This is a genomic window from Streptomyces sp. NPDC001970, assembly GCF_053594115.1.
This window is the reverse complement of record NZ_JBSFDW010000009.1, coordinates 56,442-114,112: the sequence shown is the minus strand read 5'-3', so window position 1 is coordinate 114,112 and position 57,671 is coordinate 56,442. Positions and strand designations below refer to the sequence as shown.

The window sequence follows — 57,671 nt, the reverse complement described above, 5'->3', positions numbered from 1 at the left end:
CCGCGCGGGACCAGGTAGTTGCGAGCGTAGCCGTCCTTGACGTCGACGACGTCACCAGCAGCACCGAGGCCGGAGACCTCGTGAGTGAGGATGATCTTCATGTGTTGGTCACCCTCCCTTAGCGCGCGGTGGACGTGTAGGGCAGCAGCGCCATCTCACGGCTGTTCTTGACGGCCGTGGCGACGTCACGCTGGTGCTGCGTGCAGTTGCCGGTCACGCGACGGGCACGGATCTTGCCGCGGTCGGAAATGAACTTCCGCAGCATGTTCGTGTCCTTGTAGTCCACGTACACGGTCTTGTCCTTGCAGAATGCGCAGACCTTCTTCTTCGGCTTGCGCACAGGCGGCTTCGCCATGGTGTATCTCCTGTGTGATCAAGAAGTGGGGGTACGAGCTGCCCCTGGGCCGGATCCCGGTGGGACCGATCCCTAGAAGGGAGGCTCGTCCGAGTAGCCGCCGCCGGAGCCGCCGGAGCCTCCGCCCCAGCCGCCACCGCTGCCGCTGCCGCCCTGCTGCTGGCCGCCGGCCGGTGCGCTGGTGGCCCAGGGGTCGTCGGCGGGAGCACCGCCGCCACCCTGCTGGCCACCGCCGCTGGGACCGCCGCCCCAGTTACCGCCCTGCTGGCCGCCGCCGTAGCCGCCCTGGCCACCGCGACCGGTGGTCTTGGTGACCTTGGCCGTGGCGTTCTTGAGGCTGGGGCCGACTTCCTCGACGTCCAGCTCGTAGACCGTGCGCTTGACGCCCTCGCGGTCCTCGTAGGACCGCTGCTTCAGCCGGCCCTGCACGACGACGCGCATGCCTCGCTGGAGCGACTCGGCGACGTTCTCCGCCGCCTGACGCCAGACCGAGCAGGTGAGGAAGAGGCTCTCGCCGTCCTTCCACTCATTGGTCTGACGGTCGAAGGTGCGGGGAGTGGACGCGATGCGGAACTTCGCGACCGCCGCACCGGACGGGGTGAAGCGCAGCTCGGGGTCGTCGACGAGATTGCCGACGACCGTGATGACGGTCTCGCCTGCCATGGGTGAACCTCTCGGCGGGATTGCTTCTGGCTGCTTGCTGCTACTCGAACCCGATGACCTCTGAGCTAGGTGCTCAGTGGGTCTCGGGACGGAGGACCTTGGTCCGGAGGACCGACTCGTTCAGGTTCATCTGGCGGTCGAGCTCCTTGACGACCGCAGGCTCGGCCTGCAGGTCGATGACCGAGTAGATGCCCTCGGGCTTCTTCTTGATCTCGTAAGCGAGACGACGACGGCCCCAGGTGTCGACCTTCTCCACCTTTCCGTTGCCCTCACGGACGACGGAGAGGAAGTTCTCGATCAGCGGGGAGACAGCGCGCTCCTCGAGATCGGGGTCGAGGATGACCATCACCTCGTAGTGACGCATGTGGAACCCACCTCCTTTGGACTCAGCGGCCACGGTCGTTCCGTGGCAGGAGGGTCGTGATGCGTGAGCATCGATGTCTACGAGTAAATCAGGCCCCACTGACAATCGGCCTCGATGAGCGAGAGATCGAGTGCTGGCCTGGGCAGACACCGGTGCAGACCGTACACAGTACCCGCAGACCCGCTTCCGGTTGAAATCCGGCTGCCGGTCGCCGCACTCTGGAACCCATCGGTGTGGGCGGCGTCACAGTGCGCCGCCTTTCGGGAATGCCAGGAGGTGCTTCATGGCACAAACGCAAACGAATCCCACCGGCTCTCTCTTCGCCACGGACGGCAAGCCCCATCCTCTGCAGGACGCCCTGATGGCGGCGACCCTGGTCCTGGGCGTTGTGGCCTTTGTGTCCGCGCAGTTCAGCAGCCTGCATCTGCTCAGCTCGTGGTCCGGCCTGATCGGCATCCTGACCGGCGGGTACGGCCAGTTCATCTCGGTCACGACCCGCGAGCGCTTCCTGACGATCATCGGGCTCGGCGCCGCTGCCTTCGGCTTCTTCCTCGGGATGGCGCACGGCGGGCTCTTCGGGGGCCTGATCGGCTACTAGCCTCCGCTTCCCGGCGGGCCATGCGGGGCGGGCGGTCTGGGGGCATCCCCCAGAAGGTGGTCTCCAGGCCCAGTAGGCTTCGGCGCGAGAGCCGGAGCCCCTGTACCCAGGGGAACACACCTGCCGAGGAGCGCCCCGCATGAGCCTGACCCTGAGGACCATCAGCCGAGAGCAGCATCTGGCATACATCCAGAGCCTGCCTTCGGCGAGTCACTGCCAGGTCCCGGCATGGGCGGACGTCAAGACGGAATGGCGCTCCGAGAACCTCGGCTGGTTCGACAAGAGCGGTGAGCTCGTCGGAGTCGGTCTCGTCCTCTACCGTCAGCTGCCCAAGATCAAGCGTTACCTGGCGTATCTGCCCGAGGGTCCGGTGATCAACTGGTATGCCCCGAACCTGGACGACTGGCTGCAGCCGATGCTGGCCCACCTCAAGAACCAGGGCGCCTTCTCGGTGAAGATGGGCCCGCCGGTCGTCATCCGCCGCTGGGACGCCCCGGCGATCAAGGCGGGCATCCAGGACCCGGACGTGAAGCGACTGCGCGACGTCGAGGCCACCCACATCGAGCCGCGCGCCTTCGAGGTGGCGGACCGGCTCCGCAAGATGGGCTGGCAGCAGGGCGAGGACGGCGGCGCCGGCTTCGGTGACGTCCAGCCCCGGTACGTCTACCAGGTGCCGCTGGCGAACCGGTCCCTCGACGACGTCCTCAAGGGCTTCAACCAGCTCTGGCGGCGGAACATCAAGAAGGCCGAGAAGGCAGGCGTCGAGGTCGTCCAGGGCGGCTACGACGACCTCGCCGAGTGGCAGCGGCTGTACGAGATCACGGCCGTGCGGGACCGCTTCCGGCCGCGCCCGCTCTCGTACTTCCAGCGCATGTGGACGGTGCTGAACAACGAGGAACCGAACCGCATGCGCCTCTACTTCGCGCGGCACAACGGCGTGAACCTGTCGGCGGCGACGATGCTCGTCGTCGGCGGGCATGTCTGGTACTCCTACGGCGCCTCCGACAACATCGGGCGCGAGGTCCGGCCCTCGAACGCGATGCAGTGGAGGATGCTGCGCGACGCCTACGCCATGGGCGCCACCGTCTACGACCTGCGGGGCATCAGCGACTCGCTCGACGAGACCGACCACCTCTTCGGGCTCATCCAGTTCAAGGTCGGCACCGGCGGAGAGGCCGTCGAGTACGTCGGTGAATGGGACTTCCCGCTGAACAAGCTGCTGCACAAGGCGCTCGACATCTACATGTCGCGCCGCTGATTCTTCCGTAACCTCCCTCATATCTCTGATACACCGCTGCCACCAGAAAGGTTCCGGTCCCGGCCATGGCGCTCACCCTCTACGTCGACACCGCGCGCTGGCGGGCGCACCAGAAGTCCGTGATCGACCAGTTCCCGGGCCTCGTACCGGTCTGCAAGGGCAACGGCTACGGGTTCGGCCATGAGCGGCTCGCCGAGGAGACGACCCGCTTCGGCTCGGACATGCTCGCCGTCGGCACGACGTACGAAGCGGCCCGGATAAAGGACTGGTTCAGCGGCGACCTCCTCGTCCTCACCCCGTTCCGGCGGGGCGAGGAGCCGGTTCCGCTGCCGGACCGGGTCGTCCGCTCCGTCTCGTCGGTCGACGGGGTGCACGCCCTGGTGGGCGCGCGCGTCGTCATCGAGTGCATGAGCTCCATGAAGCGCCACGGCGTGTCCGAGCAGGAACTGGGCCAGCTGCACGCCGCGATCGAGGACGTACGCCTCGAAGGCTTCGCGCTGCACCTGCCGCTGGACCGCACGGACGGCTCCGACGCGGTCGAGGAGGTCATCGGCTGGATGGACCGGCTGCGCGCCGCCAGGCTGCCGCTGCACACCATGTTCGTGAGCCATCTGCGCGCCGAGGAACTGGCCCGGCTGCAGCAGCAGTTCCCGCAGACCCGCTTCCGCGCGCGCATCGGCACCCGGCTGTGGCTCGGCGACCACGAGGCGACCGAGTACCGCGGCTCCGTCCTCGACGTCACCCGCGTCACCAAGGGCGACCGCTTCGGCTACCGCCAGCAGAAGGCCGCGTCGGACGGCTGGCTCGTGGTCGTCGCCGGCGGCACCTCCCACGGTGTCGGGCTGGAGGCGCCGAAGGCCCTGCACGGCGTCATGCCGCGCGCCAAGGGCGTCGCCCGCGCGGGCCTGGCCACGGTCAACCGCAACCTCTCGCCGTTCGTCTGGGCGGGCAAGCAGCGCTGGTTCGCCGAGCCGCCGCACATGCAGGTCTCGATCCTGTTCATCCCCGCGGAGACCGAGGAACCGAAGGTGGGCGACGAGCTCGTCGCCCACCTGCGCCACACCACCACGCAGTTCGACCGCCTGGTCGACCGCTAGGCGACCCGACACGAGGCCCCGGGGCCACGGCGTGGCCGTGAGTCCCGGTCGGCCTGCCGGGTTCCGGTGAACTCGCCGCGGTGCCGATGAGCCCCGCCGTGGCCCCGTCAGCCCGCCGTGGGCCCTGTGGGCCCTGTGGCCCCCGTCATGCCCCACTCCACCCGCGGCCCCTCCACCGCGTGCGCCGCGTGCCGCGGCGGATGCGCGGCCCGGCCGAGCACGAACACGTCCGGAGCCCGGTCCAGCACCCCGCCCGAGGGGTCGTCCGAGCCGTCCTGGCGTACGACGTCGCGCTCCGGCATCAGGACGTCCCGGACGACCAGCGCGCACAGGTAGAGCGTCCCCAGCAGATGGAGGGCGATCGCCAACTGGTAGCCCTCCGGCGGCAGTCCCTGGTGCTTGTCGCCGCTCGTCGTGTACGCGAGGTACATCCAGATGCCCAGGAAGTACATGACCTCGCAGGCCTGCCAGATCAGGAAGTCCCGCCAGCGCGGCCGGGCGAGGGCGGCAAGCGGGATGAGCCACAGCACGTACTGCGGTGAGTAGACCTTGTTGGTGAGGATGAACGCCGCCACGACCAGGAAGGCGAGTTGCGCGAAGCGCGGCCGGCGCGGGGCGGTCAGCGCCAGCGCCGCGATGCCCGCGCACGCCAGGATCATCAGCAGCGTGGCGTACGTGTTGACGGCGTCGACGTCCATCTGCTCGCCCGTACGCTGCGTGATGATCAGCCAGAAGGAGCCGAAGTCGACCTGCCGCTCCTGGCTGAAGGTGTAGAACTTCTTCCACCCCTCGGGAGCGAGCAGCATCACCGGCAGGTTCACCACCAGCCAGGCGCCTGCCGTGCCCAACAGGGCCGCCCCGTACTCGCGGTACTTGCCGGCCCTCCAGCACAGGACGAGCAGCGGTCCGAGCAGCAGCACCGGGTAGAGCTTGGCCGCGGTCGCCAGCCCGATGAGGATGCCGAAGGCCAGCGAACGCCCACGGGACCACATCAGCATCGCCGCGGCTGTCAGGGCCACCGCGAGCAGATCCCAGTTGATGGTCGCGGTGAGGGCGAACGCGGGCGCCAGGGCGACCAGCAGCGCATCCCAGGGGCGCCTGCGGTGGGTGCGGGTGACGCAGACCGCGATGACGGCGGCGCAGACCAGCAGCATGCCCGCGTTGACCATCCAGTACATCTGCTCACGCTGCTGGACGGAGCCGTCGAAGGGCAGTGTCAGCCAGGCGGCGACCTGCATGAACAGCCCTGTGAGGACCGGGTACTCGAGGTACTCCATGTCACCGCCGAGCCGGTCGAAGTACGGCACAAGGCCGTCGGCGAAACCCCGCCCGAGGTAGAGGTGCGGGATGTCGGAGTAACAGGCGTGCGTGTACTGCGAGCTGGCGCCGCGGAACCATGCCCACTCGTAGCAGGGGATCTTCTGCACCATGCCCAGTGCGAACATCCCGATCGCGACCAGCGCGACGACCCGTACGGGCGTGAACCAGCTGCTGCCGACCCACGCGAAGCGGCCCAGGGGACCGCCGATCAGCTCACTGCCGGCCGCGGCGACCTCGTCCTGCTGTGTGGGACGCACAACCGGCTGGTCCTGGCGCACGCTCGTCTTCTCTGGGCTCGGCATACGCACATCCTGCCGCACGAAGCTGTGCCGAGGGGTGGCGGTGAGGCCGGACGCTGCCGGCGCGAACGAGACCGGCCTCCCCGACGGGATTCGTCCGTCGGGGAGGCCGGTTTGAGCAAGCGGACTCAGGCCGTCAGCTCTCCGATCCTCCGAGCCAGCCGCTGCCGTTGCCGTTGCCGTTGCCCCCGTTGCCGCCGTTGGTCGTGCTCGGTGAGGGGCTGGTGGTCACGCCACCGTCCGTGGCACCGCCGTCCGTGGTGCCACCCGTATCGGTCCCGACGTTGGTCCCACCGTTGTCCTGGCCCTTGGTGGGCGTGCAGTTCCAGTCGAACCGCCCGCAGGTGTTGCCGGGGTCGGGCGTCTCGGAAGGAGTCTCCGAGGGCGTCCCGGACGGCGTCTCGGACGGGCTCTCCGAGGGCGTCTCGGACGGCGTCGGGGTGGGGCTGGGCTGGCCGCCGCCGTAGACGGCCTCGGCGTCGAGAGGCTCCGGCTCCGGGAAGGGGATCACTTCCTCCTTCTCCAGCGCCCCCGACATGTACATCTTGAAGATGTCGGAAGGGAACGACGCACCGTGGATCTTCTCCTGGCCACCGGTCCCGAACATCTTGAGGAACTCGCGCTTCTTGTTCTCCGCGTTGTCGTCCAGGCGGTACATGTCGATCGCGGTCGCCAGCTGCGGCGTGTACCCCACGAACCAGGCGGACCTGTTGCCGTCGGTGGTACCGGTCTTGCCGGCGACGTCACGGCCCGGGACCTGGGCGTTGGTACCCGTGCCCTTCTCGACGACATCCATCAGGACATCGGTCACATTGCTCGCGATGGCGGACGAGAAGGCCAGCTTGGCCTTGTCCTCGTGCTCGTAGACGGTCTTGCCGCGCCTCTCGACCTTGGTGACCGAGTACGGATCGCGCTGCTTCCCTTCGGCCGCGAAGGTCGCGTACGCCCCTGCCATACGGATGGCGCTGGGGGAGGAAATACCGAGCGAGAACGACGGAACGTTGGCCTTGACCAGGCTGTTCTCCCGCAGACCGGCCTTGATCGCCGCCTGCCTGACATTGTCGATGCCGACGTCCATGCCCAGCTGGGCGAAGGGCGAGTTGGCCGATTCGATCATGGCTTCGCGCAGGGTGATGTCCTTGTACGACCTCTGGCCGTCATTGGTCTGCAGCCACTCCTCGCCCTTCTCGTTCCGCCAGACACTCTTGTCGTAGTTCTTGATCTTGAGCTTGTTGACGCCGTTGTACTTGCTCGTGTCGGGGTCGACCCGCCGGCGGGTCTCCGCCCCCTGGTCCGAACCGAGCTCGGGATTGCGCACACCGTCCTGCATCGCGGCGGCGAGCACGAAGGGCTTGAAGGTCGATCCGACCTGGGCACCGGTCTCGTCGGCGTTGTTGGTGAAGTGCTTGGTCGCGTTCTCACCGCCGTAGATGGCGACGATCGCGCCGGTCCTCGGGTCCACCGAGGCGCCGCCGAACTGGACATGGGTGTCCTTGTCCGGGCGCTTCTTCGGGTCGATGTTCTCTTTGTAGACCTTCTTGACGGACTCCTCGAGCAGCTCGACCCTCTTCCTGTCGAAGGTCGTGTGGATCTCGTAGCCGCCCTTGGTCAGGTCGTCGGCGGTGATGCCGTCCTCGTTGCTGTTCACGAAGTTGGCCTTTGCCAGGTCGACCAGATAACCGATCTGACCCCCGAGCTGCGCGTTCTTCTTCTGCTTCTGGAGCTTGGGGAATTCGGTGTATGTGGCCCGCTCCGCAGCATCGAGGTGGCCGTCCTTGACCATCTCGTCGAGGATCCACTTCCAGCGCTTGGTCGCGCGTTCGGTGTTCTTCTCCTTGGTGGCCTCTACCGGGTCGATCTCCGGCGCGCCGTCCGGGTCGTAGTACGTCGCGCCCTTGAGCAGCGAGGCAAGGACGGCGCATTGGCTCGCGTTGAGGTTCTTGGCGTCCTCGTTGTAGTACGTGCGAGCCGCGGCCTGGATTCCGTACGCACCGCGCCCGTAGTACGAGGTGTTCAGGTAGCCCGCCATGATCTCGGGCTTCTCCAGCTGTGTGCCGACCCGGATGGAGATGAACAGCTCCTTGAACTTACGGCTCAGGGTCTGCTCCTGGCTCAGCCGCGTGTTCTTGACGTACTGCTGCGTGATGGTCGAGCCGCCCTGGGTCTCACCGCCCGTCGCCATGTTGAAGACGGCACGGGCAATGCCCATCGGGTCGACGCCCGAGTCCGTCAGGAAGGTCTTGTTCTCCGCCGAGATCACCGCCTGCTGCATGTCCTCGGGGATCTGCTCGATCCCGACGATCTGCCGGTTGACCTCACCACCGGTGGCGGCCATCTGCGTGCCGTCCTGCCAGTAGTAGACGTTGTTCTCCGCCTCCGACGCGAGATTGGGGTTGGGTACCCCCACCATCGCGTACGCGATGGTTCCCGCCACCATCAGGCTGCCGAGGAAGGCCACGCAGAGCCCGGTCACGAGCTTCCACGACGGCATCCAGCGCCGCCAGCCGTACTTGTCGTGGCGCGGATAGTCGATCAGCCGCTTCTTGCCGGGGCTACCGCCCCGCCCCGGGCCACCCGGTCCGCCGTGGCCGCCGCCTCCGCCACGCCGGCCACCGCCGTGGCCTCCGTAGCCGGCTCCACCGCCCTCGGCGGCCCTTCTGCGACCCCCACCGCCGCGTTGCGCGGCGCGCCGGGCCTCGGCGCGGCCGCCGTACGGCTGCTCCTGCCCGTACGCGTCGGAGGGGGATCCTGTGCTGGCGCCCCTGGGCGCTGCGCGGCGGCCTGAGGGCTGCTGGGCGCCGCGCCTGGCCGCGGCACGTCCGCCACCCTGGGGCTGCGGCGGTTTGCGACGGTGCTCGCTCATGGAACGACTACTCCTCGGGCAGGCATGAATGCCTGGAAGCGGCAGTTGAGATCCGGTCCCCCGTAATGAATACGGACGAGCCCGGCGACGGGCTCATCCGTGATGCATCCAGGACGATGACGCTCCCTGGCGTCACACGGTTCCCGGTGGTCTGCATGCCGCACAGACTACGCAGGAGCAAAACCCAACCATGGACGTAATTCACCTCAAATCAGTCATCTCAATTGCTGCGAATTGACGATGTGACGCCGGTCACGACGCCCCCTCTTGTCGCGGCGGGAGCGCCGCTCTATCGTCTGGATGTATCGAGTCGATACATCAGAGCGGCATAAGAGCCGAGGAAGACGGAGGAGGCGATCGATGAGCAGGCGCTCCGGCATCCTCGAGTTCGCTGTTCTCGGCCTGCTCCGTGAGGCTCCTATGCACGGATACGAGCTGCGCAAGCGGCTCAACACGTCACTGGGGATCTTCCGGGCGTTCAGTTACGGGACGCTCTACCCCTGCCTCAAGACGCTGGTCGCCAACGGCTGGTTGATCGAGGAGCCGGGCAGCGCTCCCGAGGACGCCCTCGCCGCCTCTCTCGCAGGCAGGCGGGCCAAGATCGTCTACCGGCTGACGGCAGAAGGTAAGGAGCACTTCGAGGAGCTCCTCTCCCACACCGGCCCGGACACCTGGGAGGACGAGCACTTCGCCGCCCGGTTCGCCTTCTTCGGGCAGACGGAGCGCGAGGTGAGGATGCGGGTGCTGGAGGGCCGGCGCAGCCGGCTGGAGGAGCGCCTGGAGAAGATGCGCGCCTCTCTCGCCCGCACGCGCGAGCGCCTCGACGACTACACGCTTGAGCTGCAGCGGCACGGTATGGAATCCGTGGAGCGCGAAGTGCGCTGGCTGAACGAGCTCATCGAGAGCGAGCGAGCGGGGCGGGACCAGCGACGGTCATCCTCCGCCGGGGACGACGCTCAGCAGGACCACACATCTGGAGAGACGGGCGGCCTGCCCCGGCACCGGGGCGAAGTGGCCCCCCAGGGGAGCGCCTCCGGGCACCCCGACGCGCCGGATCCGTCCGATGACACCACCAAGTGAGGCCTTGCATCCACGCAAGGTCTCGTACGAGAACAAACAGGGAGCAACCGGAATGGGTTCGGTTCGCGTAGCCATCGTCGGCGTGGGCAACTGCGCCGCCTCGCTGGTGCAGGGCGTCGAGTACTACAAGGACGCCGACCCGGCGGCCAAGGTGCCGGGTCTGATGCATGTCCAGTTCGGCGAGTACCACGTTCGGGACGTCGAGTTCGTCGCCGCCTTCGATGTCGACGCGAAGAAGGTCGGCCTCGACCTCGCGGACGCCATCGGCGCCAGCGAGAACAACACCATCAAGATCTGCGATGTGCCGTCCTCGGGCGTGAAGGTCCAGCGGGGCCACACCCTCGACGGTCTGGGCAAGTACTACCGCGAGACCATCGAGGAGTCCTCCGAGGCCCCGGTCGACGTCGTCCAGGTCCTCAAGGACAAGCAGGTCGACGTGCTCGTCTGCTACCTGCCGGTGGGCTCCGAGGACGCCGCGAAGTTCTACGCGCAGTGCGCCATCGACGCCAAGGTCGCCTTCGTCAACGCCCTCCCGGTCTTCATCGCCGGCACCAAGGAGTGGGCGGACAAGTTCACCGAGGCCGGTGTCCCGATCGTCGGCGACGACATCAAGTCGCAGGTCGGCGCGACCATCACGCACCGCGTCATGGCGAAGCTGTTCGAGGACCGGGGTGTCATCCTGGACCGCACGATGCAGCTGAACGTCGGCGGCAACATGGACTTCAAGAACATGCTCGAGCGTGAGCGCCTGGAGTCCAAGAAGATCTCCAAGACCCAGGCCGTTACCTCCCAGATCCCGGACCGGGATCTCGGCGAGAAGAACGTGCACATCGGCCCGTCGGACTACGTGGCCTGGCTCGACGACCGCAAGTGGGCGTACGTCCGCCTGGAGGGCCGTGCGTTCGGTGACGTCCCGCTGAACCTGGAGTACAAGCTCGAGGTGTGGGACTCCCCGAACTCCGCGGGTGTCATCATCGACGCCCTGCGTGCGGCGAAGATCGCCAAGGACCGCGGCATCGGCGGCCCGATCCTGTCGGCGTCCTCGTACTTCATGAAGTCCCCGCCGGTTCAGTACTTCGACGACGAGGCGCGTGAGAGCGTCGAGAAGTTCATCAAGGGCGAGGTCGAGCGCTGACGAGACGGCGCACCGAGCGCTTGTCCTGACGGACATGAGAGGGTCCCCGTGGCTTGTGCCCGGGGACCCTCTTCCTGTGTGACGCTTGCGCACATGCCTGTCGTACGTGATCTGCGCGTACTCCTGCGCCTGACGAACTTCCGCCGACTGCTCACCGTTCGGCTGCTCTCCCAGTCGGCCGACGGCGTCTACCAGGTGGCGCTCGCCACATACGTCGTCTTCTCACCGGAGAGGCAGACCTCACCCGGCGCGATCGCCTCCGCGATGGCCGTGCTGCTGCTGCCGTATTCGATTGTCGGCCCCTTCGCCGGCGTCCTGCTTGACCGCTGGCGGCGCCGCCAGGTCTTCCTCTACGGCAATCTCCTCCGAGCCGTACTCGCCGCCGCCACCGCGGTGCTGATTGTCACCGCCGTCCCCGACTGGCTCTTCTACGCCTCGGCGCTCTGTGTCACGGCCGTGAACCGCTTCATCCTGGCCGGGCTGTCGGCTGCACTGCCGCGCGTGGTCGACGAGAAGCGGCTCGTCATGGCCAACTCCCTCTCACCGACCGCGGGAACGCTTGCCGCAACCGCAGGCGGAGGGCTCGCTGTCGCCGTACGCGTGACCATCTCCGGATCCGACGCCGTGGTGGTGCTGCTGGGGGCCGCGCTCTATCTCTGCGCCGGACTCGCCTCCCTGCGTATGGGACGGGAGCTGCTCGGCCCTGATCCGGAACTCGTGCAGTCACGGCTGGGCGCCGCGGTCGCCTCGACGGTCCGCGGTCTCGTGGGCGGACTGCGCCACCTGGCAGAGCGGCGGGTCGCCGCCCGCGCCCTTGCCGCGATGACACTGCTCCGCTTCTGCTACGGATCGCTGACCGTGATGGTTCTCATGCTCTGCCGGTACGCATGGTCGGAGACGGAATCGGAGGGGCTCGCTCTGCTCGGTCTCGCCGTAGGAATCTCGGGCGCCGCCTACTTCGCCGCGGCCGCCATCACCCCATGGGCGGTGGGCCGGCTCGGGGAGTACGGCTGGGTGGCGACCTGCGCAGGAGTGGCTGCGGTTCTCGAGCCGGCACTCGGGTTGCCCTTTGCGCCCGCCCCGATGCTCATCGCTGCGTTCGCCCTCGGGGTCATCACTCAGGGAGCAAAGATCGCCACAGACACGGTCGTGCAGACTTCCGTCGATGACGCCTTCCGCGGTCGGGTGTTCTCCCTCTATGACGTGGTGTTCAACGTCGCCTTCGTCGCCGCTGCGGGTGTGGCCGCCCTGATGCTGCCCCCGGACGGGCGATCCGTGCCGCTCGTCCTCTCGGTGGCCGCCCTCTATGGCCTCGTGGCGACGGCCATGGCGCGTTGGCGCTAGGGGCGATGTTTCACGTGAAACATCGCCCCTAGCGCAACCAGCACTGCGGTGTTTCACGTGAAACATCGCTCACGTGAAACGCGGCACGGCCGAACTCAGCCCTGCTCGCCCCACCATTCCTTGAGCGCGGCAACGGCCGCCTCGTGCTCCATGGGCCCGTTCTCCAGCCGCAGCTCCAGTAGGGCCTTGTATGCCTTGCCGATCACGGGGCCGGGGCCGACGCCGAGAATTTCCATGATCTCGTTGCCGTCCAGATCGGGGCGGATCGAGTCCAGCTCCTCCTGCTCCTTGAGCTGGGCGATGCGCTCCTCGAGTCCGTCGTAGGCGCGCGACAGCGCACTCGCCTTCCGCTTGTTCCGCGTGGTGCAGTCGGAACGGGTCAGCTTGTGCAGCCGCTCCAGCAGCGGGCCTGCGTCCCTCACGTAGCGCCGCACCGCCGAATCCGTCCACTCGCCGGTGCCGTAGCCGTGGAAGCGCAGATGCAGCTCAATCAGCCGAGAGATGTCCTTGACCATGTCGTTCGAGTACTTGAGCGCCGTCAGCCGCTTCTTGGACATCTTGGCGCCCACCACCTCGTGGTGATGGAAGGAAACCCGGCCGTCCGATTCGAACCGTCGGGTCCTCGGCTTACCGATGTCGTGAAGCAGCGCGGACAGCCGCAGCACAAGATCGGGACCGTCCTGCTCCAGCTCGATCGCCTGATCCAGCACAGTCAGTGAGTGCTCGTACACATCCTTGTGACGGTGGTGCTCGTCGCTCTCCAGTCGGAGCGCCGGCAGTTCAGCGATGAAGTGTTCGGCAAGACCGGTATCGACCAGGAGCGCCAGGCCTTTCCGCGGGTGCGCGGAGAGGATCAGCTTGTTGAACTCATCACGGATCCGCTCGGCGGAGACGATCTCGATCCGGTCCGCCATCTCCTCCATCGCGGTGACCACTTCGGGAGCCACTTCGAAGTCCAGCTGGGCCGCGAAACGTGCAGCCCGCAGCATGCGCAGCGGATCGTCCGAGAAGGATGCCTCGGGGGTGCCGGGAGTGCGGAGCACGCGCGCCGCGAGATCCTCCAGGCCGCCATGCGGGTCGATGAACTCCTTCTCCGGCAACGCGACGGCCATCGCGTTCACGGTGAAATCGCGGCGGACGAGGTCTTCCTCGATGGAGTCGCCGTAGGACACCTCGGGCTTTCGCGACGTCCGGTCGTACGCCTCGGAGCGGTAGGTCGTGACCTCGATCTGAAAGCGCTGGGGAGCACCTCCGACGTGGGCATCCTTCTGGCACCCGACCGTGCCGAACGCGATCCCCACTTCCCACACCGAGTCCGCCCACGGCCGGACGATCTTCAGAACGTCCTCAGGCCGGGCGTCGGTCGTGAAGTCGAGATCGTTGCCGAGCCTGCCGAGCAGCGCGTCCCGGACCGAGCCACCGACCAGGGCCAGGCTGAATCCGGCCTCCTGGAACCGGCGGGCCAGGTCATCGGCGACAGGGGACACCCGCAGCAGTTCACTGACCGCGCGGCGCTGCACATGGCTCAGTGCAGTGGGGTTGTCTTCGTTGGCGTTCGGCACAACAGAAAAGGGTACGTGCCCGCGCCGACCCGGGCTTCCCCGTTTTCGGCGCCCTCGCCACTCTTCCGATCTTGTGGAGCAGTCCCCAGCACTTCGCCACAGCGCACCTCGTTACCATGCGTGGACACACCTAGCGACACCCACCAACGGCAACAGACGACAAGGGACGGACGAACGCGTGGCCGAGGCGGCAGAAATCCAGGGGATGGGTCCTTCTCCTGCCCGCCGGTGGCTGCGGCGCACAGCCGCCCTCATCGCGGGAACACCACTGCTGGCCGCTCTGGTCTGGGTACCGGCGGCCTCACCCGCGCACGCCACGGAGGACGCCACCGGCTCCCGCACCGTGGACGTTTCTCTCGAGTCGCTGACTCCCAGCGCCCCTGTGAAAGACGACACCCTCACCATCACGGGCACCGTGACGAACAAGGGCAAGGAACCGGTCACGGACGCGCAGGTCGACCTGAGGGTCGGGCCGCGGATGTCCGGGCGCCCGGAGATCGATGAGGCCTCCCGGCGCACCGGTTTCTCGTCGGGCAGCGACGCCGGGAAGCTCGGCGACCCGTACGCCGTCAAGCTCCCCAAGCTGGCGGCCGGGATAAGCGAGGACTTCGCGCTGACCGTTCCGGTCGGCGAGCTCGGGCTCGACAAAGACGGTGTGTACCAGCTCGGGGTGTCGCTCTCCGGGCAGACGCCGAGCGAACCGTACGAACAGGTGCTGGGCATCGAGCGGACCTTCCTGCCCTGGCAGCCGGAGGCCGCCGAAAAGAAGACCCAGCTCACGGTTCTCTGGCCGCTCATCTCCACGACGCATCTGTCCGCCGAGACCGGCTCGGACGAACAGCAGACGCCGATCTTCGAGAACGACACCCTGGCGGCCGAGCTCGCCCCCGGCGGCCGGCTCGAGCAGCTCGTCTCGCTCGGCAGCGAGCTGCCCGTGACCTGGGTCATCGATCCGGATCTGCTGGCCACTGTCGACGCGATGACCCGGAACTACCGGATCAAGAACGGGACGGACGGCACGATCGCCGGTCGGAACCAGGCCGTGGCCAAGAAGTGGCTGAGCTCGCTCGAGACGGCGGTACAGGGGGGCAAGGTCGTCGCGCTGCCTTTCGCCGACCCCGATCTGGCCTCCCTCGCACACCGCGGGAAGGACGTCTCCGGGTCTCTCAGCCAGCTTCAGCCGGCCACCGCGGTGGCCGAGACTACCGTCGAGACGATCCTCCACGTGAAGCCGTCCATAGATTTCGCCTGGCCGGTGGAGGGCGCGATCGACCCATCGATCGTCGATGTCGCGACCTCGGCGGGAGCCCACAAGATCATCGCCCGTAGCGACAGCCTCCGGGAGACCGGCTCGGTGTCGTACACGCCGTCCGCGGCACGGCCCATCGGGGGCGGTACGACGGCCGTCGTCGCGGACGAACGGCTCTCCACCGCCTTCCAGGGGGACATGGCCAAGGCCGGGAACTCGACCCTGGCGGTTCAGAAGTTCCTCGCACAGGCGCTGGCGCTGACCCTTCAGGCGCCGGACAAGCAGCGCAGCATCGTGGTCGCCCCGCAGCGCACGCCGTCGGCCTCCCAGGCTCAGACGATGGCGAGCGCACTGCACGGCCTTGCCGGTCAGCGCTGGACGCAGCCTCTCGACCTGATCGCGGCCGCGGCCGCGAAGCCCGACCCCGATGCCACCACCGACGTGCCCCGCGCCTCTCGGTACCCGGACCGGCTCCGGGCACGGGAGCTGCCGGTCCAGACCTTCCAGGACATCAAGGCCACCCAGGAGACCCTCGACAACTTCAAGGTGATCCTGACCGCACCGGACCGGGTGGTGACCCCGTTCGGCAATGCGATCAACCGGGAGATGTCCACGTCCTGGCGCGGTAAGGCGAAGGCCGCGGCCGACTACCGCAGAGGTGTGCAGAGCTTCCTGGAGGACCTCAGCACCGAAGTGCGGCTGATCCAGAAGTCGGCCGTGACCCTGTCGGGCCGTAGCGCCACCATCCCTGTGACCGTGCAGAACAAGCTCGTCCAGGGCGTCGACAACCTCGTTCTCCGGCTGAAGTCCTCGAACCCCACGCGCCTCGAACTCGGCGAGGACAATGTCGTCGCCGAGCAGCAGATCAAGATCGAGGGTGGGCACAGCCAGTCGGTGAAGTTCACGGCCGCGGCCAATGCCAACGGTCCGGTCCAGGTGACGGCACAGCTCTACACGACGGACGGCAAGCTGTACGGCGGCCCGATGACCTTCACGGTCAAGGTTTCCGAGATCACCCCGACCGTGATGCTCGTCATCGCGGGCGGCGTACTGTTGCTCGTCCTCGCGGGCGTCAGGATGTACACCCAGCGCAAGCGCGCTGCTGCGCGTGAGGCCGTCGCCGTGCCTGATGAGGGCGACGCCGCCGAGCAGCCGAGTGACCCGGCACCGGACACCGAACCGGAAAGCGGGGACCCGTCGGGCACGGGTGAGAAAGTGGACCGTTGATCGATGTCGTGGCCGGTCGGCCGGGGACGATGAGGTGGGGTAACCATGAACGCGCCGTACGACGGTGACCGTGGGCAGGGCGCGGGCGACACCGCGCCCTCCCCGGGGACTCCGTACCCCGCGCCAGGTCCGCAGCAGGCGGAGCAGTCGGCGGTGAGCCACGTGCCCACGCCGTCGCCCGAGCCCGCCACGGATCCGTACGTCGACGACGCGTACGCGCACGACCCCTACCGGGAACAGGACCTCGCCGCGCAGGACCCCGTGTCGGAGGCGCTCTATGACCGTGCCGCCCACCCGCCGCCGCCGCACGGCAACTACCCGCAGCCACAGCCGCTGTACCAGCAGCCTCCCGCCCAGCAGCATGCGCCGAACCCGCGGATCTGGGCCCAGACACCGCCACCCGAGCCGGACGGTCCGTCGCGTCGTCTGCCCTACGGGGATGACACCGGCACCGTCCAGTTCACCGGCGTAGACGAGCTCGTGACCAGGGCCGGCGAGGACGAGCCCGAGCCTGACGCGTTCGCTCACCTCTACCGCGACCAGCAGGGATCCGGTCAGCCACCGGCCCCGCCCGCACCGGAACCGGCAGCCCCGGCACCCGCGCCGAAGAAGGCGGGCGGCAGGGCATCGGGGCTGCTGAAGTCCAGCGCGGTGATGGCGGCCGGCACGCTGGTGTCGCGCCTCACGGGCTTCGTCCGCAGTCTGGTGATCACCGGTGCCCTGGGCGCCGCCCTGCTCGGTGACGCCTTCACGATCGCCTACACCCTGCCGACGATGATCTACATCCTCACCGTCGGCGGTGGCCTCAACTCGGTCTTCGTACCGCAGCTCGTGCGCGCCATGAAGAACGACGAGGACGGCGGCGAGGCCTACGCCAACCGGCTGCTGACCCTCGTGATGGTCGCGCTCGGCGCCATCGTCGTCATCGCCGTGTTCGCCGCGCCGCTGCTGATCCAGCTGATGTCGTCCACGATCGCCAATGACCCACCGGCGAACAGTGTCGCGGTCACCTTCGCCCGCTACTGCCTGCCCACGATCTTCTTCATGGGTGTGCACGTGGTCATGGGCCAGATCCTCAACGCCCGCGGGAAGTTCGGCGCGATGATGTGGACCCCGGTCCTCAACAACATCGTCATGATCGTCACCTTCGGCCTGTTCATCTGGGTGTACGGCACGTCCGCCGAGTCCCAGATGAGCGTGCAGACGATCCCGCCGGAAGGCGTCCGGCTGCTCGGCATCGGCACCCTGCTCGGGCTGACCGTCCAGGCGCTCGCGATGATCCCCTACCTCCGCGAGACGGGTTTCCGCTTCCGTCCCCGCTTCGACTGGAAGGGCCAGGGCCTCGGCAAGACGGTCAAGCTCGCCAAGTGGACGGTACTGTTCGTCCTCGCCAACCAGGCGGGCGTCCTCGTCGTCACCCAGCTCGCCACCGCCGCCGGTGAGGCCTCGGGCAAGGACGGGGCCGGTTTCCTGGCCTACTCCAACGCCCAGCTGATCTGGGGCATGCCGCAGGCCATCATCACCGTCTCGGTCATGGCCGCCCTGCTGCCCCGGATCTCCCGCGCCGCACACGACGACGACCCGGGTGCCGTCCGCGACGACATTTCTCAGGGACTGCGCAACTCGGCCGTCGCGATCGTCCCCGTCGCCTTCACCTTCCTGGCGCTGGGCGTCCCGATGTGCACCTTGCTCTATGCCTCCAGCGGCGTTCAGGCCGCGCAGTCCATGGGCTTCATCCTCATGGCATTCGGCCTCGGCCTGATCCCGTACTCGGTGCAGTACGTCGTGCTGCGTGGCTTCTACGCCTACGAGGACACCCGCACGCCGTTCTACAACACGGTCATCGTGGCCGCCGTGAACGCGGTCGCCTCGGCCGCCTGCTACGTCGTGCTCCCTGCCCAGTGGGCCGTGGTCGGCATGGCCGCCTCGTACGGTCTCGCGTACGCCGTCGGCGTCGGCATCGCCTGGCGTCGGCTGCGCAACCGGCTGGGCGGCGACCTCGACGGAGCCCATGTGGTCCGCACCTACGCCCGGCTGTGCCTGGCGTCCGTACCCGCAGCTCTCGCGGGCGGCGCTGTGGGCTTCCTCCTGCTGAAGACCATGGGTCAGGGAGCCTTCCCCTCGCTCGTGGCGCTGGTCGTGGGCGGTGCGGTTCTGCTCGGTGTCTTCTTCGTCGCCGCGAAGAAGATGAGGATCGAGGAGCTGAACGCCATGGTCGGCATGGTCCGCGGTCGTCTCGGGCGCTAGAACCCGGTCGTTCGCGCACAACCATCGTCCGCCACTGTGTGTCGTGCATAGCGCCGGACTGTGGGCACAATTGGCTTGGCTTTGGATATGGCGCAACGGATGGGGAGGCAGGGAACGACGGTGGCGGAACGTAGCACGGCTGCCGTCGACGTGGCCGACAACAGCGGTGACGACCCGCTGGCCGCCAAGGCGGACAAGGCCACGACCGACGGGGTGGCGGAAGCCGACGACACGGCGGAGAAGAACGCCGACGACACGGGCAGCGAGCGCAGGGACAGCGAGCAGCCCATCATCACAACGCCCGAGCTGCACAGCGGCCACAAGCTCGCGAGACGCTACAGGCTCGAGGAGTGCGTCACCCGACTGGACGGATTCAGCAGCTGGCGAGCGGTCGACGAGAAACTTCGCCGCGCCGTGGGCATCCACATCCTGCCCGCCGACCATCCGCGGGCGCGCTCCGTTCTCGCCGCGGCTCGCTCGGCGGCGCTCCTCGGCGATCCGCGCTTCGTCCAGGTGCTGGACGCCGTCGAGGAGAACGATCTCGTCTACGTCGTCCACGAGTGGCTGCCCGACGCCACGGAACTCACCGCGCTGCTGGCCGCCGGGCCCATGGAGGCCCACGACGCGTACCAGCTGGTCAGCCAGCTCTCTCAGGCCATGGCGGCGGCGCACCGTGAAGGCCTGGCCCATCTGCGGCTCACCCCCAACGCGGTCCTGCGCAGCTCGACCGGCCAGTACCGGATCCGTGGCCTCGCCGTGAACGCCGCGCTGCGTGGCATCAGCGCCGACCGTCCGCAGCGCACCGACACGGAGGCGATCGGCGCCCTCCTCTACGCCGCACTCACCCAGCGCTGGCCGTACGAGAGCGACGCCTACGGCCTCTCCGGACTACCCAAGGGCGTCGGCCTCATCGCCCCCGACCAGGTGCGCGCGGGAGTCCACCGCGGACTCTCGGAGCTCGCGATGCGTGCTCTCGTCAACGACGGTGCCACTGCATCGCGGCAGGAGCTGCCCTGCACCACTCCGGACGAGCTGGCGAAGGCGGTCGCGGCCATGCCTCGCATCCGACCTCCGGAGCCCGCGTTCACCCCACCGCCGGAGTACCAGCGCACCACGTACCAGCAGGGCACGTACGGGCGTCCCACGGCCCATGCCGGGGCTGCCGCGACCCAACCCGTGCCGGCTCCGCCCGCGCCGCTGGAGAGCCGCACGGGCAAGGCCCTCAAGTGGGCCGTGTCCGCGCTTCTCATCGCCGCGCTGGGCCTGGGCAGCTGGCAGATCGCCGACAGGCTCCTCGACCACGACACGTCCCCGAAGGACCCGGGAAACACCCAGACCACCGACGACGAGCAGGACGACAAGCCCAAGGCACCGGTACCCCTGGCCGTCCAGGGCGCCGAGGAGTACGCCCCGGACGGCAAGCCGCAGAATGCGGCGGACGTCGGCAACACCTACGACGACGACACTTCCTCGTACTGGCGCACCAAGTACTACCTCGACGGTCCCGACCTGGTGCCGTCGATCAAGCAGGGCGTGGGCATCGTCTACGACCTCGGTGCCGCGAAGGACATTTCCGCTGCCTCGATAGCGCTGCGCTATTCGGGGCCTCACACCACGATCTCGCTCTATGCGGTGGACTCGCTGTCCCCTTCCGGCCCGGTCGAGTCCATGAAGAAGATCGCGACGACTCGGACCAGCGGCAGCTCGGCGAAGCTGACCGTGAAGGAGTCTGTGAACAGCCGCTATGTGCTCCTGTGGATGACTGCGATGCCGTACTCGGCACAGGACGGCGTCAGCGGCGCGGGCTACAAGCAGGGCATCACGGACGTGAAGTTCACCGGCTGACATCAGCGAGACGTGGGGAGGGGGCTCACCGTTGGACAACGCCACACTCGGCGGCGCAAGCGACCAGGAACTCCTGGCGCGCCATGTCGCCGGCGATCCGGACGCCTTCGGTGAGCTCGTGCGGCGGCACCGCGATCGCCTCTGGGCCGTCGCCCTGCGAACGCTGGGGGACCGCGAGGAAGCGGCCGACGCGGTCCAGGACGCCCTTGTCTCGGCCTTCCGGGCCGCACACACCTTCCGGGGCCAGTCCGCAGTGACGACATGGCTCCACCGCATCACCGTCAACGCCTGTCTCGACCGGGCCCGGAAGGCCGCGTCCCGCAAGACGTCCCCCGTCGACGACACAGAGCGGCTGGAGCAGCTTCTCGAGCCTCATGAGTCCGCCGAGGCGCCCGCGGAGCGCCAGGACCTCCATCGCGAACTGCTGGCCGCCCTGGCCAGGCTGCCTGCCGATCAGCGGGCGGCGCTGGTGCTGGTCGACATGCAGGGCTATCCAGTCGCGGAGGCCGCGCGGGTGCTGGACGTGCCTACAGGAACCGTGAAGAGCCGCTGTGCACGGGGGCGGGCGCGATTGCTCCCGATGCTCACTCATCTGCGTGGCGAGGCAGGGGATAACAGCGGTCACGGCGGGGGAAGGAACCGGACGCCAGGGACATCCGTCCCACCTGCGTCGGGAGCAAGGGATGCAGGACCGAGTGATCCTGCTGCTGTGAAGGGCGGAGGTGGGCGCGCGTGACCTCCACGACCGGCACGGCTCAGCACCCGGATGTCTCCGAGATCTCCGATCTCACCGAGGGCCTGCTGTCACCATCCCGCCAGGCTGCCGTCAGGGAGCATCTGGACGGCTGTGCCCTGTGTGCCGATGTACGAGCTTCCCTGGAGGAGATCCGCGGCCTCCTGGGGACGCTCCCCGGTCCGCCACGCATGCCCGCCGACATCGCTGGACGCATCGACGCCGCCTTGGCGGCCGAGGCACTGCTGAGCGCCACCGCGCCGGACGACGAGTTGATCGATGTTTCACGTGAAACATCGATCCCTGAGCCGCAGAGCGAAAGCGCCCCTGCGGACCGCCCCGCAGGACATCCCCGCGCGGCCACGGGTCCCGGCCGGAACCATGTTGCCCGGCGTCGGCGCCGCACCGCCGTTCTGAGCGCGGCCTTCGGGGTCGCTGCCGCCGGGGTGAGCATTCTGCTCCTCCAGTCCATCGGCACGGGCGGAAACCAGGCAGAGACCAAGAGCGGTGTCAGCGCCGCAGACACCGCCTCCGATTTCTCGGAGGACCGGCTCGCCGCACGCGTACACACCTTGCTGGCCTCTTACGGCGCTGCGAAGGACAGCTCACAGGACCGCACCAAGCCCGCACCCCGCATGGAGACGGAATCCTCCGCCGACAGCGACGCGAGCCCTCGTTCCCCGATGCGCACGCCGACCGCCGCCGTCCCCGCCTGTATCCAGAAGGGCACTGGCCGTACCGATCCGGCCCTTGCGGTCGACCAGGGCACCTACGCAGGTATCGAGGCCTATCTCGTCGTGCTGCCGCACCACAGCGACAGTTCTCAGGTTCAGGCCTATGTCGTCGAGGCGGCATGTGTCGACGCCGCGCCGTCCGGCAAGGGCGAACTCCTGCTGACCCACGCCTACCCTCGACCCTGACACTGCCGCCATGCCGCATGGCCTCCGCGGGAATGCATGCCCCGTAGGATCCGTTGGGCGGGGTGGGAGTCGTTAAGCCCGCCCCAGTAGGCAGTAGGCAGTCTGCAGAGACGAGGAAGAAACCCGTGAGCGACGTCCGTAATGTGATCATCATCGGCTCCGGGCCGGCCGGCTACACCGCTGCGCTGTACACGGCGCGCGCATCGCTGAAGCCGCTGGTGTTCGAAGGCGCCGTCACCGCTGGTGGTGCGCTCATGAACACCACCGATGTGGAGAACTTCCCCGGCTTCCGCGACGGCATCATGGGGCCGGACCTGATGGACAACATGCGGGCGCAGGCCGAGCGCTTCGGTGCCGAGCTCGTCCCGGACGACGTCATCGCCGTCGACCTGGCGGGCGAGATCAAGACGGTCACGGACACGGCAGGCACCGTGCACCGCGCCAAGGCCGTGATCGTCACGACCGGCTCCCAGCACCGCAAGCTGGGACTGCCGAACGAGGACACGCTCTCCGGTCGCGGCGTCTCCTGGTGTGCCACGTGCGACGGGTTCTTCTTCAAGGACCAGGACATCGCCGTTGTCGGCGGCGGCGACACCGCCATGGAGGAGGCCACCTTCCTCTCGCGCTTCGCCAAGTCGGTCACGATCGTCCACCGCCGCGACAGCCTTCGGGCCTCCAAGGCCATGCAGGAGCGTGCCTTCGCCGACCCGAAGATCAAGTTCGCCTGGGACAGCGAGGTCGCCGAGATCCACGGAGACCAGAAGCTCTCCAGGCTGACGCTGCGCAACACCAAGACGGGAGCGACCTCCGAGCTGCCCGCCACCGGCCTGTTCATCGCGGTCGGCCACGACCCGCGCACCGAGCTCTTCAAGGGTCAGCTGGAGCTGGACGACGAGGGCTACCTGAAGGTCGACGCCCCCTCCACGCGTACCAACCTGTCCGGTGTCTTCGGCGCGGGTGACGTGGTTGACCACACCTACCGGCAGGCCATCACTGCTGCCGGCACCGGATGCTCCGCCGCCCTGGACGCCGAGCGCTTCCTCGCCGCCCTCGCGGACGTGGAGAAGGCCACGGCAGCGGCGACGGTCTGACCGATCTGACTTCTACGACCCCACACCCCACACCCCGCAAGTTAAGGAGGCCGCCGTGGCCCTGAAGAACGTAACTGACGCCACCTTCGAAGAGGACGTACTCAAGAGCGACAAGCCTGTGCTTGTCGACTTCTGGGCCGCCTGGTGTGGCCCGTGCCGCCAGATCGCCCCGTCCCTGGAAGCGATCGCGGCCGAGCACGGCGACAAGATCGAGGTCGTCAAGCTCAACATCGACGAGAACCCGGCCACGGCTGCCAAGTACGGCGTGATGTCCATCCCGACGCTGAACGTCTACCAGAACGGTGAGGTCGCCCAGACCATCGTCGGCGCCAAGCCGAAGGCGATGCTCGTCCGTGAGCTCGATGCCTTCATCGGCGATGAGGTTGCCAAGGCCTGAGGCGCCGCGCTTCGTTTCACGTGAAACACGAATGGGCCAACCCTGCGGGGTTGGCCCATTCGTCGTCTGGGGCGCTGATGGAGGGCGCCGACGCTCACAGCGGCCGCAGCGCCGGTTCCTTCTGTACGGCTCCCAGAAGCCGGTCGAGTGCCAGCTCCACGTCTTCCTTCCAGGAGAGCGTGGTGCGCAGCTCCAGCCGGAGCCTCGGATGGGTGGGATGCGGCCGGACGGTCTTGAAGCCGACCGCAAGAAGATGATCGGCAGGCAGCACACAGGCCGGCTCGGTCCAGCGGGCGTCGCCGAACGCCTCGATCGCTTTGAAACCCCGGCGCAGCAGATCCTTGGCGACGGTCTGCACCATCACACGACCGAGCCCCTGACCCTGATAGCCGGGCATGATCCAAGCGGTCATCAGCTGCACGGCATCCGGCGAGACAGGGCTCGTCGGAAACGCCGTGGAGCGCGGCACATAGGCGGGCGGTGCATAGAGCACGAACCCGACCGGAACCTCGTCGACATAGACGAGGCGGCCGCAGGATCCCCACTCGAGCAGGACGGCGGAGATCCATGCCTCCTTCTCCAACTCGGGTCTGCCCGTTCTTACTGCGGCTTCTCCGCTGACTGGATCAAGCTCCCAGAAGACACACGCTCGGCAGCGCTTGGGGAGGTCTGGAAGGTTGTCCAGTGTGAGCGGTACGAGCCGACGGCCCATGAAGGCTGCTCCTCACTTGCTTGGACTGCCGCGCCAAGGGCAGCGGACAGCGTGCTCCGTTCCCGGAGCAGGCTGCCGATGAACCCGCCGACCGCGCCAATGCTCAGGCCGGCTGTCAGTAGCTGGCTGCGGCTCACCGATCGCATGGCTCGCCTTCCTCTGAGATGGGTAAAGGTGGATGCGCCATACCAGAACGCATCGTATCCACCCAGCGAGGACACGCATACTGTGAGACGGCAAAGGGCGGATCGTGTTCCGCCGAGTGCCGGACACGACCCGCCCTGTTGACTCTGCAGAGGTCTCAGACCTCCTCGTCCTCCGCGGCTTCCTCGGAGAGTCCCTTCTCCATGACCCGCCCCTCTCCGGGAGCAAGCGTGCCGAGGATCCGGTCCAGATCGTCTATCGAAGCGAACTCAACGACGATCTTCCCCTTCTTCTGACCGAGGTCGACCTTCACCCGGGTCTCGAAGCGGTCCGACAGGCGCGACGCCAGATCGGAGAGCGCCGGCGACAGACGGGTGCCCGCCCGCGGTCCCTTCGACTTCGGGGCGCTCGAAGGGCGCGACCCCATCAGGGTCACAATCTCCTCGACGGCACGCACCGACAGACCCTCGGCCACGATGCGGTGTGCCAGCCGGTCCTGCTCCTCGGAATCCTCCACCGAGAGCAGAGCCCGAGCGTGACCGGCAGAGAGCACTCCCGCGGCAACGCGGCGCTGGACCGGAGGCGAAAGGCGCAGCAATCGCAGCGTGTTGGACACCTGCGGACGAGAGCGCCCGATCCGGTCGGCCAGCTGGTCATGCGTGCAGTTGAAGTCCTTGAGCAACTGGTCGTAGGCGGCGGCCTCCTCCAGCGGGTTCAGCTGCGCCCGGTGGAGGTTCTCCAGGAGGGCATCCAGCAGAAGCTTGTCGTCGTCCGTGGCCCGCACGATCGCCGGAATGCTGTCCAGACCCGCCTCACGGCAGGCCCGCCAGCGGCGCTCACCCATGATGAGCTCGTACCGGTCCGGGCCCAGCTGGCGCACGACGACAGGCTGAAGAAGACCGACCTCCTTGATGGAGGTGACCAGCTCGGCGAGCGCGTCCTCGTCGAAGACCTCACGCGGCTGCCGGGGGTTGGGTGTGATGGCGTCCAGGGGCACCTCGGCGAAGTGCGCCCCAGCCGGGGACACGACGTCGAACACCGCCTCCGGCTCGGGCTCGGCGGACCGCGGCTCCGGCGTCACAGGCCCCGGCGGCAGCGTGGCCACCTTGGCCGCGGCCACACCGCGCTCCGCCGTGAGAACCGGTCCGGCTCCCGACGCCGGGCCCGCCCCGTCGGAAGCCACCGGCTTCTCCTGTGGAGCGGCCGGGATCAGTGCACCGAGCCCACGCCCCAATCCTCTACGTCGCTCGCTCACTGGATCCCCTCCGACATGCTCTGCTGATTGTTCTGGCTGACAACATGCGCAGCCGGAGCATCGTAATGGACCCCGGCCCCCCGCAGCGCGATCTCACGCGCGGCCTCAAGATACGACAGCGAGCCGCTGGAGCCCGGGTCATAGGTGAGGACCGTCTGCCCATAGCTGGGCGCCTCCGAGATGCGCACGGAACGAGGAATGCTCGTCCGCAGCACCTCATCACCAAAGTGGCTGCGCACCTCGTCCGCCACCTGCGAGGCGAGCCTGGTCCGACCGTCATACATGGTGAGAAGAATCGTCGACACATGCAGCGCGGGGTTGAGGTGGCCCCGCACCAGGTCGACATTGCGGAGGAGCTGCCCCAGGCCTTCGAGTGCGTAGTACTCGCACTGAATGGGGATCAGCACCTCGGCACCCGCCACGAGGGCATTGACGGTCAGCAGGCCGAGCGACGGCGGGCAGTCGATCAGGATGTAGTCCAGCGGCTGCTCATACGACTGGATCGCCCGCTGCAGTCGACTCTCCCGTGCCACCAGGGACACCAGCTCGATCTCCGCACCGGCGAGATCGATGGTGGCCGGGGCACAGAAGAGGCCTTCGACGTCCGGGACCGGCTGAACCACTTCGGAGAGCGGCTTGCTCTCCACCAGGACGTCATAGATCGAGGGGACTTCGGCGTGGTGGTCGATCCCCAGCGCGGTGGAGGCGTTGCCCTGCGGATCAAGATCGATCACCAGAACACGGGCGCCGTGCAGCGCCAGCGAAGCGGCAAGGTTGACCGTGGTGGTCGTCTTGCCCACTCCGCCCTTTTGGTTGGCGACCACCATGACGCGTGTCTGCTCAGGTCGAGGAAGACCTTCGCCGGCACGGCCCAGAGCCTCCACCGCCAGTTGGGCAGCACGACCAATGGGGGTGTCGTCCATCGGGGGTGGTGTTTCACGTGAAACATCCTCCCCCGTTGACTCGGTACGGGGACCTGGGACCGGATCGGTCATCGGTCCCGCGATGTTGGCGTCGGACCGCAAGGATTCACTCTCCTCGACTTCAGACTCGCGATGAACAGAGCCTGCCATGCCTTGGGGGTCGTGAACCAGCGAGGCCGGTGGTTCTGTGGAGGAATCCACCTCTGTGGACAATTCCGTAGCCCTCCCGAGGGGCCTACGGCCACGGGGAGTGGCAGCCGCGCGACCGCGGCTGATGATTCCTTGCAGCAGTGAGCGACGTTTCACGTGAAACACGATGCACGCGCCGCACGGTCACATCGTTACGACACTCCGAAATGCGTACGTATGGGGACGCAGGTCAACAACTGGCTGGCAAGATCAAAAGGGACGGCAGGCCTACGCGCCGCAAGACTTCAACGCCGACGGCGGCTGCGTCCCGTCCTGGCAGCCTTGGCCCGCTTAGCCGCAAAGCGCACGCCGCCGGGACTCTCCCCGACCTCAACCCGCACCACGGTGGAAAGCGGATCCACGATGCCCTCCCCGACATGGAGCACGGAAGTGTCCACGACCCCCAGTTTGCTGAGGGCCGCTCGGGCGCCGTTGAGCTCGTCCTCCGCGGTGTCGCCCTTGAGCGCCAGCATCTCGCCGTAGGGCCGCAGCAACGGCACGCCCCAGCCCGCCAGCCGGTCCAACGGAGCCACCGCACGTGCCGTCACCACATGCACCGGCGGCAGCGTTCCAAGGACCTCCTCGGCGCGGCCCCGCACGACCGTGACATGATCCAGTCCGAGCAGCTCGACGACTTCCTGAAGAAAATTCGTGCGACGCAGGAGCGGCTCAAGAAGCGTGATCTTGAGGTCGGGACGGACGAGGGCCAGCGGGATACCCGGAAGGCCGGCGCCGGAGCCGACATCGCAGACGGTGACACCTTCCGGAACCACCTCGGAGAGCACGGCGCAGTTCAGCAGATGCCGCTCCCACAGCCGCGGCACTTCACGCGGACCGATCAGGCCGCGCTTGACCCCCGTGTCCGCGAGCAGCTCCGCGTACCGGACAGCCTCGGGGAAGAACTCACCGAACACCGTCCGCGCCGCCTCGGGCGCCTGGGGAAGCTCTGCTGCCTCCGTCACCGGATCCGTCCTTCCATACCGCGCTACCGCGCTGTGGTGGCTGACTACAGGCTGACAAAGTTCGGCCCCGCCTGCGAACAGACGGGGCCAAGAGAACGATCAGGTCAGGCCGGGAGCACGACGACGAAGCGCTGCGGCTCCTCGCCCTCGGACTCACTGCGCAGACCCGCGGCCGCGACCGCGTCGTGCACAACCTTGCGCTCGAACGGAGTCATCGGCTTCATCCTCACCGGCTCACCGGTGTTCTTGACCTCGTCCGCGGCCTTGGCTCCGAGCTCGGCGAGCTCGGCACGCTTCTTGGCCCGGAAACCCGCGATGTCCAGCATCAGGCGGCTGCGATCCCCGGTCTCCCGGTGCACCGCGAGGCGCGTCAGCTCCTGAAGTGCCTCGAGCACCTCGCCGTCGCGGCCCACGAGCTTCTCCAGCTCCCTGGTGCCCGTGTCACTGATGATCGAGACCGCGGCCCGGTCCGCCTCGACGTCCATGTCGATGTCGCCGTCGAGATCGGCGATGTCGAGCAGGCCCTCGAGGTAGTCAGCGGCGATCTCCCCCTCCTGTTCCAGGCGGGTCAGGGTGTCGCCACCCTCGGCGGCGGAGGTGGTGCCTTCCGTCACGGATGGACTCCTTCTTACTTCTTGGACGACGGGTGCTTGGGCCGCTGCTGGCCCTTGCGCTGTCCGGACTTGGCTTGGCGGGCCGGGGAAGGGGCGGTCTTGCCCGCGGGCTTCGGCTTGGCGTCCTGCGGCTCGTCCCGCTTCTCCAGCGAGGGCTTCGACGTGCTCGCGGTATCCGACACGCTCGACGTGGAGTCCTCCTGCTCAGCCCCGCCGACCTGCGCAGCGGCGGCCTGGCGCTGGGCCTTGGTCTGGCGCTTGGGCTGCTGGCGCCTCGCCGAGGCGCCTCCCTCGGCCTCGGCGGTGACGGTGTCGCTCTTGGCGACCGTGCCGTCCGACTGGGCGGCGAAGCCCGCCTTGGACAGGGCGGCGATGAACTTGCGCTCGTTGTCGTTGCGGTCGGCGCCCTTGGCGACGATGGCCTGGACGACGTTGCGCTTGCGGCGGCCGCGCACCTCGCCGTGGGCCGTGATGCCCTTCAGCAGACGCTGCAGGTAGTTGTCCTGCGCCTTGGAGCCCGGGGTCGGGTTCTGGTTGATCACGTACATCTGCTGGCCCATGGTCCACACGTTGGTGGTCAGCCAGTAGACGAGAACACCGACGGGGAAGTTGATGCCCGTGACGGCAAAGATCAGCGGGAAGATGTACATCAGCATCTTCTGCTGCTGCATGTACGGAGTCTTGACCGTGAGGTCGACGTTCTTCTGCATCAGCTGGCGCTGCGTGTAGAACTGCGACGCCGACATCAGGACGATCATGATCGCGGTGACGATGCGGACCTCGGTCAGGGAGGCGTTGAGCGCCTCGACCTTCTCCGGGCTGTCCATGAACTTCGCGGCGATCGGAGCGCCGAAGATATGGGCCTCACGGGCGCTGTCCACCAGGCTCTGGTTGAGGACACCGATCGTGTCACCGGAGGCGATCTTGCTCAGCACGTGGTACAGAGCGAAGAAGAACGGCGACTGCGCCAGGATCGGAAGGCACGAGGACAGCGGGTTGGTACCCGTGTCCTTGTACAGCTTCATCATCTCTTCGGACTGGCGCTGCCGGTCGTTCTTGTAGCGCTCCTGGATCGCCTTCATCTTCGGCTGGAGCGCCTGCATGTTCCGCATCGACTTGATCTGCTTCACAAAGAGCGGGATCAGACAGATACGGATCAGCACCACCAGCGACACGATGGACAGTCCCCAGGCCCAGCCCGTGTCGGGGCCGAAGATCGCCCCGTACAGCGAGTGGAACTGGACGATGATCCAGGAAACAGGTGTGGTGATAAAGCTGAAGAGACTGGCAATCGTGTCCACTAATCAGGCTCCTTGAGCATTGGGCGAGGTCTCTGCGGCCGGGCTGGTCTCAGGGGGGTGCCCGCCCTTGCCGCCGCGCAGGTAGTCACGCAGCAGCTCGTGCCAACGAGGTCGTTTACGCGGCGGAACATGGTCCACACCGCCCGGCGACCACGGATTGCACCGCAGGATGCGCCAGGCGGTCAGGGCCGTGCCCTTCACCGCACCGTGCCGGTCGATGGCCGTATATCCGTAGTGAGAACACGACGGGTAGTACCGGCAGACAGGCCCGAGCAGCGGGCTGATCGTCCACTGGTACAGCTTGATAAGAGCCAGCAGCGGGTACTTCATCGCGCGCCCCCTCCCAGCAGCCGCTGAAGAGCGGCGTCCAGGTCTCGGGCCAGCTGTGCATGATCGGCGTCACCCGCTCCGGGCAGCGCCCGTACGACCACCAGGCTACCGGGGGGCAGCTCGGACAGTCGTTCGCGTATCAGGTGACGCAGTCTCCGCTTCACCTGGTTACGAGTGACCGCGCCACCCACTGCCTTGCTCACGACGAAACCCGCACGCGTCGGGGGAGCGCTCTCCCCAGGCGCGTGCGGGTCCGTTGCACCGCTGCGTAGATGGACGACGAGAAACGGGCGTCCTGCCCGGCGTCCTCGACGTACCGCGGTCGCGAAGTCCTCGCGCCGCCTCAGCCGATTCTCGGTAGGCAGCACGTCATGACCTGTTAACGATCAGGCGGACAGGCTCGCGCGACCCTTGCTGCGGCGGTTCGCCAGGATGGCTCGGCCGGCACGGGTACGCATGCGCAGGCGGAAGCCGTGGGTCTTCGCGCGACGACGGTTGTTCGGCTGGAAGGTGCGCTTGCTCACTCGGGGGCTCCAGAAATGATTCGTGTGGTGGCGGGACATCGCCTGGCTGTCACCGTGCGCCCACGAGTAGCTCGCAATACGCCCGAGTGCACCGCTTCACAATCACTGATCGTGATCTTTGCCCATCGGAGGCAGGCGGCAGCAGCCATCGACAACTCGACCTGGTTACGGTACGCGCGGCTACGCCATTCGGTCAAACCAGTGTCCCGGCGCGGCTCGCTGTGCACAGGCTGTGGACAACAACTTGAACCACGCGGGTCGGCCTGACTACCGTGACTAAACTCGAATTCCTTTCCTACCCGCCTGCCGGGCCTGACCGACCCGTCCCGAGAACCACACATTCGTGGGACCTGTGAGAGAGCGTGCCTTGTGGCTGACGTACCTGCCGATCTTGCCGCAGTGTGGCCACGAGTGCTGGAGCATCTCCTCGGAGAGGGCCAGCAGGGGATCGAACCGAAGGACAAACAGTGGATCGAGCGCTGCCAGCCACTCGCACTCGTGGCCGACACCGCGCTCCTCGCCGTCCCCAATGAGTGGGGCAAGCGCGTCCTCGAGGGCCGGCTGGCCCCGCTGATCAGTGACACCCTCAGCCGCGAGTGCGGCCGTCCGATCCGCATCGCGATCACCGTCGACGACTCCGCGGCCGAGCCGACCCCACCGCAGGCCCCGCCCGTGCAGCAGCACCGCTACCAGGGCCCGCAGCACGACGATCCGCGCCAGGGGGACACCTACGACAGCTACGGCCACCGCCCCACGGGCGACGACGGTCTGCCGACAGTCCGCCCCGCGTACCCCGACTACCAGCAGCAGCGCCCCGAGCCCGGGGCCTGGCCGCGCACCCAGGAGGACCTGTCCTGGCAGCAGCCGCGGCTCGGCGGGTTCCAGGAGCGCGACCCGTACGCCACGGGACGTCCCCCGCAGCACGACTACCGGTCGCCGATGCCCGACCGCGGGCAGTACGACCAGCCGCGCCCCGACCGGCACGAGCTGCCGGAGCGTCAGGGACCGCGGCACGGCGGCCCGCCGGTCGGTGGAGTGCCCGGCGGTGGTGGGCCCGGCCCGCTGGGCGCGCAGCCCGCACCGGCGCCCGGCCCCGGTGAGCCGCATGCCCGGCTGAACCCCAAGTACCTCTTCGACACCTTCGTCATCGGCGCGTCCAACCGGTTCGCGCACGCGGCCGCCGTCGCGGTGGCGGAGGCTCCTGCGAAGGCGTACAACCCCCTCTTCATCTATGGGGAGTCGGGCCTCGGCAAGACCCATCTGCTCCATGCCATCGGGCACTACGCACGCAGCCTCTATCCGGGCACCCGGGTGCGGTACGTGAGCTCCGAGGAGTTCACCAACGAGTTCATCAACTCGATCCGCGACGGCAAGGGCGACGCGTTCCGCAAGCGCTACCGCGATGTGGACATCCTGCTCGTCGACGACATCCAGTTCCTCGCGAGCAAGGAGTCGACGCAGGAGGAGTTCTTCCACACGTTCAACACGCTCCACAACGCGAACAAGCAGATCGTGCTGTCCTCGGACCGGCCGCCCAAGCAGCTCATGACGCTGGAGGACCGGCTGCGCAACCGCTTCGAGTGGGGTCTGACCACCGACGTGCAGCCGCCGGAGCTGGAGACACGGATCGCGATCCTCCGCAAGAAGGCGGTGCAGGAGCAGCTCAACGCCCCGCCGGAGGTGCTGGAGTTCATCGCCTCCCGGATCTCGCGCAACATCCGCGAGCTGGAGGGCGCGCTGATCCGGGTCACGGCCTTCGCGAGCCTCAACCGCCAGCCGGTCGACCTCGGACTCACCGAGATCGTCCTCAAGGACCTGATCCCCGGTGGCGAGGACGCCTCCCCGGAGATCACCGCGAGCGCGATCATGGCGGCGACCGCCGACTACTTCGGGCTGACCGTGGAGGACCTCTGCGGGTCCTCACGCAGCCGGGTGCTGGTCACCGCACGCCAGATCGCGATGTACCTCTGCCGCGAGCTCACTGACCTCTCGCTGCCGAAGATCGGTGCCCAGTTCGGCGGCCGCGACCACACGACGGTGATGCACGCCGACCGGAAGATCCGCGCGCTGATGGCCGAGCGACGCTCGATCTACAACCAGGTCACCGAGCTCACCAACCGCATCAAGAACGGCTGACGCGCGCTTCCGGGCCGGCGCCCCAGGCGCCCGGCGACGTCGGGACGCGTACTTCCACACGACGGCACAGCGAGCTGTGCAGACGACGCCGAAGGGCGCCCCGGGACGGATCCCGGGGCGCCCTTCGGCGTTCCGTGCCGTCGCCGCGCCACCGCGCCGCCATGGACTCGCCATCGTCCTGTTCGAATACGTTCCGCCGGTAGTCCGTTCTCCACAGAAGTGCCGACGATCTTCCGTCCACAGCCTGGGGACTCCCGAGTTGTCCAGATTGCGTCCACAGGGGCGGTCGCCTGGAGTTGATCACGCCAGGTCAGCCGGTTGTGGATTTGTGGCCAACCGGGCTCCACAGACTGTGGACGGACAACTCGTCCACAGGGCGCGATCCACGTTGTCCCCACCCGGCCCACAGGCGAGGCCATGTTGCCCACAGCTTCTCCACACCGCTGTCCACTGTTCGGCAACGAAACGCCGAATGTCACCGGACCGAGTGAAAGGCGTCACACCAAGGTGCTGGATTGGGCTGTGGGGAACCTGGGTAAAGCTGGGGACGGCACTGGGGAGAAGTCCCTGTGGCCTGTGCATCGGGTGTGCAGAACTTTCGGGCGTCCACAGAGAGCCCAGGTTGTCCACTGCTCGCACCCACAGGGCCGGTGGACAAAAAATCGGGCCTGACCTGCGTGGATGGCGTTATCCACGGTTTCCACAGGCCCTACTACTACTCCCACTCTGAGTTACCGGGGAATTCGCTTCGAAGAGGGCCCTGTGCACAACTCGGTGCCGGAGCTCTGGCTGCTTCTTGTCTCGACTTGACCCCGAGCAGCACCGAGTGTCGGTGCCGTGCGTCAGACTGGTCTCCGGCAATCGGCCCCTGGCTCCGGCTGGGGACCCCATGCCGACGACGAAGGCCGGCAGGGCGAGCGAGCAACAGCAGGAGGCGGTTCCGGTGAAGATCCGGGTGGAGCGCGATGTACTCGCGGAGGCGGTGGCGTGGGTGGCCAGGAGCCTCCCGGCGCGTCCGCCGGCGCCCGTTCTCGCGGGCCTTCTTCTGAAGGCGGAGGACGGCGTTCTCAGCTTCTCCAGCTTCGACTACGAGGTCTCGGCGAGGGTCTCGGTCGAGGCGGAGGTCGAGGAGGACGGGACGGTGCTCGTCTCCGGCCGCCTCCTTGCCGACATCTGCCGCGCCCTCCCCAACCGGCCGGTCGAGATTTCCACAGACGGTGTACGGGCGACGGTCGTCTGCGGCTCCTCGCGCTTCACACTCCACACCCTTCCTGTGGAGGAGTACCCGGCGCTGCCGCAGATGCCGACCGCGACCGGCACCGTCCCTGGCGAGGTGTTCGCGACCGCCGCCGCCCAGGTCGCCATCGCCGCCGGCCGTGACGACACGCTGCCCGTCCTCACCGGCGTCCGGATCGAGATCGAGGGCGACACGGTCACCCTGGCGTCCACCGACCGCTACCGCTTCGCGGTCCGCGAGTTCCTGTGGAAGCCGGAGTCCCCGGACGCCTCTGCGGTCGCCCTGGTGCCCGCCAAGACGCTCCTGGACACCGCCAAGGCGCTGACCAGCGGTGACATCGTCACCCTGGCGCTCTCCGGCTCCGGCGCGGGCGAGGGGCTGATCGGTTTCGAGGGCGCCGGCCGCCGCACCACCACGCGGCTGCTGGAGGGCGACCTGCCGAAGTACCGGACGCTCTTCCCCACCGAGTTCAACTCGGTCGCGGTGATCGAGACCGCCCCGTTCGTCGAGGCCGTCAAGCGTGTCGCCCTCGTCGCCGAGCGGAACACTCCCGTGCGGCTCAGCTTCGAACAGGGCGTGCTGATTCTGGAGGCCGGCTCCAGCGACGATGCACAGGCTGTGGAGCGCGTGGACGCCCAACTGGAGGGCGACGACATCTCGATCGCCTTCAACCCGACGTTCCTGCTGGACGGCCTGAGCGCCATCGACTCGCCGGTGGCCCAGCTCTCCTTCACCACCTCCACCAAGCCCGCGTTGCTCAGCGGCAAGCCGGCGATGGATGCCGAGGCGGACGTGGCGTACAAGTACCTGATCATGCCGGTCCGGCTGAGCGGCTGACCTGCTGAAAGCGGCCCAGGCCGTGCGCCGCCTGAGCGGCTGACCCCACAGGTGTGCACCCGCGTCCGGGCGTAGGCTCGGACGCGGGTACGAAACTGCACACGACGCAAAAGGAATCTCTGATGGAGCTCGGTCTCGTCGGCCTCGGCAAGATGGGCGGCAACATGCGCGAGCGCATCCGCCGCGCAGGCCACACCGTCATCGGTTACGACCGCAACCCGGATCTCGCCGATGTCCACAGCCTCGAGGAGCTTGTTGCCAAGCTCAAGGGTCCCCGTGTCGTGTGGGTGATGGTGCCGGCGGGCGCCGCGACGCAGTCCACCATCGACGAGCTGGCCGCGCTCCTGTCCCCCGGTGACATCGTCGTCGACGGCGGCAACTCCCGCTGGACGGACGACGAGAGGCACGCGGTCGAGCTCGGCATCAAGGGCATCGGCTTCGTCGACTGCGGTGTGTCTGGCGGAGTGTGGGGCCTGGAGAACGGCTATGCGCTGATGTACGGCGGCGACGCCGAGCACGTCGCCAAGGTGCAGCCGATCTTCGACGCGCTCAAGCCCGAGGGCGAGTTCGGCTCGGTGCACGCGGGCAAGGTCGGCGCCGGCCACTTCGCGAAGATGGTCCACAACGGCATCGAGTACGCCATGATGCAGGCCTATGCCGAGGGCTGGGAGCTGCTCGAGAAGGTCAGCTCGGTCACCGATGTCCGTGAGGTCTTCCGCTCCTGGCAGGAGGGGACGGTCATCCGCTCCTGGCTCCTCGACCTTGCGGTCAACGCGTTGGACGAGGACGAGCACTTGGACAAGCTGCGCGGCTACGCGGAGGACTCCGGCGAGGGCCGGTGGACCGTGGAGGCCGCCATCGACAACGCGGTACCGCTGCCCGCGATCACCGCTTCGCTGTTCGCGCGGTTCGCGTCCCGCCAGGACGACTCCCCGCAGATGAAGATGATCGCCGCCCTGCGCAACCAGTTCGGCGGGCACGCGGTCGAGAGCAAGAAGTAATCCACAGGCTGTCGGCAAGGCCCGTCGCCGGCGACGGGCAGCCGGCGGCAGGCAGTAAGCAGTAAAGGCAAGCCGGGGGAGGTCGGCGTCGATATGCACGTGACGCATCTGTCGCTGGCCGACTTCCGCTCGTACGCCCGGGTCGAGGTCCCGCTCGACCCGGGCGTCACCGCGTTCATGGGGGCGAACGGGCAGGGCAAGACCAATCTGGTCGAGGCCGTCGGCTATCTCGCGACCCTCGGCAGCCATCGGGTCGCGTCCGATGCGCCGTTGGTGCGGATGGGGGCGGACCGGGCTGTCATCCGTGCGGCCGTCACCCAGGGCGAGCGGTCCCAGCTGATCGAGCTGGAGCTCAATCCGGGTCGGGCGAACCGGGCTCGGATCAATCGGTCCTCGCAGGTCAGGCCGCGGGATGTGCTCGGGATCGTACGCACCGTGATGTTCGCGCCCGAGGACCTGGCGTTGGTGAAGGGCGATCCGGGCGAGCGGCGGCGCTTCCTGGACGAGCTGGTCACGGCGCGTTCGCCGCGGATGGCCGGGGTGCGGTCGGACTACGAGCGCGTACTCAAGCAGCGCAACACGCTGCTGAAGTCGGCGGCGATGGCGCGGCGGCACGGCGGGCGGTCGATGGATCTGTCGACGCTCGACGTGTGGGACCAGCATCTGGCGCGCGCGGGAGCGGAGCTGCTGGCGCGGCGGCTGGATCTGATCGCGACGCTCCAGCCGCTCGCCGACAAGGCGTACGAGCAGCTGGCGCCGGGGGGCGGGCCGATCGCGCTCGAGTACCGAGGGTCGGCGGGCGGGGACGTGCACACCCGTGAGGAGCTGTACGAGCAGCTGATCGCCGCGCTCGCGGAGGTGCGCAAGCAGGAGATCGAGCGGGGCGTCACGCTCGTCGGACCGCACCGCGACGAGCTGCTGCTCAAGCTGGGCGAGATGCCGGCGAAGGGGTACGCGAGCCACGGTGAGTCCTGGTCGTACGCGCTGGCCCTGCGGCTCGCCTCGTACGACCTGCTCAGGGCCGAGGGCAACGAGCCGGTGCTCGTCCTCGACGACGTCTTCGCCGAGCTGGACGCCCGGCGGCGCGAGCGGCTTGCGGAACTGGTGGCTCCGGGTGAGCAGGTGCTGGTGACGGCGGCTGTGGACGACGATGTTCCGGGGGTGCTGGCGGGTGCTCGGTACGCCGTCGCGGACGGGGCGGTGGAGCGCGTATGAGCGAGAACGAGGCGGTCGGCGTTCCTGAGCCGTCCGGGGTGGACCTGGCCCGGGTCGCGCTGCGCGCGGCCAAGGAGCAGGCCCGGGCGCGGTGCGCGGCCGCGCAGGAGAAGCGGCAGGCCAGGCGGGGTGGCGGACTGCGCTCCGGGGCGCGTGCGGACGGCCGGGATCCGCTGCCGCTCGGCGCGGCGATCAATCGGCTGATCACCGAGCGGGGCTGGGAGACGCCTGCGGCTGTGGGCGGCGTGATGGGGCGATGGCCGCAGATCGTGGGCGAGGACCTGGCGAAGCACTGTGTGCCGCTGCGGTACGACGAGGACCCGGACGAGCGGGCGCTGACGGTCCAGTGCGACTCGACGGCGTGGGCGACGCAGCTGCGGCTGCTGGCGCCGCGGCTGGTGGCCCGGCTGAACGAGGATCTGGGGCAGGGGACGGTCCGGCTGATCAAGGTTCTCGGCCCCGGCGGCCCCGCGCGCCGGTACGGGGCGCTGCGTGCCCCGGGGAGCACGGGCCCCGGCGACACATACGGCTGATTTTTTGCCCTACCCGGCCCTCCCCGAAGCGGGGGTCCGGCCCGGGCCCCTGCTCGCACCGGCTCCGCGGCGAGGAATCCGGCCGACTCCGGCCCTGGGCCGGCCGCGCCGGGCCGGTACGGATGGCTGGGCGGGCACGGACCGGTCCGGGCCCCCGGCCCCGAGCCCGTTTCGCTGCGTCGACGCAGGCCGAGCCCGGTCGACGCCGCACCAGCGCGGCGCTTGGCGGGGCCCGTGCCCCACCCCGGGCTCGCCCGTTGAGCTCCCCGGAACGGACGTGGCTCATGAGGCGTCCCTCACCGTAGCCGGAGGTTGACAGGCCGAAGCGCTCAATGCCCGCGTGAGCCTCTTGGAGCCCCTTCCCGAATATGGGGAGTCGGTCGGCGCCCGTTCAGGGCGGCACATGCGGACTCAGGCACCGGCAAACCCCCATTCGTGTCGGCGGTACCGGTAGACTGGCAGAGAATCCCGCCCGATGGACGGGACACGTCGATTAATGCCGAACGACGCAGCCGCTCCCGCGTTCGCGGAGAACGGCTCGTGCTGTGCCAGAAAGGGCGCTTCGTGGCCGATTCCGGCAACCCCAACGAGAACATTCCTTCCACTGCTGCCGACGGGAACGGCGAGACCACCTCGTCGTACGACGCCAGCGCGATCACCGTCCTCGAGGGTTTGGACGCGGTCCGCAAGCGGCCTGGCATGTACATCGGCTCGACCGGTGAGCGCGGTCTGCACCACCTTGTGCAAGAGGTCGTCGACAACTCCGTCGACGAGGCGCTGGCCGGCCACGCGGACACGATCGACGTCACGATCCTGGCCGACGGCGGTGTACGCGTCGTCGACAACGGCCGCGGCATCCCGGTGGACATCCACCCGGTGGAGAAGAAGCCGGCCGTCGAGGTCGTCCTCACCGTGCTGCACGCGGGCGGCAAGTTCGGCGGCGGCGGCTACGCCGTCTCCGGTGGTCTGCACGGCGTGGGTGTGTCCGTCGTCAACGCGCTGTCCACCAAGGTCTCCGTGGACATCAAGCGCGATGGGTACCGCTGGACGCAGGACTACAAGCTCGGCGTGCCCACCGCCCCGCTCGCCCAGCACGAGCGGGTCGAGGACTCCGGCACGACGGTGACCTTCTGGGCCGACCCGGACGTCTTCGAGACCACCGAGTACTCCTTCGAGACGCTCGCGCGCCGCTTCCAGGAGATGGCCTTCCTCAACAAGGGCCTGACCCTGACGCTCACGGACGAGCGCGAGTCGGCCAAGGCGACGATGAACGCCGACGACCCCGACGCCGAGGCGGCGGAGGAGCAGCCGGCGAGGACGGTGACGTACCACTACGAGGGCGGCATCGTCGACTTCGTGAAGTACCTCAACTCCCGCAAGGGCGAGCTGATCCATCCGACCGTGATCGACGTGGAGGCCGAGGACAAGGAGCGGATGCTCTCGGTCGAGATCGCGATGCAGTGGAACTCCCAGTACACCGAGGGTGTGTACTCCTTCGCGAACACGATCCACACGCACGAGGGCGGTACGCACGAGGAGGGCTTCCGCGCCGCGCTGACGGGACTGGTCAACCGGTACGCGCGCGACAAGAAGCTGCTGCGCGAGAAGGACGACAACCTCACCGGTGAGGACATCCGCGAGGGTCTGACGGCCATCATCTCCGTCAAGCTCGGCGAGCCGCAGTTCGAGGGCCAGACCAAGACCAAGCTGGGCAACACGGAGGCGAAGACCTTCGTGCAGAAGGTCGTGCACGAGCACCTCTCCGACTGGTTCGACCGCAACCCCAACGAGGCCGCGGACATCGTCCGCAAGTCGATCCAGGCGGCCACCGCCCGGGTCGCGGCCCGCAAGGCACGCGACCTGACCCGCCGCAAGGGCCTGCTGGAGAGCGCTTCTCTGCCGGGCAAGCTCAGCGACTGCCAGTCGAACGACCCCACCAAGTGCGAGATCTTCATCGTCGAGGGTGACTCCGCCGGCGGCTCCGCCAAGTCCGGCCGGAACCCGATGTACCAGGCGATCCTGCCGATCCGAGGCAAGATCCTGAACGTCGAGAAGGCGCGGATCGACAAGATCCTGCAGAACACCGAGGTCCAGGCGCTGATCTCGGCCTTCGGCACCGGAGTCCACGAGGACTTCGACATCACCAAGCTCCGCTATCACAAGATCATCCTGATGGCGGACGCCGATGTCGACGGCCAGCACATCAACACGCTGCTGCTGACGTTCCTCTTCCGCTTCATGCGGCCGCTGGTGGAGGCAGGGCACGTCTTCCTGTCCCGCCCGCCGCTCTACAAGATCAAGTGGGGTCGGGACGACTTCGAGTACGCGTACTCGGACCGTGAGCGCGACGCACTCGTCGAGCTGGGCAAGCAGCAGGGCAAGCGGATCAGGGAAGACTCGATCCAGCGCTTCAAGGGTCTCGGCGAGATGAACGCCGAGGAGCTGCGCATCACCACCATGGACATCGAGCACCGCGTCCTCGGCCAGGTCACCCTGGACGACGCCGCGCAGGCCGACGACCTGTTCTCGGTGCTGATGGGCGAGGACGTCGAGGCGCGACGCTCGTTCATCCAGCGCAACGCCAAGGACGTCCGCTTCCTCGACATCTGAGTCGGTCTCAGCTGACCGCACGAAAGGACTGAAGACCAGCAATGGCCGACGAGAACACTCCCTCGACCTCCACCACGGGAACCGAAGAGGAAGACCAGCAGCTGCGGATCGAGCCCGTCGGGCTCGAGACCGAGATGCAGCGCTCGTACCTCGACTACGCGATGTCCGTCATCGTGTCCCGCGCGCTGCCCGACGTACGGGACGGCCTCAAGCCCGTCCACCGCCGCGTCCTGTACGCGATGTACGACGGCGGCTACCGGCCCGAGAAGGGCTTCTACAAGTGCGCCCGCGTCGTCGGTGACGTCATGGGTACGTACCACCCGCACGGCGACTCCTCCATCTACGACGCGCTGGTCCGCCTCGCGCAGCCGTGGTCGATGCGGATGCCGCTGGTCGACTCCAACGGCAACTTCGGTTCCCCGGGCAACGACCCGGCCGCCGCCATGCGGTACACCGAGTGCAAGATGATGCCGCTGTCCATGGAGATGCTCCGGGACATCGACGAGGAGACCGTCGACTTCCAGGACAACTACGACGGCCGTAACCAGGAGCCGACGGTCCTGCCGGCCCGCTTCCCGAACCTGCTGGTCAACGGCAGTGCCGGTATCGCCGTCGGTATGGCCACCAACATTCCGCCGCACAATCTGCGCGAGGTCGCGTCCGGTGCCCAGTGGGCGCTGGAGCACCCGGACGCCAGCCACGAGGAGCTCCTCGACGCGCTGATCGAGCGGATCAAGGGCCCGGACTTCCCGACCGGTGCGCTGGTCGTGGGCCGCAAGGGCATCGAGGAGGCGTACCGCACCGGCCGAGGCTCCATCACGATGCGCGCGGTCGTCGAGGTCGAGGAGATCCAGAACCGCCAGTGCCTGGTCGTGACCGAGCTTCCGTACCAGGTCAACCCGGACAACCTCGCGCAGAAGATCGCCGACCTCGTCAAGGACGGCAAGGTCGGCGGCATCGCCGACGTCCGTGACGAGACCTCCTCCCGCACCGGCCAGCGCCTCGTCATCGTGCTCAAGCGCGACGCCGTCGCCAAGGTCGTCCTCAACAACCTGTACAAGCACACCGACCTGCAGACGAACTTCGGCGCCAACATGCTGGCGCTGGTCGACGGTGTGCCGCGCACGCTCTCCCTCGACGCCTTCATCCGCCACTGGGTGACGCACCAGATCGAGGTCATCGTCCGCAGGACGAAGTTCCGGCTGCGCAAGGCCGAGGAGCGCGCCCACATCCTGCGCGGTCTGCTCAAGGCACTCGACGCGATCGACGAGGTCATCGCGCTGATCCGGCGCAGTGACACGGTCGAGGTCGCGCGTGAGGGCCTGATGGGCCTGCTCGAGATCGACGAGATCCAGGCGAACGCGATCCTGGAGATGCAGCTGCGCCGGCTGGCCGCCCTGGAGCGCCAGAAGATCGTGCAGGAGCACGACGAGCTGCAGGCGAAGATCAGCGAGTACAACCAGATCCTCGCCTCGCCCGAGAAGCAGCGCGGCATCGTCAGCGAGGAGCTGTCCGTCCTCGTCGAGAAGTTCGGCGACGACCGGCGCTCCAAGCTGATCCCCTTCGACGGTGACATGTCCATCGAGGACCTGATCGCCGAGGAGGACATCGTCGTCACCATCACGCGCGGCGGCTATGTGAAGCGTACGAAGACGGACGACTACCGCTCGCAGAAGCGCGGCGGCAAGGGCGTGCGCGGCACGAAGCTGAAGGAAGACGACATCGTCGACCACTTCTTCGTCTCGACGACGCACCACTGGCTGCTGTTCTTCACCAACAAGGGCCGGGTCTACCGGGCCAAGGCGTACGAGCTTCCCGACGCCGGCCGGGACGCCCGTGGCCAGCACGTCGCCAACCTGCTGGCCTTCCAGCCGGACGAGCAGATCGCCGAGATCCTCGCGATCCGCGACTACGAGGCCGCGCCCTATCTGGTCCTCGCCACCAAGGCCGGGCTGGTCAAGAAGACCCCGCTGAAGGACTACGACTCCCCGCGCTCGGGCGGCGTCATCGCGATCAATCTCCGGGAGACGGAGGCCGGCGGCGACGACGAGCTGATCGGCGCCGAGCTGGTGTCCGCGGAGGACGATCTGCTGCTCATCAGCAAGAAGGCGCAATCGATCCGGTTCACCGCGACGGACGAAGCCCTGCGGCCCATGGGCCGTGCGACGTCCGGCGTCAAGGGCATGAGTTTCCGTGAGGGCGACGAGCTGCTCTCGATGAATGTGGTCAGGCCCGGTACTTTCGTGTTCACTGCCACCGACGGCGGGTACGCGAAGCGGACCGCTGTCGACGAGTACCGCGTCCAGGGCCGCGGTGGCCTCGGAATCAAGGCCGCCAAGATCGTGGAGGACCGCGGTTCGCTCGTGGGCGCGCTGGTGGTCGAGGAGAGCGACGAGATCCTCGCCATCACGTTGTCCGGTGGTGTGATTCGTACGCGAGTCAATGAAGTCAGGGAGACGGGCCGTGACACCATGGGCGTCCAACTGATCAACTTGGGCAAGCGCGATGCCGTGGTCGGTATCGCCCGCAACGCCGAGGCCGGTCGCGAGGCCGAGGAGGTCGACGGGGTGGCGGGCGCCGAGGACGGTGTCGCGGTCGACGAGTCGGTCGAGGCTGCCGAGACCGCCGTCGAGACTGGTCGGACCGGCGAGGGCACGGAGCCCTCGGCCGAGTAGCACGAGGAGTAGAGCGTGAGTGGAGCCACGGGTGCCGGATCGGCCGCCGGCGGAGCAACTGCTGGACCGAACGGCACCCCTGGCTCCGCCACGGACTCCCAGGGGGTTACGGTGACGGACACCCGGGGGCCGCAGCCCCCGTACGAGACCTACGGCGGGGAGCAGCCGGTGCAGCAGGGAACGCAGCCGTACCACCCGCCCCAGGCGTACCCCTCGCCCCATGGTGGCCCGGGTACGCAGGGGGGCCAGCAGCACGCCGGTCCGCCGGGGCAGCCGGGGCAGGCCGGAGGGTCTGCGGCCGCCGCCGTCCGCCGGCCGCGCACCGGCGCGACCACCCAGCCGCGGACCCGCAAGGCGAGGCTGCGGGTGGCCAAGGCCGACCCGTGGTCGGTGATGAAGGTGAGCTTCCTGCTCTCCATCGCGCTGGGCATCTGCACGATCGTCGCGTCCGCCGTGCTGTGGATGGTCATGGACGCCATGGGCGTCTTCTCGACGGTCGGCGGCACGATCAGCGAGGCCACCGGGTCGAACGAGAGCAACGGTTTCGATCTGCAGTCGTTCCTGTCGCTGCCACGCGTGCTGATCTTCAGCTCGGTGATCGCCGTCATCGATGTGGTGCTGGTCACGGCGCTGGCGACGCTCGGCGCTTTCATCTACAACATCTCCGCCGGGTTCGTGGGCGGCGTCGAGCTGACGCTCGCCGAGGACGAGTAGACGAAGCCCTGGGGGGTGAGGAACCGATTTTGGGACTGCCCCCGACGTGCGCTAACCTTCAGGAGTCAGCGCGCAGCGCGGCGGGGCTATAGCTCAGTTGGTTAGAGCGCATCCCTGATAAGGATGAGGCCACAGGTTCAAATCCTGTTAGCCCCACCAGCTCCAAGACCCCCAACCGATCATGGTTGGGGGTCTTTGACATTTCCGGCCGACATCAGGCGATGGGTGGATCTTCGCGAAGGCCGGCGAGCATGGCCGCAGCCTCGCGCTGATCGTCATCCACAACGTGTGTGGAGATGTCCATGGTCATGCTGATCCGGCTGTGCCGGAGGATCGACAGGGCGCTGTTCTCGCGCTGCGCCTGCATGACCGGGGTGAACTTGCCGGCGCTCGAAGTCGACGTCCTGTCGGCGGAGGCCGAGGACTGCGCTCCGCCGGAGCACCAGGACCAGGACCAGGATCAGGACCAGGACCAGGATGCAGGCCGCGTAGAGTCTGTAAGCCCGAGCCGCCCGCAGAGACTCGATGGCCTCGCGTGCGGACCAGGGATCGCCCTCGGAGACAGCCATGAAGGACCTCAAGTTTGAGCAGAAGCGCTTGCTGTCACGCCTTGAGGCGGCCGATCAGCTCACGGCGCTCGCGGCCGCGCTGAGGCAAGGTGGGGATGCCGAACCGGAACTCGGCCCCGGGAGCCTGAGCCTGCGGATCCCCGACGACCTTCGCAGCGAGATGGAGATCGAGGTCGGTAACGGGGAGATCGAGTTGGAGATCGAGTTCAAGTGGCCGACCGCACCGACCCGGACAGCGGCGCCATCGCAGGCGGTGGCAGGCACCGAGGGTGCCGCGAGAAGGCGGAAGAGCGCGCCCGCCAAGCCCGGGCGGAGCAGCACCGGCACCATCAGGAGCAGAAGCGCGAAGCGGTCCGCCACAAAAACGCCCTGAGCCGCGCCAAGGCCCTCGGGCCGGCCACCACCGAGGGGCAGGCCCGCGCCCAGGACGATGAGGCTCGGTGGGACGCATCGCCCAGGTCGGCGGCGTTCACGGACAGGCCGACGACGGACTGAGGGTGACGCAGGCCGTACCGAGGGTGGCATCAGCCAGTTGACACCAACAGCGGCGAATCGGGGCGTCCCCGGGCGACCTTTCGGCGGTCGCCGTCAAGTAGGCCCCGGCTGTGTCCCCCCGTATATCAGGGCCGTGTGACCGACCTGACAAGGATGACGCCACTGGTTCACATCCTGTTGGCCCACAGTGTCGATCGGCCCGGACGGAGACTCTCCGTCCGGGCCGATTTCGTGTGACGACGGCGGGAGTTGGACCTTTCCAGGGCGTGAGCCGGCCCGGGCTCAGGTCACCGAACGGTATCGATCGGTGTGTATAGTCGGGCGCCAGAAGTCCTCATACGTCAAGGAAAGACGAGGTCGCGCGGTGAAGAAGCTTCTCCTGGTCGCACTGGCCGCCATCGGCGGGCTCCTCGTGTACCGCCAGATCCAGGCGGATCGCGCCGAGCAGGATCTGTGGACGGAGGCGACCGACTCCGTGCCCGCAGGTTCGGGTGTGTGAGACGCCAACACGTCTGAGTGACTGAGCCCCGGCCGCCGAGCGGCCGGGGCTCAGTGCTGCTTGCGCGCGCCGGCCTCCTCCCGGGTCGTGGGCTGCTTGCGCGTGCTGCGGTGGTCGCTGCCTGTTGCGGGACCGTGACACCGAGACCCTTGAGTTCGCTTACGCAAATCAATAGGTTGCGTGGGCAAAGTCGCGGACTCGTACGAGGGGGCAACGGGTGACAGCACGACTGCGGCGCCGCGCGACGGCGGCGCTCATCATCGGCGGGGCGGTGCTCGCACTGACAGCAGGACCGCTGCCGGCCGTGGCGGCGGAGGGCGGCGCGGCGGCCGCGGGCACGGCGGCCGCGCCGCGTGTGGACGGGACGAGCAGCCTGGTCATGGTGCTCGACTCCTCCGGCTCGATGGCCGACGACGACGGCACGGGACGCACGCGCATGGATGCCGCACGACAGGCTGTCGGCACCGTCGTGGACGCGCTCCCGGACGGCCACCCGACCGGCCTGCGGGTCTACGGCGCGGACCAGCCGAAGGGCTGCACCGACACGCGCCTCGTCCGGCCCGTGCGGGCACTCGACCGGGCGGCCGTGAAACAGGCCGTGGCGTCCGTGCAGCCCAGGGGGGACACTCCCATCGGACTCTCGCTCCGGAAAGCCGCCCAGGACCTCCCGAAGCCCCCCGGCGGGGCGATCGGCACGCGCACGATCCTGCTGATCTCCGACGGCGACGACAACTGCGGTACGCCGCAGCCCTGCGAGGTCGCCGAGCAGCTCGTGAAGGACGGCATCGGGCTGCGCATCGACACCGTCGGCTTCCAGGTCCGCGGAGCGGCCCGCAAGCAGCTGGAGTGCATCGCCGAGGCCGGCAACGGGCGTTACTACGACGCGCCCGACGCCGAGGCGCTGGCGCGCCAGCTCCAGCGTTCCGCCCAGCTGTCGGCGGACGGCTACCGCTTCCGTGGTGAGCGGGTCGAGGGCACGCCGGAGCGCAGCGGGGCGCCCTCGCTCGCGCCCGGGCAGTACCTGGACACCATCGGGCCAGGGGAGAAACGGCATTACGCCGTCGATCTCGACGACGCCTCCACGGTGAACTTCTCCGCGACGGCGGTGCCGCAGCCCGGGGCGGCGGTCGACAGCTTCGACGCGCTGCGCACCAGGATCGCGTACGGCACTGACACATCCGGCGGTTCCTGCGAGTCCAGCACCGAGCACTTCTTCCAGAAGGAGGGCGCGACGACACTGACGTCGGCCGTCGCCCGCGTGCCGAGCGAGAAGGGCTTCGGGAGCTGTGACAAGGAGGCGCGCTACTGGTTCGTCGTCGAGCGTGAGAGCAAGAAGGGCTCGGACGCCGCACGCTGGCCGCTTGAGCTGACATACGGCGTCGAGAAGCCCCTCGCCAAGGGCGTCAGGCCCGCAGAGTCGCAGCCCGAGTACGGAAAGGGCGGCAAGGAGGCGGCCCTGCCGCTCGGTGACCCGAAGGACGTGGCCGGCGGCACCGGGTTCAACGACGCCAGGGAGCTCGGCCAGGGTGTGTGGCGCGACCGCGTGCTGCCCGCGCAGACCCTCTGGTACAAGGTGCCCGTCGGCTGGGAACAGCAGCTGCGCTACGACGTCGAGTTCGCCAACGAGCCGACCCTGGAACGGGGTTTCTCCTCGACCCTGTCGTACGGGGCCACCGAGGTCTACACGCCGGCGCGGGCGCCCGTGGGCGGCGGCACCGCCGAGTTCGTCCCCCAGACGGTCTACAACGGGCGTCCCGCCGCGCTGAAGATGGGCACGGTCCCGGTCTCCTGGACCAACCGCCACGAGACGCACCCCAACGTCATCCCCGTGCACGACAAGGGCGACTTCTACATCGCCGTCACGCTCGGCGCCCAGGCCGCCGCAATCGCGGAGAACCCGCAGATCGGCGTGGTGCTGCGGGTGGCCGTGCTGGGTGACGAGAAGGCCGGGCCGCAGCACGATGCCCCGCTGCGGGCGAACAAGGCGGACAAGGGCCGCGATTCGGCCACGCGCGCAGACAGCGGTGGGACCGGCGGGGCAGGATGGACCGGCACTGCGACCGCCGCGGCGGCGGGCGGTGCGGTCGTCCTGATCGCGGGGCTCGTCCTCGTACGTGCACGGGCGACGCGGCACAGGGCGGCCACGGGCACGGACACGACAAGGGGAAGTGCGAGATGAGGCACCGCAGCAGGGGCCGGGTGACGCTGGCCGGGGTGGCGGCGATGTGCGCGGTGGCCGCGCTGCCGGGCGGGACGGCCTGGGCGGCCGGTGAGCCCCACCCGTACGCCTTTGACACCGACGCTCAGCCGATCGAGGGCGCGGACAGCACGGCGAACGCCAAGGCGCTGACGAACGGCACGACATACCGTTCCTCGATCGGCCCGGACGGGAAGCTCAACTACCGGGTGAACCTGGACGCCGAGAAGAACGCGTATGTGTCGGTGGTCGCCGTCCCCCGTCTGGGGACGAAGTTCGCCTACGGCGACGGCATCAAGGTCAGCCTGCAGGACAGCCAGGGACGCACCTGCAACAGCGACGACGCCGTGGCCGGATCGGCCGCGTTCGCCAGGCCCTTCGCCGCCTACGCGCATCGCACGATCGAGAAGGACAGCTCGAGCTGCCAGGAGGCCGGCGCGTACAACGTGCTGGTCGAGCGCATCGGCTCGGTCACCTCCACCCCCGAGGACTGGGAGCTGGAGATCCGCCATGTCACCGAGCCCGCGCTGAGGGGCGGCGGGCCGACCGGGGCACCCAGCGCGTGGCCCTCCGCCTCGCCCGGTCTGCCCGGTGGCGGCTCGGAGGAGAGGGCCGGCGGCACGAGCTTCAACGACGCCGCCGAGATCTCCGAGGGCGAGTGGACCAGCCGGATGAAGGCCGGCCGCACCTACTTCTACCGGGTGCCGGTCGACTGGGGGCAGCAGATCTTCGCCACCGCGGCCATCGGCAGCGGATCCGGCGACGACTACGTGGGCAACGCGCTGACCATGCAGCTGTACAACCCGGTGCGCGGCTTCGTCGCCGCCGGCAGCACGTCGTACGACGGCAAACAGAAGCAGGCCGCGCTGGACCCGCTCCCGCAGGTGGCGTACGAGAACCGCTACGACAGCAGCGCCAAGGTCAACGGTATGCGGTTCGCCGGCTCGTACTACCTCGCCGTCAGCCTGAACCCCGAGCTGGGAGAGAAGTACGGAGAGGATCCCCTCGGCGTGACCCTGCGGGTCAACATCGAGGGCGACGCGAAGGCCGCGCCCGCGTACGCGGGACCGCTCGGCGACTTCGGTGTCTCGGAGGGCGAGAAGGCGGAGAAGAGCAGCACGATGAAGCTCGTCGGCGCCGCAGGCATCGGTGCGGGGACCGTGCTCGTGCTCGGGCTGGGGGCCTGGACGCTGCTCGCGCGGCGGCGCATGGCCGGGGCGCCGCCGCAGGTACCGGCCGACGGGATCGCGCATTCGCAGGCGCAGCCGCAGTCCCAGTACGGACCGCCGGCCACCTGGTGACCGGTGCGGTCAGGCCTGGGTGAGCGCCCAGATGCCGACCGCGAAGCACACCAGAGCCACGAGCAGCACCGGGATCGCCACCTTCGGGGGCGGTCCCGGCCGCTTTTGGGGAGCGAAGGGGACGGGCGCGTGGGCGACCGGCGGCGCCTGGACGGGAACCTGCGGGCCGTGAGCGGTGTATTGACGAGTAGGAGCCGATTCGTACGGAACAGCAGCCGTCTGGGCCTGGAAGAAGTCCGGTGCGGCGGCGTGATGGGGGGAGGCCGCGTGCGCGGGGACGGGGGGCTGAGTCGGGGACTGCTCCGGTGGCGGGGCGAGATGGAAGGACCCGGTCTCCGAGGCGAAGGCCATGGACGGCCCCGCCGCCGGCTGATCGTGTCCGGTCGGCTGTCCGGGCTGTGGTCCTGCCTGTTGCCCGGGCTGCCGGCCGGCGTCCTGTCCGGTGTGCTGGGTGTACGGATCGGGCTGTACGGGCGGCACGTGCGCGCCCTGGGTCCGCGGGTCCGCCAGTGGGGCGGCCGGCGCGGCCGAGGCCGCGGGAGCGGAGGGCACCGGGCCGTCGGGCCCGAAGCCGGGCGGCAACGGGCCGAGCTGGTCGAAGACCTCGACCGGCTCGTCGTCGAAGCCGGGCTCGGGGAGCAGTTCGACGGCGGAGGTCAGCGCCTTGCGCGCGCCCGTGGCCGTACGGAACCTGGCCTGCGGATCGGGCTGCAGCAGGCCCGCGATGACCTGCCACAGCGGCTCCGGGATGCCCTGCGGGGCGCCGGGGGTGCCGTGCGCGGCAAAGTACTCCACCAGGGCGTGGGAGTCGGGTTTCTGACCCTGGAGCAGATAGAGCGCGACCAGCCCGACCGCGAAGAGGTCGGCCGGGAAGTCCGGCTCCGCGCCCATCATCTGCTCGGGCGCGAAGTAACCCGGCGTCCCCACGACATAGTTCGTCTCGGTCAGCCGCGGCTCGCCCTTGCGCATCGAGATACCGAAGTCGGACAGCCGCAGATGCGGCCGCCCTGTCCCGGTGGCCTCCAGCAGGATGTTGGCCGGCTTGATGTCGCGGTGCACGACCCCCTCCGCGTGCACCGCGGCGAGTCCGGACAGCAGCTGGTCGAGCAGGGTGCAGACGAAGCGCGGCGGCAGCGGGCCGTAGTCGCCGATGACGTGCGCCAGCGACCCGCCACTCACCAGATCCATGGTGAACAGGACCTTGTCGTCGTCCGCGGCCCAGCTGGCCGGGGCGAGGACATGAGGGTGATCGATGCGCAGCGCCTGCTCGCGGACGAAGCGCAGCAGCGTGTGCGCATCGCTCTGCTGAAGGACCTTGGCGGCCACATAGCGCCGCCGCCGGTGGTCCCAGGCGCGCCAGACCGCGCCGACACCACCGCGACCGATGGGGTCGATCAGCTCGTACCGACCCGCGAAGACCTCACCCATTGCGCTGCGCCCGCTCCCAGTTCCCTGTTCCGGCGTCCTGCTGCCTCGTGCCCCGTCCGGCGTCCTGCCGACCCGTTCAGTTCTGGTGCGACTCGTAGTGGGCGACCGCCTCCGCGGTGCGCCCGGCGCCGTACACCCTGAGGAACTCTGCCAGTTCGGGGTGCGTCGGGGCGAGTGTGTCCGCCGCATCGATGATGTCGCCGGCCGCGGCCACCGACCGCAGCAGCGACTGGATCTCGCGGACCACCCGGCGCACCGTCGGCGCCCCCGAGCTGGTCGTGGTCTGACCGGTGCCGGTGAGCACGGATCCGCCTTGCGACTTCTTGATCTCGTCCATCCGGTCCGTGGCCTCCGCAGCGCTGATGCTCCCGTCGGCGACCTGCCCGGCCAGCTCCTGCAGGGCCTGGACGCGCTGGACGACGGCAGGGTTGCCGATCTTGGCCCGCTGGCCGCTCATCAGCTGGGAGAGCATCGGAGCCGACAGCCCGAGCACCGCCGCGAGCCGGGCCTGGTTCAGCCCCAGATCGTCGATCAGCCGACGGAAGAGCGCCCCCAGCGGCTCCCCGTACCAGCTGCGCTGGAGCTCTCTGGCTCTGGCGGTGGTCTCCTGCTGTGTTGCATCCATGTGCGTCTCCCCATCGCTTCCCCATGCGTCGGCTTCGCTGCTGCGAACCCGACGAGCATCCTACGGAGAGTGGTCGAATACCGGGAGTCCCAATCCTTTTGCGAGATCCCGGGGGTGACCGGGTACTCTGGTCTGCGTTCCGGGGCCTTAGCTCAGTTGGTAGAGCGCTGTCTTTGCATGGCAGATGTCAGGGGTTCGACTCCCCTAGGCTCCACCGGATGAATGCCCCTTTGACCTGCGGAATCGTCGGTCAGAGGGGCATTTCTGTGCCGCAGTGTCCGTGCCGGCTGCGTACCGGCCTTGCGGCATCGCCGCCCTGATGGCGGGTCGGCTCGCCGAAATTCGGGCCACAGGACCGCCTCCGCCCTGAGTTGCGCGTCCGGTCCTGCGCCGGTACCGGATGCGCACAACCCGTGCGGCACAAGGCCTTCACGGCCCCGGCAGGGCTCCTGCCCACGGCCCGGACGGGCGCCTCGACGAAGAGAAGGCCCAGAGCGCTCAGGGCCGTACGGGTGGTGTTCATCCGAAGATCTGTCGACCCGTGGCGTAGATCCCACGATTCCCGAGATGCGTACACATCATGAGGAAGGTATGTAAAACGCCCTTACCCGAAAGCGAGGGGTCATGGCCGCCGTCAAGGTCAAGAAGTTGTGGACCGCCTTCATCTCCCTGCTCATCGCACTGCTCGCCCCGCTGGGCTTCGCCCCCTCCGCATCGGCCGCGCCGCAGCCGGCCGGCCGGCAGCCGGAGAGGCCCAGCGCCCAGGACCGGCCGCGCACCGCGGCTACCGAAAACGGGAAGCAGGTGAGAGTGGTCCGGCCCAGGCAACCCCGGGACCGCTCCCTGCCGCCGACGATCAAGCAGCGCATCCGAGCAGAGGCCCACGGCGCCTCACCGTCCGTACGCCATCGACCCGCCGCGCCCGAATCCGAAGCCGACGCGCAGGACCCCGGCTCGTCGACCGACGCGAACTCCCGGTCGACGACCGACGCGAAGCTCGCTCCGGCGGCGGCATGAGGCGCCGGGAAGCCCTCGTCGCTCCCGGCGCCCGCTGCCCCGGTCGCCCCGTCCAGGTTGCTGCGCCCACCTCGGTCGCCACACCCGGACCCGCTGCTCCGCCCGGTCAGGCCGCCTCAGCCGCCCACGTACGGACTCCCGTGGCCACTCACGTACGGCACCCGGTGGTGTCCCGCGCACGGCATCCGGTGAGGTCCTGCGTACGGCGGCACCCGGTGGTCTCCCGCGCAGGGCACCCGGTGACCTGCTGCCCACGGCGCCCAGCCACGGTCGCAGCCACCCGCGTACGACGCCCGGTCAGCGACGGTCCTCCCGGTTCGCGTCATCCTCGGACTCCGCCTGCTTCGCCTGAACCTCCGGGTCCAGCACCCCCTGGCCGCTTCCGTCGACCGACGCAAGCGGAGCGCCCGGATCCGAGACCTCGGTGGGAGCCGGCGGCTCGACCAGCCAGTCCGGGTTGGCCTGCTTGTCCCACCACTTCCAGGCGGCGAAGAGCCCGGCGGCCAGCACACCCAGGACGGCCGCACCCATGGCGGCCCGGCCGCACTTGGCCCGCCGCTCGTTCCTCCTGGCCAGCTTCCGAATCTCCTTCGCCGTAACCTGACCGCCCAGCGCGGCCAGGGCAGCTGCAGATCGGGCCACGGCCTCCTGCCCCACGGGCTGGGCCACCGCCACGGCGCTGTCGATCCGCGGCTTCGTGTAATCCGCCGCCTGACGCGCGGCACTCCGGGTCATGACGGCGGCCCGGTGAGCTGCGTCGTCGACCTTCGGCGGCACATGCGGGGCCACACGAGTCCTGTACTGAACACGAGCTTGACGACGGGCCTCGTGCGCGGCCCTGGACATCTTCGGCGCGAGGTACTCACGAGCCTCGTGTGCGTACTGAGCGGCCTGGTCCTTGGCCGTGTCGGCGTAGGGCGCCACCACTTCCGCGGCGTGCAGCACGCTTTCCTTCGCCGTACCGGTCGCGGCGCGCACGCTGTCCATGCGGGTCACGGGATCCTCCTCCTCGGTGGCGTTCGCGGGGGTCCGGGATGTTGTTCTCCCATGCAAGGCACAGTTCGCCTTTCCACCCATTTCGAAATCATGCCCGTTACGCGCGAGCTCGGCATGCGGGACGGGCATCCGGGTCACGGTTTCTGTACCGGCGGCACTTCCGTGCAAGGATCGGAAGACGCCAGAGAAGACTTAAGGAAGGCACACCGTGGCCGAGCAGCTTTACGCCACCCTCAAGACCAGCCAAGGCGACATCAACATCCGGCTCCTGCCGAACCACGCGCCCAAGACGGTCAAGAACTTCACCGAACTCGCCACCGGTGAGCGCGAGTGGACGCACCCGGCGACCGGCAAGAAGTCCACGGACAAGCTGTACGACGGCACGGCCTTCCACCGCGTTATCGGCGGCTTCATGATCCAGGGCGGTGACCCGCTCGGCAACGGCACGGGCGGCCCGGGGTACGAGTTCGCCGACGAGTTCCACCCCGACCTCGCCTTCGACAGGCCGTACCTGCTGGCCATGGCCAACGCCGGCCCGGGCACCAACGGCTCGCAGTTCTTCATCACCTTGGCGCCGACCGCCTGGCTGACCCGCAAGCACACCATCTTCGGCGAGGTCGCCGACGACGCCAGCAAGAAGGTCGTGGACGCCATCGCGACCACCCGCACCAACCCGCGCACCGACCGCCCGGTCAACGACGTCGTGATCGAGTCCGTCGTGATCGAGACCCGCGAGAGCTGACCTCGCGAGCCGACCTCGCACGGACCGACCGTGCGAGGCGTTCCCGCACGGGAACCTTTCCGCCCCGCCCGTCCGTAAGACGAGCGGGGCGAAGCACTGTCAGGAGACGAGGGGACCTCATGGATCAGGCGCCAGGAAGCCCGGGCCCGTCCCAGGACGCGCCGGGACCGCCCAGCTGCTACCGCCACCCGGGACGCGAGACCGCCATCAGCTGCACCCGCTGCGAGCGGCCGATCTGCCCGGAGTGCATGGTCAGCGCCTCGGTCGGCTTCCAGTGCCCCGAGTGCGTGCGCAACGGCTCCGGCACGGGACACGCCCCGACCGCGAACCGGCCCCGCACGATCTCAGGAGCCACGGTCGCCTCCGGTGACCCCCGCCTCGTCACCAAGATCCTGCTCGGGATCAACATCGCGGCCTTCCTCGCCGTCGTCTCCACGAGCGCCCTCGTCGACCAGCTCGACCTGATCGGACTGGCGTTCAATCCCCAGCTGGCCCAGGTGGTCGGCGTCGCCGACGGCGAGTGGTACCGCCTGGTCACGGCGATGTTCCTGCACCAGGCGATCTGGCACATCGCCTTCAACATGCTGGGTCTGTGGTGGCTCGGCGGGCCGCTGGAGGCCGCGCTCGGCCGGCTCCGCTATCTGGCCCTGTATCTGCTCTCCGGGCTGGCGGGCAGCGCCTTCACCTATCTGCTCGCCGCTCCGAACCAGCCCTCGCTGGGCGCTTCCGGAGCGATCTTCGGCCTGCTCGGCGCCACCGTCGTGCTGATGCGCCGCCTGAACTACGACATGCGACCGGTGATCGCACTCCTCGCGCTGAACCTGCTCTTCACCTTCACCTGGAGCGGCATCGCCTGGGAGGCGCATGTCGGCGGCCTGGTCGCCGGTACCGTCATCGCCTTCGGCATGGTGCACGCCCCACGTGAGCGACGGACCCTCGTGCAGCTCGGCACGTGTGCCCTCGTTCTGCTGGCGATCATCGTGACCGTCGTCCTGAGGACCCAGTCGCTCACGTGAGCGCGAGCTTTCCCCAAAGTTGTCCACAGCGTGTGCCGGATCTTGTGCATCCCGTGGAGAACAACTGTGCCCCTTGTCCCTGAGCTGGGTCTTCCCAGTCGGGACAAGGGGCGAGTCGTGAGGGCGGATGTCGCTGGAACGGCCGCCATAGTCACACCGGCGTCAATGCTCTCTGAGTTATCCACAGATCGTCAGACCTTTACCCACCGCTGTGGACAACGCTGTGGATAAACTCGGGGCAGAGCTTGACAACCGCTACTGCGCGGTTACTTCCACTGCGTCGACACGGCGAAGCCGCCGGCGATGAAGCCGAAGCCGACGACGATGTTCCAGTTGCCGAGGGCCTCGATGGGCAGCCGGCCGTCGGTGACGTAGAAGACGACGATCCAGGCCAGCCCGATGAGGAACAGCGCCAGCATCACCGGCGCGACCCAGTTGCTGCTCGACAGCTTGATGTTGGTCGCCTGCTTCGCGGCCGGGGGCGGCGTGAAGTCGGCCTTCTTGCGGATACGTGACTTCGGCACGAGGGACTCTCCTGTCGATGCGCTGCGTGACCGCGCAGGTGAACTATGGCTGGCGTCGGGTTGGGAGCGAGGGGGATCACGGCCTCCCCCGGGCGTCCGTTAGCGTAGTGCTTCCGCGGCCACCGTAGGAGTAAGGGTACGTTGAGCAATTCCGCCGACTCCCCCCACGGGCCGGTCCGCCGCTTCGCATGGCGGCCGGTCCGGCTGCTGACGGCTGCCGTTTTCGCGCTCGCCGGGCTGATCTTCGTCACCAGTTTCAACACGGCCAAGGGCACCAACCTCCGCACCGACGACTCGCTGCTGAAGCTGTCCGATCTGATCCAGCAGCGCAGCGAGAGGAACGCCGAGCTCGACGAGTCCACGGCGGCGGTCCGCAAGGACGTCGACGCCCTCGCGCGCCGCGACGACGGGTCCACCAAGGCCGAGGACGAGAAGCTCCACGCCCTGGAGGAGGCTGCGGGCACCGAGAAGCTCAGCGGCCAGGCCGTGTCCGTCACCCTCAATGATGCTCCGCCGAACGCCCAGGCGGCCCCTGGCTACCCGGAGCCGCATGCCAATGACCTCGTGATCCACCAGCAGGATCTGCAGGCGGTGGTCAACGCGCTCTGGCAGGGCGGCGCCGAGGGCATCCAGGTCATGGACCAGCGGCTGATCTCCACCAGCGCGGTCCGCTGTGTGGGCAACACGCTGATCCTCCAGGGCCGCGTCTACTCCCCGCCGTACAAGGTCACGGCGGTCGGCGACCCCGGCAGGCTCAAGCGTGCGCTGACCGCGTCGCCCGCGATCCAGAACTACCAGCTGTACGTCGAGGCCTACGGCCTCGGCTGGAAAGTCGACGAGCACGAGGCGGTGACTCTCCCCGGCTACTCGGGCACAGTGGATCTCCACTACGCGAAGCCTGTGAGGTAGCTCCCGGGGAGGGATCGGCCGGTGTCGGTGCGGCGGGTGCGACTGGTGCGACTGATCGTCAGGACGTTCAGCGAGCTGTGCATCACCGTGGGTACCGTGATCGTGCTGTTCGTGGTGTACGTGCTGTTCTGGACCGGTGTGAAGGCCGCGGACGCTGCGGACGGGCAGATCGACTCGCTCCAGGAGGAGTGGGTCCGGCTCCCTGTCGAGTCCCCGGCTCCGGCGGCCGGGGAGCCGGCGCCTCCTGCTCCTTCTGCAAAGGAGTACGTGAACGGGAAGCCGTTCGCCGTCATGTACATCCCCCGTTTCGGTGCGGGCTGGGACTGGCCGGTGCTGGAGGGCACGTCGACCGGGACGCTGAAGAAGGGCCTCGGCCACTACGCCCCCACCGCCCGGCTCGGTGAGACCGGGAACTTCTCGGTGGCGGGACACCGGCGCACGTACGGCGACCCGTTCAAGGACTTCCCGGAGCTCCGTCCCGGCGATGCGGTGATCCTCAACGACGGGACGACCTGGTTCACGTACCGGATCGAGCAGAGGCCCTATCGGACCGTCCCGGGGGATGTGGCCGTCATCGACCCCGTGCCGGGCCGGTCGGGCTTCGACGGGCCGGGCCGTTATCTGACGCTGACCACGTGTGATCCCGAGTGGGGCAGCAGCCACCGGCTCATCGTCTGGGCGCACCTCGATGCCACCCAGCCTGTGACGGACGGCAAGCCGGAAGCTTTCCACAGCTGACCCACGGGCCCCCGGCGCCCTTTAGTCTGGTTCCGTACCGAACGGAAAGGGACAGCATGTACGGCTGGATCTGGCGTCATCTGCCGGGCAACGCATGGGTGCGGGCGCTCATCTCGCTCGTGCTGGCCCTCGCGGTCGTCTATGTGCTGTTCCAGTACGTCTTTCCCTGGGCGGAGCCGCTGCTTCCGTTCAACGATGTGACGGTGGACGGCCAGTGAGCGCGCGGATTCTCGTCGTCGACAACTACGACAGCTTCGTCTTCAACCTCGTTCAGTACCTGTACCAGCTGGGCGCGGAGTGCGAAGTCGTGCGCAACGACGAGGTGTCCACCGCGCATGCGCAGGACGGCTTCGACGGTGTGCTCCTCTCGCCGGGCCCCGGAGCGCCCGAACAGGCGGGGGTGTGCATCGAGATGGTCCGACACTGTGCGGCGACCGGTGTCCCTGTCTTCGGTGTGTGTCTCGGCATGCAGTCGATGGCGGTGGCGTACGGCGGAGTCGTCGACCGGGCGCCCGAGTTGTTGCACGGCAAGACGTCGCCCGTGCTGCACGAGGGCAAGGGCGTCTTCGCCGGGCTGCCCTCGCCCTTCACCGCGACGCGCTACCACTCGCTGGCGGCGGAGCCGCAGACCGTGCCGGACGAGCTGGAGGTCACGGCGCGCACGGAGGACGGCATCATCATGGGGCTGCGCCACCGTGAACTGGCCGTCGAGGGCGTGCAGTTCCATCCCGAGTCGGTGCTCACCGAGCACGGACATCTGATGCTCGCCAACTGGCTGGAGCAGTGTGGCGACACGGGCGCGATCGGCCGCTCGGCAGGGCTCGCGCCGGTGGTGGGCAAGGCTCTGGCGTGAACGGCGAGGGGGGATCGCCGTGGCTCCGGGCCGAGGGTGCGCCGACGCAACCCCAGGGGCCTCAGGAGCCGCAGGAGTGGTACGACCCCGAGGGGTACCAGCGCGACTGGTACGGGCAGCAGGCGCAGCCCCGGTACGCTCCTGGTCCCGCGCCGGCGCCGGTCCCTGAGCCCGTGCCGGAGCCCGCGTACGTGCCTCGGCCC

The 57,671-nt window shown here is 68.4% G+C and carries 54 protein-coding genes and 2 tRNA genes (2 of these 56 cut by a window edge); 35 read left to right on the top strand and 21 right to left on the bottom strand.

The window, feature by feature from the left end; genetic code table 11:
* The 4 genes from rplI to rpsF all read right to left on the bottom strand — a co-directional run.
* Positions 1-101 carry the start of a 50S ribosomal protein L9 gene (rplI, locus tag ACWCP0_RS14145; RefSeq protein ID WP_451079081.1) on the bottom strand. The gene continues 346 nt to the left of window position 1, outside the view, so 101 of the gene's 447 nt are visible here — the first part of the coding sequence; the start codon lies at positions 99-101; its stop codon lies beyond the left edge, outside the window.
* Positions 102-118: 17 nt separating this feature from the next.
* Positions 119-355: a 30S ribosomal protein S18 gene (gene rpsR, locus ACWCP0_RS14140; RefSeq protein WP_003956534.1), complete on the bottom strand. Its 237-nt coding sequence runs from the start codon at positions 353-355 to the stop codon at positions 119-121.
* A 72-nt stretch (positions 356-427) separates the two neighbouring features.
* Positions 428-1,018, bottom strand: coding sequence for a single-stranded DNA-binding protein (locus tag ACWCP0_RS14135; RefSeq protein ID WP_451079080.1), 591 nt, complete (start codon positions 1,016-1,018; stop codon positions 428-430).
* A 73-nt stretch (positions 1,019-1,091) separates the two neighbouring features.
* Positions 1,092-1,382 (bottom strand): 30S ribosomal protein S6, encoded by a 291-nt coding sequence (gene rpsF / locus ACWCP0_RS14130; RefSeq protein ID WP_004950685.1) that lies wholly within the window; start codon positions 1,380-1,382, stop codon positions 1,092-1,094.
* A 283-nt stretch (positions 1,383-1,665) separates the two neighbouring features.
* Between rpsF and ACWCP0_RS14125 the strand changes: the two genes are divergently transcribed.
* From ACWCP0_RS14125 to ACWCP0_RS14115, 3 genes are all read left to right on the top strand, one after another.
* Positions 1,666-1,980, top strand: coding sequence for a hypothetical protein (locus tag ACWCP0_RS14125; RefSeq protein ID WP_451079079.1), 315 nt, complete (start codon positions 1,666-1,668; stop codon positions 1,978-1,980).
* Between the two features lie 139 nt (positions 1,981-2,119).
* Positions 2,120-3,238: a lipid II:glycine glycyltransferase FemX gene (locus ACWCP0_RS14120; RefSeq protein ID WP_351230181.1), complete on the top strand. Its 1,119-nt coding sequence runs from the start codon at positions 2,120-2,122 to the stop codon at positions 3,236-3,238.
* Positions 3,239-3,303: 65 nt separating this feature from the next.
* Entirely contained in the window at positions 3,304-4,335 is a 1,032-nt protein-coding gene (locus tag ACWCP0_RS14115; protein WP_351230183.1) for an alanine racemase, read from the top strand.
* Between the two features lie 107 nt (positions 4,336-4,442).
* Here ACWCP0_RS14115 and ACWCP0_RS14110 read toward each other — a convergent pair whose 3' ends face one another.
* Positions 4,443-5,957 carry a glycosyltransferase family 87 protein gene (locus ACWCP0_RS14110; RefSeq protein ID WP_451079078.1) on the bottom strand — a complete coding sequence of 505 codons (1,515 nt, stop codon included), beginning with the start codon at positions 5,955-5,957 and terminating at the stop codon, positions 4,443-4,445.
* 133 nt (positions 5,958-6,090) lie between these two features.
* Positions 6,091-8,817 carry a transglycosylase domain-containing protein gene (locus tag ACWCP0_RS14105; RefSeq protein WP_451079077.1) on the bottom strand — a complete coding sequence of 909 codons (2,727 nt, stop codon included), beginning with the start codon at positions 8,815-8,817 and terminating at the stop codon, positions 6,091-6,093.
* A 360-nt stretch (positions 8,818-9,177) separates the two neighbouring features.
* On the opposite strand from ACWCP0_RS14105, the gene ACWCP0_RS14100 reads away from it, so the two are divergent.
* The 3 genes from ACWCP0_RS14100 (at position 9,178) to ACWCP0_RS14090 (ending at position 12,376) form a co-directional block, all read left to right on the top strand.
* Entirely contained in the window at positions 9,178-9,897 is a 720-nt protein-coding gene (locus tag ACWCP0_RS14100) for a helix-turn-helix transcriptional regulator (protein ID WP_451079076.1), read from the top strand.
* Between the two features lie 52 nt (positions 9,898-9,949).
* The gene (locus ACWCP0_RS14095; RefSeq protein WP_451079075.1) at positions 9,950-11,032 is read left to right on the top strand and encodes an inositol-3-phosphate synthase; all 1,083 of its coding nucleotides are present in this window, start codon (positions 9,950-9,952) and stop codon (positions 11,030-11,032) included.
* A gap of 93 nt (positions 11,033-11,125) precedes the next feature.
* Positions 11,126-12,376 (top strand): MFS transporter, encoded by a 1,251-nt coding sequence (locus tag ACWCP0_RS14090; RefSeq protein WP_451079074.1) that lies wholly within the window; start codon positions 11,126-11,128, stop codon positions 12,374-12,376.
* Positions 12,377-12,471: 95 nt separating this feature from the next.
* On the opposite strand, the gene ACWCP0_RS14085 is transcribed toward ACWCP0_RS14090, so the two are convergent.
* Positions 12,472-13,938, bottom strand: a complete 1,467-nt coding sequence (locus tag ACWCP0_RS14085; RefSeq protein ID WP_451079073.1) for a CCA tRNA nucleotidyltransferase — start codon at positions 13,936-13,938, stop codon at positions 12,472-12,474.
* A 178-nt stretch (positions 13,939-14,116) separates the two neighbouring features.
* Here ACWCP0_RS14085 and ACWCP0_RS14080 point away from each other — a divergent pair, with 178 nt between their 5' ends.
* The 7 genes from ACWCP0_RS14080 to trxA all read left to right on the top strand — a co-directional run bounded on the left by ACWCP0_RS14080 (position 14,117) and on the right by trxA (position 23,647).
* Entirely contained in the window at positions 14,117-16,414 is a 2,298-nt protein-coding gene (locus ACWCP0_RS14080) for a DUF6049 family protein (protein WP_451079072.1), read from the top strand.
* 45 nt (positions 16,415-16,459) lie between these two features.
* Positions 16,460-18,661, top strand: a complete 2,202-nt coding sequence (gene murJ / locus ACWCP0_RS14075) for a murein biosynthesis integral membrane protein MurJ (RefSeq protein WP_451079071.1) — start codon at positions 16,460-16,462, stop codon at positions 18,659-18,661.
* A gap of 120 nt (positions 18,662-18,781) precedes the next feature.
* Positions 18,782-20,506, top strand: a complete 1,725-nt coding sequence (locus tag ACWCP0_RS14070; protein ID WP_451079070.1) for a protein kinase family protein — start codon at positions 18,782-18,784, stop codon at positions 20,504-20,506.
* A 31-nt stretch (positions 20,507-20,537) separates the two neighbouring features.
* Positions 20,538-21,242 carry an RNA polymerase sigma factor SigM gene (gene sigM / locus ACWCP0_RS14065; protein ID WP_451079069.1) on the top strand — a complete coding sequence of 235 codons (705 nt, stop codon included), beginning with the start codon at positions 20,538-20,540 and terminating at the stop codon, positions 21,240-21,242.
* A complete protein-coding gene (locus tag ACWCP0_RS14060; RefSeq protein WP_451079068.1) occupies positions 21,239-22,159 on the top strand; it encodes a zf-HC2 domain-containing protein in 921 nt (306 codons plus the stop codon). Before sigM ends, ACWCP0_RS14060 begins: the two co-directional genes overlap by 4 nt.
* A 125-nt stretch (positions 22,160-22,284) precedes the next feature.
* The gene (gene trxB, locus ACWCP0_RS14055) at positions 22,285-23,250 is read left to right on the top strand and encodes a thioredoxin-disulfide reductase (protein WP_451079067.1); all 966 of its coding nucleotides are present in this window, start codon (positions 22,285-22,287) and stop codon (positions 23,248-23,250) included.
* A 55-nt stretch (positions 23,251-23,305) separates the two neighbouring features.
* Positions 23,306-23,647 (top strand): thioredoxin, encoded by a 342-nt coding sequence (gene trxA, locus ACWCP0_RS14050; protein WP_450723009.1) that lies wholly within the window; start codon positions 23,306-23,308, stop codon positions 23,645-23,647.
* Positions 23,648-23,741: 94 nt separating this feature from the next.
* Here trxA and ACWCP0_RS14045 read toward each other — a convergent pair whose 3' ends face one another.
* The 9 genes from ACWCP0_RS14045 to rpmH form a co-directional block, all read right to left on the bottom strand.
* Positions 23,742-24,359: a GNAT family N-acetyltransferase gene (locus ACWCP0_RS14045; RefSeq protein WP_451079066.1), complete on the bottom strand. Its 618-nt coding sequence runs from the start codon at positions 24,357-24,359 to the stop codon at positions 23,742-23,744.
* Positions 24,360-24,660: 301 nt separating this feature from the next.
* Positions 24,661-25,758, bottom strand: a complete 1,098-nt coding sequence (locus ACWCP0_RS14040) for a ParB/RepB/Spo0J family partition protein (protein WP_451079065.1) — start codon at positions 25,756-25,758, stop codon at positions 24,661-24,663.
* Entirely contained in the window at positions 25,755-26,831 is a 1,077-nt protein-coding gene (locus ACWCP0_RS14035; RefSeq protein ID WP_451079064.1) for a ParA family protein, read from the bottom strand. Before ACWCP0_RS14035 ends, ACWCP0_RS14040 begins: the two co-directional genes overlap by 4 nt.
* Before the next feature lie 284 nt (positions 26,832-27,115).
* Positions 27,116-27,832, bottom strand: a complete 717-nt coding sequence (rsmG, locus tag ACWCP0_RS14030) for a 16S rRNA (guanine(527)-N(7))-methyltransferase RsmG (protein ID WP_451079063.1) — start codon at positions 27,830-27,832, stop codon at positions 27,116-27,118.
* Positions 27,833-27,936: 104 nt separating this feature from the next.
* Entirely contained in the window at positions 27,937-28,446 is a 510-nt protein-coding gene (locus ACWCP0_RS14025) for a Jag family protein (RefSeq protein WP_451079062.1), read from the bottom strand.
* A gap of 14 nt (positions 28,447-28,460) precedes the next feature.
* Entirely contained in the window at positions 28,461-29,747 is a 1,287-nt protein-coding gene (gene yidC / locus ACWCP0_RS14020; RefSeq protein WP_451079061.1) for a membrane protein insertase YidC, read from the bottom strand.
* 3 nt (positions 29,748-29,750) lie between these two features.
* Positions 29,751-30,077 (bottom strand): membrane protein insertion efficiency factor YidD, encoded by a 327-nt coding sequence (gene yidD / locus ACWCP0_RS14015; protein ID WP_451079060.1) that lies wholly within the window; start codon positions 30,075-30,077, stop codon positions 29,751-29,753.
* On the bottom strand, positions 30,074-30,445 hold the full coding sequence (gene rnpA, locus ACWCP0_RS14010; protein ID WP_351230226.1) for a ribonuclease P protein component: 372 nt from the start codon (positions 30,443-30,445) through the stop codon (positions 30,074-30,076). The genes yidD and rnpA overlap by 4 nt, the downstream gene beginning before the upstream one ends.
* Positions 30,446-30,463: 18 nt before the next feature.
* Entirely contained in the window at positions 30,464-30,601 is a 138-nt protein-coding gene (rpmH, locus tag ACWCP0_RS14005; RefSeq protein WP_005482975.1) for a 50S ribosomal protein L34, read from the bottom strand.
* 369 nt (positions 30,602-30,970) lie between these two features.
* Here rpmH and dnaA point away from each other — a divergent pair, with 369 nt between their 5' ends.
* From dnaA to ACWCP0_RS13960, 9 genes are all read left to right on the top strand, one after another.
* Entirely contained in the window at positions 30,971-32,737 is a 1,767-nt protein-coding gene (dnaA, locus tag ACWCP0_RS14000) for a chromosomal replication initiator protein DnaA (RefSeq protein ID WP_451079059.1), read from the top strand.
* Positions 32,738-33,680: 943 nt separating this feature from the next.
* The gene (gene dnaN, locus ACWCP0_RS13995; protein ID WP_451079177.1) at positions 33,681-34,811 is read left to right on the top strand and encodes a DNA polymerase III subunit beta; all 1,131 of its coding nucleotides are present in this window, start codon (positions 33,681-33,683) and stop codon (positions 34,809-34,811) included.
* Between the two features lie 122 nt (positions 34,812-34,933).
* A complete protein-coding gene (gene gnd, locus ACWCP0_RS13990) occupies positions 34,934-35,812 on the top strand; it encodes a phosphogluconate dehydrogenase (NAD(+)-dependent, decarboxylating) (RefSeq protein ID WP_451079058.1) in 879 nt (292 codons plus the stop codon).
* Positions 35,813-35,905: 93 nt separating this feature from the next.
* Positions 35,906-37,027 (top strand): DNA replication/repair protein RecF, encoded by a 1,122-nt coding sequence (gene recF, locus ACWCP0_RS13985; RefSeq protein ID WP_451079057.1) that lies wholly within the window; start codon positions 35,906-35,908, stop codon positions 37,025-37,027.
* Positions 37,024-37,560, top strand: coding sequence for a DUF721 domain-containing protein (locus ACWCP0_RS13980; RefSeq protein ID WP_451079056.1), 537 nt, complete (start codon positions 37,024-37,026; stop codon positions 37,558-37,560). The genes recF and ACWCP0_RS13980 overlap by 4 nt, the downstream gene beginning before the upstream one ends.
* 540 nt (positions 37,561-38,100) lie before the next feature.
* On the top strand, positions 38,101-40,170 hold the full coding sequence (gyrB, locus tag ACWCP0_RS13975) for a DNA topoisomerase (ATP-hydrolyzing) subunit B (protein WP_451079055.1): 2,070 nt from the start codon (positions 38,101-38,103) through the stop codon (positions 40,168-40,170).
* Between the two features lie 41 nt (positions 40,171-40,211).
* Positions 40,212-42,845, top strand: a complete 2,634-nt coding sequence (gyrA, locus tag ACWCP0_RS13970) for a DNA gyrase subunit A (protein ID WP_451079054.1) — start codon at positions 40,212-40,214, stop codon at positions 42,843-42,845.
* Positions 42,846-42,956: 111 nt separating this feature from the next.
* Positions 42,957-43,559 carry a DUF3566 domain-containing protein gene (locus ACWCP0_RS13965; protein WP_451079053.1) on the top strand — a complete coding sequence of 201 codons (603 nt, stop codon included), beginning with the start codon at positions 42,957-42,959 and terminating at the stop codon, positions 43,557-43,559.
* Between the two features lie 82 nt (positions 43,560-43,641).
* Positions 43,642-43,718: transfer RNA gene (locus ACWCP0_RS13960), tRNA-Ile, on the top strand.
* 55 nt (positions 43,719-43,773) lie between these two features.
* On the opposite strand, the gene ACWCP0_RS13955 is transcribed toward ACWCP0_RS13960, so the two are convergent.
* A complete protein-coding gene (locus ACWCP0_RS13955; protein ID WP_451079052.1) occupies positions 43,774-43,926 on the bottom strand; it encodes a hypothetical protein in 153 nt (50 codons plus the stop codon).
* Between the two features lie 200 nt (positions 43,927-44,126).
* On the opposite strand from ACWCP0_RS13955, the gene ACWCP0_RS13950 reads away from it, so the two are divergent.
* The 4 genes from ACWCP0_RS13950 (at position 44,127) to ACWCP0_RS13935 (ending at position 48,620) form a co-directional block, all read left to right on the top strand.
* The gene (locus ACWCP0_RS13950) at positions 44,127-44,501 is read left to right on the top strand and encodes an amphi-Trp domain-containing protein (RefSeq protein ID WP_451079051.1); all 375 of its coding nucleotides are present in this window, start codon (positions 44,127-44,129) and stop codon (positions 44,499-44,501) included.
* Positions 44,502-44,987: 486 nt separating this feature from the next.
* Entirely contained in the window at positions 44,988-45,122 is a 135-nt protein-coding gene (locus ACWCP0_RS13945; RefSeq protein ID WP_003958712.1) for a DLW-39 family protein, read from the top strand.
* Positions 45,123-45,339: 217 nt separating this feature from the next.
* Positions 45,340-47,301: a vWA domain-containing protein gene (locus ACWCP0_RS13940; RefSeq protein ID WP_451079050.1), complete on the top strand. Its 1,962-nt coding sequence runs from the start codon at positions 45,340-45,342 to the stop codon at positions 47,299-47,301.
* Complete coding sequence (locus ACWCP0_RS13935; protein ID WP_451079049.1) at positions 47,298-48,620, top strand: hypothetical protein; 1,323 nt, start codon at positions 47,298-47,300, stop codon at positions 48,618-48,620. The genes ACWCP0_RS13940 and ACWCP0_RS13935 overlap by 4 nt, the downstream gene beginning before the upstream one ends.
* Before the next feature lie 9 nt (positions 48,621-48,629).
* Here ACWCP0_RS13935 and ACWCP0_RS13930 read toward each other — a convergent pair whose 3' ends face one another.
* Together ACWCP0_RS13930 and ACWCP0_RS13925 are read right to left on the bottom strand one after the other, a co-directional pair.
* Positions 48,630-50,048: a protein kinase domain-containing protein gene (locus ACWCP0_RS13930; protein ID WP_451079048.1), complete on the bottom strand. Its 1,419-nt coding sequence runs from the start codon at positions 50,046-50,048 to the stop codon at positions 48,630-48,632.
* Between the two features lie 76 nt (positions 50,049-50,124).
* Positions 50,125-50,673, bottom strand: a complete 549-nt coding sequence (locus ACWCP0_RS13925) for a helix-turn-helix domain-containing protein (protein ID WP_451079047.1) — start codon at positions 50,671-50,673, stop codon at positions 50,125-50,127.
* A 141-nt stretch (positions 50,674-50,814) separates the two neighbouring features.
* On the opposite strand from ACWCP0_RS13925, the gene ACWCP0_RS13920 reads away from it, so the two are divergent.
* Positions 50,815-50,887: transfer RNA gene (locus tag ACWCP0_RS13920), tRNA-Ala, on the top strand.
* A gap of 410 nt (positions 50,888-51,297) precedes the next feature.
* Complete coding sequence (locus ACWCP0_RS13915; protein ID WP_451079046.1) at positions 51,298-51,690, top strand: DUF6344 domain-containing protein; 393 nt, start codon at positions 51,298-51,300, stop codon at positions 51,688-51,690.
* Positions 51,691-51,987: 297 nt separating this feature from the next.
* On the opposite strand, the gene ACWCP0_RS13910 is transcribed toward ACWCP0_RS13915, so the two are convergent.
* Entirely contained in the window at positions 51,988-52,686 is a 699-nt protein-coding gene (locus ACWCP0_RS13910; RefSeq protein ID WP_451079045.1) for a DUF5324 family protein, read from the bottom strand.
* Positions 52,687-52,894: 208 nt separating this feature from the next.
* Between ACWCP0_RS13910 and ACWCP0_RS13905 the strand changes: the two genes are divergently transcribed.
* Both ACWCP0_RS13905 and ACWCP0_RS13900 read left to right on the top strand, forming a co-directional pair.
* A complete protein-coding gene (locus tag ACWCP0_RS13905; protein WP_451079044.1) occupies positions 52,895-53,428 on the top strand; it encodes a peptidylprolyl isomerase in 534 nt (177 codons plus the stop codon).
* Between the two features lie 119 nt (positions 53,429-53,547).
* Positions 53,548-54,444: a rhomboid family intramembrane serine protease gene (locus tag ACWCP0_RS13900; RefSeq protein ID WP_451079043.1), complete on the top strand. Its 897-nt coding sequence runs from the start codon at positions 53,548-53,550 to the stop codon at positions 54,442-54,444.
* 266 nt (positions 54,445-54,710) lie between these two features.
* Here ACWCP0_RS13900 and crgA read toward each other — a convergent pair whose 3' ends face one another.
* Positions 54,711-54,968, bottom strand: coding sequence for a cell division protein CrgA (crgA, locus tag ACWCP0_RS13895; protein ID WP_351230258.1), 258 nt, complete (start codon positions 54,966-54,968; stop codon positions 54,711-54,713).
* Between the two features lie 141 nt (positions 54,969-55,109).
* Between crgA and ACWCP0_RS13890 the strand changes: the two genes are divergently transcribed.
* The 5 genes in view from ACWCP0_RS13890 to ACWCP0_RS13870 are tightly spaced (at most 56 nt apart) and all read left to right on the top strand, a layout consistent with a single transcriptional unit that may run on beyond the window.
* Positions 55,110-55,877, top strand: coding sequence for a DUF881 domain-containing protein (locus tag ACWCP0_RS13890; RefSeq protein ID WP_451079042.1), 768 nt, complete (start codon positions 55,110-55,112; stop codon positions 55,875-55,877).
* A 45-nt stretch (positions 55,878-55,922) separates the two neighbouring features.
* The gene (locus ACWCP0_RS13885; RefSeq protein WP_451079041.1) at positions 55,923-56,615 is read left to right on the top strand and encodes a class E sortase; all 693 of its coding nucleotides are present in this window, start codon (positions 55,923-55,925) and stop codon (positions 56,613-56,615) included.
* 56 nt (positions 56,616-56,671) lie between these two features.
* A complete protein-coding gene (locus tag ACWCP0_RS13880) occupies positions 56,672-56,833 on the top strand; it encodes a hypothetical protein (protein WP_189549781.1) in 162 nt (53 codons plus the stop codon).
* The gene (locus tag ACWCP0_RS13875) at positions 56,830-57,468 is read left to right on the top strand and encodes an aminodeoxychorismate/anthranilate synthase component II (protein WP_451079040.1); all 639 of its coding nucleotides are present in this window, start codon (positions 56,830-56,832) and stop codon (positions 57,466-57,468) included. Before ACWCP0_RS13880 ends, ACWCP0_RS13875 begins: the two co-directional genes overlap by 4 nt.
* Positions 57,465-57,671, top strand: the start of a protein-coding gene (locus tag ACWCP0_RS13870; protein ID WP_451079039.1) for a class E sortase. The gene runs 993 nt beyond the window's last position; only the first 207 of its 1,200 coding nucleotides appear in the window; the start codon lies at positions 57,465-57,467; its stop codon lies beyond the right edge, outside the window. The genes ACWCP0_RS13875 and ACWCP0_RS13870 overlap by 4 nt, the downstream gene beginning before the upstream one ends.

Bases quoted from the DNA above. Each gene is read 5' to 3' on its own strand.
- rpsR (WP_003956534.1), bottom strand. From the start codon at position 355: ATGGCGAAGCCGCCTGTGCGCAAGCCGAAGAAGAAGGTCTGCGCATTC.
- ACWCP0_RS13950 (WP_451079051.1), top strand. From the start codon at position 44,127: ATGAAGGACCTCAAGTTTGAGCAGAAGCGCTTGCTGTCACGCCTTGAG.
- ACWCP0_RS14110 (WP_451079078.1), bottom strand. From the start codon at position 5,957: ATGCCGAGCCCAGAGAAGACGAGCGTGCGCCAGGACCAGCCGGTTGTG.
- ACWCP0_RS14115 (WP_351230183.1), top strand. From the start codon at position 3,304: ATGGCGCTCACCCTCTACGTCGACACCGCGCGCTGGCGGGCGCACCAG.
- ACWCP0_RS14120 (WP_351230181.1), top strand. From the start codon at position 2,120: ATGAGCCTGACCCTGAGGACCATCAGCCGAGAGCAGCATCTGGCATAC.
- ACWCP0_RS14135 (WP_451079080.1), bottom strand. From the start codon at position 1,018: ATGGCAGGCGAGACCGTCATCACGGTCGTCGGCAATCTCGTCGACGAC.
- ACWCP0_RS14100 (WP_451079076.1), top strand. From the start codon at position 9,178: ATGAGCAGGCGCTCCGGCATCCTCGAGTTCGCTGTTCTCGGCCTGCTC.
- rpsF (WP_004950685.1), bottom strand. From the start codon at position 1,382: ATGCGTCACTACGAGGTGATGGTCATCCTCGACCCCGATCTCGAGGAG.
- ACWCP0_RS13980 (WP_451079056.1), top strand. From the start codon at position 37,024: ATGAGCGAGAACGAGGCGGTCGGCGTTCCTGAGCCGTCCGGGGTGGAC.
- ACWCP0_RS13880 (WP_189549781.1), top strand. From the start codon at position 56,672: ATGTACGGCTGGATCTGGCGTCATCTGCCGGGCAACGCATGGGTGCGG.
- ACWCP0_RS14045 (WP_451079066.1), bottom strand. From the start codon at position 24,359: ATGGGCCGTCGGCTCGTACCGCTCACACTGGACAACCTTCCAGACCTC.
- recF (WP_451079057.1), top strand. From the start codon at position 35,906: ATGCACGTGACGCATCTGTCGCTGGCCGACTTCCGCTCGTACGCCCGG.
- ACWCP0_RS13930 (WP_451079048.1), bottom strand. From the start codon at position 50,048: ATGGGTGAGGTCTTCGCGGGTCGGTACGAGCTGATCGACCCCATCGGT.
- ACWCP0_RS14095 (WP_451079075.1), top strand. From the start codon at position 9,950: ATGGGTTCGGTTCGCGTAGCCATCGTCGGCGTGGGCAACTGCGCCGCC.
- ACWCP0_RS13935 (WP_451079049.1), top strand. From the start codon at position 47,298: ATGAGGCACCGCAGCAGGGGCCGGGTGACGCTGGCCGGGGTGGCGGCG.
- ACWCP0_RS14090 (WP_451079074.1), top strand. From the start codon at position 11,126: ATGCCTGTCGTACGTGATCTGCGCGTACTCCTGCGCCTGACGAACTTC.
- ACWCP0_RS14035 (WP_451079064.1), bottom strand. From the start codon at position 26,831: ATGGCAGGCTCTGTTCATCGCGAGTCTGAAGTCGAGGAGAGTGAATCC.
- gnd (WP_451079058.1), top strand. From the start codon at position 34,934: ATGGAGCTCGGTCTCGTCGGCCTCGGCAAGATGGGCGGCAACATGCGC.
- ACWCP0_RS14105 (WP_451079077.1), bottom strand. From the start codon at position 8,817: ATGAGCGAGCACCGTCGCAAACCGCCGCAGCCCCAGGGTGGCGGACGT.
- murJ (WP_451079071.1), top strand. From the start codon at position 16,460: ATGAACGCGCCGTACGACGGTGACCGTGGGCAGGGCGCGGGCGACACC.
- ACWCP0_RS13915 (WP_451079046.1), top strand. From the start codon at position 51,298: ATGGCCGCCGTCAAGGTCAAGAAGTTGTGGACCGCCTTCATCTCCCTG.
- ACWCP0_RS13925 (WP_451079047.1), bottom strand. From the start codon at position 50,673: ATGGATGCAACACAGCAGGAGACCACCGCCAGAGCCAGAGAGCTCCAG.
- gyrA (WP_451079054.1), top strand. From the start codon at position 40,212: ATGGCCGACGAGAACACTCCCTCGACCTCCACCACGGGAACCGAAGAG.
- ACWCP0_RS13900 (WP_451079043.1), top strand. From the start codon at position 53,548: ATGGATCAGGCGCCAGGAAGCCCGGGCCCGTCCCAGGACGCGCCGGGA.
- ACWCP0_RS14125 (WP_451079079.1), top strand. From the start codon at position 1,666: ATGGCACAAACGCAAACGAATCCCACCGGCTCTCTCTTCGCCACGGAC.
- yidD (WP_451079060.1), bottom strand. From the start codon at position 30,077: ATGAAGTACCCGCTGCTGGCTCTTATCAAGCTGTACCAGTGGACGATC.
- ACWCP0_RS13955 (WP_451079052.1), bottom strand. From the start codon at position 43,926: ATGCAGGCGCAGCGCGAGAACAGCGCCCTGTCGATCCTCCGGCACAGC.